Source organism: Streptomyces sp. A18 (assembly GCF_059026065.1).
Window position 1 is genome coordinate 1 of record NZ_JBWLKL010000039.1, and the last position, 57,032, is coordinate 57,032.

Below are 57,032 nucleotides of genomic sequence, written 5' to 3' on the forward strand. Positions count from 1 at the left end.
GATATGGATGTGAACGTCGGGCGAGCGACCGCGCCGATCGGCCAGCAGTTCCACCGCTCGGGCGGCGAGGTTCGTACCGCAGTCAGCTTCGCCGTCGCCACTGGTCCGCTCATCGGCGGCTCTCTGACCACTTCCCTGTCCTGGCGATGGATCTTCTACATCAACGTCCCCCGTTGGCGTCATCGCCATCGTCATCGGCATGTTCCGCGTCCGTGAATCGATGAACCGCCGCGCTCATCCCACCGACTGGTCCGGCCTGATCACCTTCAGTGTCGCCCTCGCAGCTCTGGTCTTCGCCACGATCCGCGCCCCTGAGGAAGGTTGGACCAGTGCCTTCGCTCTCACCCGCTACGCCGCAAGCGTCATTTTCCTCGTGCTGTTTCTGGCCATCGAACGGCGGATGGGCGAGTGCGCCATGCTCGACCTCTCGTTCTTCCGTAACCGAGCCTCATCGGCAAGGTGCCCTTCCGCTTCCTCCTCGGGGGCGCCACCGGCATCATGGCCACAGGCCTGCTCTTCCTCAACAACACGAAAGCCGACTCCGCCTGGACCGCTCCCTCGAGACAGTCGCCCAATCCAGCGGTTCCTCGGGCGACTTGATACCGAGCGCCGGGCAAGAGGCCCACATGTCAGCCTTCCACAACGCCATGAATCTCTGCGCAGCCCTCGGCTTCATCGCTGCCCTCATCGGGTTCCTCATGATTCGCACCAGGGACCTTCACCCCAGCGCGATGTCGGACATCCCCCCCGGACATTGATGACAACGGCGATGCCCCTCCCGAGGAAGGCACCTCCAGCCTCACTATCGCCCCTGCCCCGTGACTCCCTACTGAGTGCCAGGGACGCGTCTCGACGTATCGTGAGGTTGTGCCGAAGCTGTGGAACGAGACGATCGAGGCGCACCGTCACGCGGTGCGCGACGCGATCCTGCGCACGACTTGGGAACTGGTGGCGGAACGTGGACTGACGTCTGTGACCATGTCGCAGATCGCTGAGAAGGTCGGCATCGGACGTGCGACGTTGTACAAGTACTTCCCGGACGTCGAGTCGATTGTCGTGGCCAGGCATGAAGACCACATCGCCACCCACCTGGAGCACCTCTCCGCAGCGGCGCATGCCACCGGCGAGTCGGGGGAGCGGCTCAAGACCGTGCTCGAGGGATACGCCCTCATCTCATACCGCCGTGGCCGACACGGTGCTGAGCTGGCGGCCCTCCTGCACCAGGGGGAACCGGTAGCGCAGGCTCAACAGCGGCTCGTCCAATTGATCCGTGATCTGCTGGCCGAGGTTGCGCAAGAGGGCGGCCTGCGTGAAGACGTGGCTACTGGCGAACTCGCCAACTACTGCCTCTATGCCCTCGCCGCGGCGAGCAATCTCCCGTCGGAGGCTGCGGTCCGCCGTCTCGTCACGGTTACGCTGGCCGGGCTGCGGCCCCCAGGATGACCTGGTAGCCCGCCCCAGTGGTACCTCTTTGTCATGGGGCGGATCGCCCATGCATCGGCGATGTTCAACCGGCCGCGGAACTACGTCTCGTGGGGCACGCGCAGCTCGCCGTGGTTGCCACGCCCCCTTCGACGATCCTCGTGGCGACGGCATGCAGCAGGGCCGCCGCCGTCGCTCGCACGAGGGGATGCGCGGCGACACTGCCTACTCGTTCCCAGCGCCGGCTCAGCGGCGCGATCGGGGCGCTCACGGCTCGCGACGGTTGATCAGGTCGTAGCCGGCCTCGTCCACGGCCGCGGCAACCGCGTCGTAGTCCAGGCGCGCGTCGCTGGTTACTGTCACCTGGCCGGTCTCCAGGTCGACGCCCACGTTCTTGACGCCGTCGAGGTCACCGACTTCGGACGACACCGCTTTGACGCAGTGCTCGCACGTCATGCCCTTGACCTCATAGATGTCCTGCACCATGACTCTGCTCCTCTCGTCTCAACTTCAGGGCAGACAATACCCCAGGGGGGTATGCAGGCCAAGGGGGGATACAGCTGAGCAGAGGTGGTCCCTCGCCGGACGCCGCCGCGTCAATGTCCACCGGTGGAGGTGACGGCCAGACGCTTGATGAAGGTCTTGCCGCTGTCCTTTGACTCGTAGACCCCGTCCTGGGTCGCGATGAGGAGGTGCTTGGCATCTACTGCGGTCAGTGCCTGAGGCTGTCCGCCGGGCACGGTGGCCGTCTTCTTCCAGGTCTTGCCGCTGTCAGTGCTGCGATTGAGTACGCCAGCGGGGTCGATGCCGTACAAGGCGTCCTGCTTCGCCCAGGAGATGAACGCCATCACCGGCTTCGCGGCCGGACTGAAGGTTTTGCCGCCGTCGGTGCTCCTGGTCATCCCCGACTGGGTCGTCGCGAGGACGGTCTCGGCGTCCTCAGGGCTGACCGCAATGTCGATGGCCTGTAGCTTGCCCCGCTTCTCCCACTTCTCGCCGTCCTTGCTGACGCGGATCAGGCCGTTGGTGCTGTCTGAGCCGTAGATGGCGTCGTGCGCGTATTCGAGGGAGTGAAAGTCGGCCTCGCCGCTGAGGGACTTGGCCTTCCACGTCTTGCCGGCATCCGTACTGGCGATGAGGCCGAGATTTCCGGGGGCGTCGCGGCCTGGAGCAGGGTGGCCGCTGGCCAGGAACGTGCCGTCCTTGGTGACGGTGAAGCCCATGAAGTCGTCCTTGCTGTCGCCGACGAGTTGCGGGCTTCCGTTCTTGTCCGGCGTGTAGATGCCGTCATGCGTGGCGACGTGGAGCTTGTCGCCGGGCGGGGCGACGCCGACGCCGTGGATGTGGCTGATGGCGGTATCGGAGGGTTGATCGCTGTCGCTGTCCTCGTTGCCGCCGGCGCAGGCGTTGAGGGTGAGTGCCAGTGCCATGGCGGACATGGCGAAGGCGATGCGGTGCTTCTTCATGGGTTCCTGATCGCGTGAGTGAAGCGGTCGGGCCGGGCGCACGCAGGCGCTCCGAGCCCGTGCTGCAGGGGCGAGGGGTGGCTGACCGGCTGCCGCGACCCCGGTCGAACGGGGCGCGGCAGCCAGTCGAACGGATGACTCGGTCAGACCCGGTCGAGGATCTTGTCGAGCTGCTTGACCTCGGCGGCCTGGTTCTTGACCACGTCGTCGGCGAGCTTCTTCGCCGTCGCGTTCTTGCCGCTCTTCTGCTCTTCCTTGGCCATCTCGATCGCGCCGTTGTGGTGGTCGATCATCATCTGCGCGAACTTATTGTCGAAGTCGGCGCCCTTGGCGGCCTTGAGGTCCTTCATGTCCTTCTCGGACATCATCCCGGACATGCCACCGTGGTCACCGGAGCCGTGGTCCATGCCGGGCATGCTCTCGGCCGACTCGGGCTTGCCCCAGGCCTTCAGCCAGGACTTCATCTTCTGGATCTCGGGGTCCTGTGCCTTCTCGATGTCCGAGGAGAGGGTCTTGATCTCGGCATCAGCGGCCCGGCCGTCGGTGAGCTTGGCCATGTCCACGGCCTGCTCGTGGTGCGGGATCATCATCTGCGCGAAGGTCACATCGGCGTCGTTGAACGCGCCCGGCGCCGGGTTGTCCCCGGCGGTCGCGCTCGCCGAGGCGGAGCTGTCGCTCCCGTGGTCCATGCCTTCCATGTCGTCGCCGTCGCTGCTGCATGCCGAGAGGGCCAGACCTGCGGCGACGGCGGTGCTGATGAGGGCGATACGGCGGACTCGGGGGCGGCGGATGCCGTGCTTGATGGCGTTCATGCTGGAACCTCTTGCTCTGTGCTGTGGTCTGCGAAATGTGGCTGAACCGGGATGCGGGCAGCGCGAAGGGCCCGCGGTCGCGGTTCGGCCTAGGTCCGCAGGACCGACAGTTGAGCGAGGTCTGGTGGTCTGCGAGGCGGAGGGTTGGGGCGCAGCACGGCGATGACGCCGGCGCGCAGGCGCACCAGCCAGTCCGTCCGGCGGCCGAGCGCCGCCCGGAGAAGGCGAGCGAGGACCCACGCGCCGAGCACGGCCATGCACAGGGAGGTCATGTCCATCGCCATGCCGCGAGTATCGGACGACGTCTTGGTGCCGTGGTCCGCACTTGTGTCCGATGCGGCCGAGGCCGTCGTGAGGTCACTGTGTGTCGGCGAGGCGGGCTGAGCCGCAGAGCCGGCCATGCCGCCGTCTTCGTGGATGCTCGCGGTGGACGTGTGTGCGGTGTGCTGCATCGCCGAACCGGAGTCGTCGGAGGGGTGACCGACCGAGTGCATCACGAAGACACCTAGCGCAAGCACGACGACGAGCAGCAGATGCCCCCAGGCACCGACCCCTCGAATCCACCGGCTCACAGACACAAGTACGACCTCCAGGACTGACGATACCGAAGCCCTGCGCATGCTGCTCCCCGCCCCAGTACTACTAAACTGCTTGGCATTGTCGGCAGTGGAGGAGTGGTGGGCGTGAGGGCGTGGCGGCTGAAGCAGTGGGTGACGGCCATCGTCGTGGCTGTGCTCTCGGCGGCAGCGATCGGGGTGCCTACGGGGGTCGTTCCCACGTCCCTGTATGCCCGCATGACACCCGTCATCTGGTGGAACTACCCGGTCTGGGCTGTCAGCTCCGTCCTCATGGGTTTGCTTGCCGCCACGTACGCCGGTGGCGTGCGAACGACGGTGCCGGAGAAGCCGCGCAGTGCGCGGGCGCTGGTCGCCGGTCTCCTCTCGGCCTTCGCCGTCGGCTGTCCCATCTGCAACAAGCTCGTCGTTCTCGCGCTGGGGATGAGCGGAGCCATGTCGTACTGGGCTCCCGCGCAGCCCGTGCTCGCCGTGGCGTCGCTCGCGTTGCTCGGTCACGCATTGGTCCGGCGCCTACGGGCCGCGAACGCTTGTCCGGTACCGAGTGCTGTGACCTCGGGCGCCCCGCTCCTCGTAGGCGCGGACGATTACGATGAACCGTCACTGCGGCCGGAGACATCGACCTCCGGTGCCGAAGGGAGCGGGCGTGCGCCAGTTGGGTGAGCTTGAGGCGGAGATCATGGACCGCCTCTGGTCGTGGGGGCGACCCGCCACCGCCCGTGAGGTGCGCGACGACCTCAACAAGAAGCGCCCGATCGCGTACAGCACGGTGAAGACGGTGGCCGACATCCTCTACAACAAGGGCATGCTCACGCGGCAGAAGGACGGCCGTGCCTGGCTGTACACGCCGACGTGTACGCGTCAGCAATACACCGCCGCGCGCATGCAGGACGCCCTCGACGACAACCCGGACCCGGCCGGTGTGCTGATCAGTTTTGTGGAGCAGATCTCGGCAGACGAGGTGCAGGCGTTGCGTGCCGCCCTGCGGGCCGCCGGACGGCGGAGCGGCGCGTGATCACGGCCTTGGTGCTGGCCGCCTACGCCGTACTCGTGGGCGCGGTGATCCCGTACTTCCTGGCCCGGGCACGTTGGCCGCATCGCGCCCCAGCGGTCGCCGTCCTGGCCTGGCAAGGGCTGTCGCTGACATTTGTCGTGGCTGCGGCGATGGCCGTGTACCACCTAGCCCTGGCCGAGCAACATGTGCACGACGGTGTGGTCGGGCTCCTGAGTGCCTGCGGTCTTGCGGAGGACGCGCCGTCCGGAGGCTCGACGCTGACGCTGATGGACGCGGGCATCCTTATGCCACCCCTGGCCATCATGCTGCTCCCGCTTGGCTGGCTCGCGCGTACGGCCTGGAAGGCACGACAGGACAGGCGTGAGCATGCCCGCACGCTTGCCCTGATCGGCGTCCAGGATCCGGATTACGCTGCCACCGTCGTCGAGCATCCCGTTCCCGCCGTGTACTGCCTCCCGGGCCGTATCCGCCGCATCGTCGTGACTCGGGGCGCGTTGGAGACCCTCACGGACGAACAACTCCGTGCTGTGCTCGAACACGAGAAGGCTCATATTCAAGGTCGGCACCACTTGCTGCAGGTCGCGGCGAAGGCTTTCGCCGGGGCGTTCCCCGGGCTGCCACTCGCCGGTCACGCTCAGGAACAGAACGCGCTGCTGCTCGAAATGATCGCGGACGACCGAGCGCTTCGGTTCCATTCGCGAGATGCCCTGGCCGCTGCCATGTGTGAGGTCGCCGCGGGCCGTGCGCCGCAGGCCGCGCTGGGTGCGGGGGGTTCCGGGGCTCTGATCCGGCTGCACCGCATCCTGACGCCAGAGGCCAGGCCCCACAAGGTGACCTGGTTCGGAGGCGTTGTCGCGTCCGTATCCGCGCCGCTCCTGCCGCTGCTGTTGTCCTGCGGCCCGGTCTGACGGTCCGCTCCCGGTTCGGCGCATGGGATCCGCTCTTGGACGGCCGGGAACGCTCGGTGGTCGAGGGTCGTGTGGCCTGGAGCGATCAGTCGGCGCCAACGTCGGCGCCAACTGATCGCTCCAGGGATCAGACGGCGCCGACGAGGCGCATGGCCAATCCGGCGACCGGTTTGGGACCGAAGGAGGTCGCCTTGCGCGGCAGGAGCACGCCCGACTCGGCACATGCGCGGACCGTCGTCTCCGTGATGCGGGGCAGCAGCACGGCAGTGCCATCGCCCTGCGCGGACACGGCATCGAGCGCCGTTGCCGCATCGTGCACGTACCGCACGGCTCCGGGCAGTTCAGGCACGGCCCACAGAGTCGAGATGAACAGGTGGTCTGCGATCGCGGCGGGCAGGCGCTGCCAACCCTCGGGGGTACGGGAGAGTGCTGCGGCAACCGCTCCGGGGCATGGGGCGGCGATCACCCACGCCTGTCCGCCTCCGCCGATGACGATTTCATCGGCGGAGGGAGGGCGCGGGCCTTCGTGGAGCGGACGTACCTCGGCGACCTGTTCGGCTGCCCGCGCTGCCTTGTCCGGATCGAGTCCCCGGATCACACGGTGAATGGCCGTCAGGCGCAGTGGGTGAGTACGGGAGTCGACAAGGAGCGCGAGACTGCTTGACCAGGGGCTCCGGTCGTTGCCTTTGGCCAGGTCGTGGCAGGCGGCGTGGCGGTGATGGCCATCGGCGATGAGGAGTTCGGCCCCTGACAAGCCGGCGGTCAGTGATTCCTGCTCCGCAGGGTCGGCGCAGGCCCAGAGCGTGTGCGTCACTGAGCCCGCGTTGGCCATGGCAAGTGGCGGTCGTAGAAGTAGCCGGTCGAGAGCCGCCGGGGATGTCGCGTCCGTGGAGCGGTAGGCCACCAGCAGCGGTTCGGGCTGCAGACCGGTGCCAGACATCAGTGTCGCGCGTTTCCGCACGACGTGGGGTTGGACGCCCTCGTGCGGAAGCAGGGTGCGGGCTCCTTCGCCGGAGGTGCTCGTCCGTCCGGTGAGGCGGAGTTCTCCTATCAGTCCCCGTTGCAGGATCTCTTCGCCGACGGCCTGTTGGTAGAGGTACAAGGCCGGCTGGGAATCCTGGGCCAGGACGCCGCGCTCCATCCAGCGGTCGAGTTGTCCACGGGCCGCGAGCGGTTCGCGGGCCAGGAGAAGGCGTGCGATGTGATGGGGCTGGACCCGGAGAGCGCGTGCGTGAGCGGGCCGCATGTCGTCGTACGGCGGGCAGAGCACGGAAGAGAGATCGCCGACGAGGCGGGGGTCATAACGGAGGGCTCGAAAAGGCCGTAGGAGAGGGGATGTTGAGCCGGGAGAAAGGCGCATGGTGGGGCCTCCTGAGGTGCGGGGCATGGCGAGGCCGAGGGATGGACGGGTTCGTCCGTCCCTCGGCCTCGCGACCGTGCGAGTTATGCGGTGACGGACTGGGATTCGGTGGTGACCGGTGCCAGTAGTCCGGTGCGGTGCAGGCCGTTCAGGGCCGCCGCGCAGGCGAGGCCGAGCGCGAGGAGCACGAGCCAGGGCAGCGCCGACAGGCCCGCTTCCCGTGCCGCGTCGAGCGCGGCGCCGGTGAGCAGGTTCCCGAGAGTGATGCCGATGCCGCAGATGGTGTTGTAGAGCCCGTAGTGGGTGGCGACGAGGCGGTCCCCGGAGAGGCGGACGATGGTGTCCATCTCAAACGGGTACGCGATCATCGTGCCCACGGCCAGCAGGAGGGCCGAAAGCGCTGGTGGCACGGCTGCCAGGAGCCATCGCCCCGGCCCGCTGTCCGGCACGGGCAACGGCACCGCCACCAGGAGTGGCACGAATGCCGTCCCCATGGCGACGAGCCCCCACGTGAGCGCACGGCCGGGCTCCATCCGCTCCTTGCACCAGGCTGTCACCCGCGTCTGGAAGAGGATGGTGCTCAGCCCGGAGACGGCGAACAGCAGAGCGGTCGCCGCCGTACCGCCTTCTCCGTCGCCTCCCAACCGCCTTACCTCCAGTGGCAGTGCGAGGTAGACCTGGAAGGACAGGACGTACGAGCCGATCATGGCAACGGAGAAGAGCAGGAACGGCCGGTTGGCCACGATGGTGCGCCACTGTGTCAGCACGCTCTCCTGCTTTGTGCCCTCGCCCGCGCCCTTGTCGGCTGCCCGGCGTGCGGGGAGCGCCCGGATCTGGACGATGCTCAGCAGGGCGAAGATGCCTGCGGACACGAGGCAAGTGGTGCGGAAGTCCACGGAGGTGAGCATCATGCCGACCAGCGGGCCGAGCAGGATTCCGGCCTGGTAGAAGACGTTGAACAAGGCGAAGGCCTCGACCCGGCGGTCACCTGCGTCCGCCGCGAGATAGGCGCGGACCGCCGGATTGAACAGCGCCCCGGCCAGACCGGTCGCCGCGGAGGCGGCAAGGAGCGCGGGCAGCGAGTCGACCAGGCCGAGCGTCGCGAACCCGACAGTGCGCAGCACACACCCGGCGACGATCATCGGCTTGTACCCGAGCCGGTCGGCGAGCGTGCCGCCCACGAGGAACATGCCCTGCTGTGTGAAGTTCCGTACGCCCAGGACGAGTCCGACCACCCACCCGGCGAGGCCGACCCCTCCCGAGAGGTGCGCGGCCAGGTACGGCATCAGCATGTAGAAGCCCAGATTGATGGTGAACTGATTCACCATCAGCAATTGCACACTGCGTTCGTATGTCCTGACCTGCTGCAGCGTGCCCTTCATCGGATGTCCTCGGTCGTGTTGGCCAGGGCGAGCGGGTCGACGACGTCGGTGCATCGCGTCCAGCAGGTGACTTCCTTGTCGTCGGGCCGGGACAGCTCGTCCGGTTCCGCGGCCGGAGGATGGTCCAGGAGGCCGTGCGTGGCGCAGTAGTCGTCGTCGTACACCGTGCCGAGGTAGCGCTGCGGTCCGTCGGGGAAGACGGCCGCGATCCGGGTGTCGGCGGGCCGGGTCCTGGCGATCCACCCGGCCGCCAGGGCGACCGCGCCGACGCTCCAGCCGCCGGTCGCGTAGTGGGACGAGGCGAGCTGGCGGCAGGTCCACACGGCTTCGGCGGGAGCCACCCAGTGCACCTCGTCGATGTTCTCGTACGCCACATTGCGCGGGTAGATGCTGGAGCCGAGGCCGCGCATGAGCCGCGTGCGCGCGGGCTGGCCGAAGATCGTCGATCCGATGGTGTCGACGCCGACGACGCTGAGATCGGGATACAGCTGACGCAGTACTCGCGACACCCCCGCGGAGTGGCCGCCGGTCCCGACGCTGCACACCAGTACGTCGATGTGGCCGAGCTGGGCGGCGAGTTCGAGGGCGAGCGGGGTGTACGCGGTGGTGTTGTCGGGATTGTTGTACTGGTCCGGGCACCAGGAACCGGAATGCTCGGCGAGGAGTTCATTGACGCGATCGCGCCGGGCCTGCTGCCAGCCGCCCTCCGGGTGCGGCTCGGCAACCACGTCCACCTGGGCGCCATAAGCGGTCAGCAGCCGGGTCATGGACGGTTCCAGGCCGGGGTCGGTGACCAGGGTGACGGGATGTCCGTGGACCATCCCGGCGAGCGCCAGGCCGAGGCCGAGAGTGCCGCTGGTGGATTCGATGATCCGGCCGCCGGGCAGCAACTCGCCGCGGGCGCGGGCGCGTTCGACCATGTGAAGGCCGGGGCGATCCTTTATGCCGCCGGGGTTGAAGCCCTCCAGCTTGGCCCAGAAGCCACGGCCCTTCGAGGCCAGCGGCTCGGAGATGTGCAGGACCGGTGTGTTGCCCACCAAGCCGGATAGAGCTGACCGCGTGGGGGTCACATCGGTGGTGATCAGAGAGTGCATGGTTTCGCTCTCGTCGAAGTGTCGGTGTGTCGGGTGCGTGTCTCGTCACGCGCACCCACGTGTGGATGCGCGGCGGCCGTGTGGCCACGGCCGCGGAGGCGACGCCTATATGCGCCACCGACAGATGGCGAGAAGCGTTGTTCTGGACGTGCTGGTGCCGGTCGCTCTGGCCTCTCGGAGCCGGCCGGCCGGAGGCATCGCCGTCGCGGCGTCCGCAGTGTTCGTGAGGGAGTCGCGGGGCGTGGGGCCGGTGGCGCCGCGCGGGGCCGGCCCGCCCTCGGTGTCGCCCGCGGGCGTGCAGGTGGGGGCTCCTCCTGAGGCGTGGCGGGACTCGGATCCATCCGCCGATGCCGCCGCGGCGGCATCGGCGGACTCCAGGCTCGGGCGCCCGTGTCCGTGGCCTGCTTCGGCGAGCTGGTGTGGGCAGGCCAGGGCGCTCGCCAACAGCAGGGCGAAAACGACGGCGATGAAATGGTGGGCCCACGGCGGAGCGTGGTGGAACGGATGACGACGGATGGATGACAGCACAGCGGCTCCGCACGGCTGCCCCGAGTCCGCGCGGACAGGCGGAGGGCAACGATCAGGGGTCGGTGAGGTGGCAGGCGAGGGCCGTCAAGTGGCGACAGGTGCGCTCACGGTCGCGTGGGCGGGAAGAAGGTCGCGCGGAGAGGACGGCCGGAAGGGAGCTGCCGACTCTAGATCCGAAGGATCGCTGCCTGATGGGATGGTGGTGGCGCATGGGCTGCACGCCCAGAACCTTCAAAGAAGGCGGCCCCGAGGTCCGGACTGCCGTGCTGGGAGCCCGAGTCCAGTCCCGAGGCGCAGGGTGCAGCGAGGGACGGACCATCCTGGGGCTGTCCGGAGAGGCACTCGTCCGCAGGGTGGGAGGAGTCCTCGTGATGACCGTGGCCGTGAACGCTGCCACCGCTCGGTTCTTCGGCGGCAGTTTGTTCGCCACCCGGGTAAGGGACTTGATCCACGGCGACCGACGAGGTCACCGACGCCGGGGAGACGTGCGCCGACGCACCTTCCACTCCGATGCCGTGCGCGTAGAGCACGCTGAAGAGGAGGGCGCCCAGCCACCAGAGGCGCGACGTACGTGGCGCCGAGCCCGTACGTCGTACGCCGAAAGGCGACCAGGTCGTAATCATGACGTGATGTTAACCGCTGAGAGGCATGTGGCTGTGCGCGCCCCACGGAACGGGACGCTAACAAGCCATGAAAAGTGCCACGACAGCTCTCTTGTTCCGGCGGCCTTCTGGGCATGGTGACTTTAGGGTGACGAACTGTATTGACATAGACAGAGTGTATCGATAAAACTGAATCTCGTAGCGAAGCCCGTCGACGTCACCATTGACCCGGGCGGTGTCTGGGCCTGGTTCGTCGCTCTCAGCAGGAGCTGAACACCATGCTGTCCTCGGAAGCCCGCATCGAGACCGAACGTTCGAGTCGGTACCTCGTTCAACTCTGCCGACACGCCGAGCAGATGGGGCGATATCTGGGTCACCGGCCGCGCGTTCATGGAGGCGGTGGCACACCTCTCCAGGTGCTGCACGTCGACTGGTCGGACGCTGAGGGGTCCGTCCACTTTGGCTCGGGCCGGCTGACCCTCTCGGCCGCGTCCGGCGCGCTGCTGCTGCGCATCGAATCCCCGGATGGGGAAAGCCTGCAGAGGATGCAGGAACTGGTCGCCGGTCGCCTCGAAAAGATCGGCAGGCGCGATGAGCTGAAGGTGGCCTGGGGGCCAAGCGTGGAGGCCGTGAATCCAGACGGCGATGCCGATGGCAAGTCCGTAATGGCGGCTCGCTCGGCAGAAGGCGGCGCTGGGGGGCGCGGGCGAGGTTGGGTGGTTCCCGTCGGTCTCACCGCCGTGGGTGTGGTCGTTGTGGCCGCGCACCTGGGCCTGGGGGGAGTCCTGTTGGCGGACTGGCGGTGGACGGGCTGGGCGGGAGTCGGGGTGCTGGCCGTTGTCGCCGCGAAGACCGCTGTTGTGGGAGGCGTCCTCTTTCGTCGCCGTCATGCCGCCAACGGGCATTGAACCTGGCTGATTCCGGAGATACGCCGACCATGCTCGTTCCGCGGTGTCGGGCAGAGGCCGTGGGCGCGGCGGAGGTCCGGACCTCCGCAGTGGTTATCCCTCGGTGGTGCTCGTGGCTGATGCCTCAAACGACGCGTCGCCGCTGAGATAGCGCCCGGGGGAGGTTCCCACGGTTCGCCGGAACGCAGCGAGGAAGGCGCTCGGCGTCGCGTATCCCACGGTATGTGCGACTCGGGAAACGGGCTGGCCCTCGGCGAGGAGGGGAAGTGAGGCGCGCAGGCGCATATGGGTGCGCCAGCGGTCGAAGTTCATGCCGGTGTCCTGGACGAACAGGCGGGTCAGGGTGTGTCGGCTCACCCCGACGGCTCGTGCGTGCGCTTCAAGGCTTCGGGGGTCTGCGGGGTGGGTGAGCAGTGCGTCGGCCACGGCTCGTACGCGGCTGTCGGTGGGGGTCGGTACGTCGATGGGTGTGGCCGGCAGGGGGTGCAGGAGGTCCAGCACGACCGCCTCGGCCCGCAGCCGCGCGTCGTCGGGGAGGCCCTCACGGCTGAGGTAGGCGATCAGGTGGGCCAGCAGTCCGTCGACACCGACCGGAGTGGGCTCCGTCCAGTCCTGACGGCAGCTGTCCGGTTCGAAGTAGAGGCTGCACAGCACCGCGTCCCGGGTGGCGCCAGTGCGGTGCACAACGCCTGCGGGCAGCCACAAAGCCCGGGTGGGCGGCAGGATCCAGTAGGCGTCGTCGACAGCGACGCCGAGCACCCCACGCCGCGCCCAGGCCAACTGGTGGTGCCGCGGGTGGCTGTGCGGGACGATCCACTCCCCGGACACCAGGGGGAAGTTCCCGACGACGATTGCGCCCACCCCGGCCGGGACGTCCCCCGCGATGGCATAGGTCATGCCCCAAGCCTATGTCCCCAATGCGATACGACGTGGCCTCGTAGCGCATCGCGGCCAGCGCGGCCGGTGCATAGCGTCGTTCCATGCCGACCAATCATCCGCGCCATGGGCGCTGCCGCTGTTCGAACAGGCCGCCTACGAGAACAGGATGCCCGGCGTGACGGCGGCGTCAACTGCCTCCGCCGTCACGACCATTGGGCGTCGAGGGCCGGCACTCGTGGTGCTGTGCTTCGTACAGTTCATGCTCGTCCTGGACGACAACGTCGTCAGCGTCGCGCTCCCCAGCATGCGCAACGACCTGGGCTTCAGCACCGCCGGCCTGGCTTGGGTCGTCAACGCCTACTTCCTGGCCTTCGGTGGGCTGTTGCTGCTGTTCGGCCGCATGGCCGACCTGCTCGGCCGCAGGCGCGTCTTCCTGAGCGGCGTGACGCTGTTCGGTGTGGCGAGCCTGGTGTGCGGCGTCGCCCAGGAGCCGTGGCAGCTCGTGACCGGGCGGTTCGTGCAGGGCGCGGGCGCGGCCATGGCCAGCCCGGCAGCGCTGGCTTTGATCGCACTCCTGTACCCGGGCGCCGAGGAGCGCACCAAGGCATTTGGCATCTGGGGCGGCATCGCGGCTCTGGGCGGCACGATGGGCCTGGTGATCTCCGGTGCGCTGACCGGCCTCGCGTCCTGGCGCTGGATCTTCCTGATCAACCTGCCGGTGGCCCTCGCAGCCGTCGTACTGCTCCCGCGCCTGGTCCCCGAGAGCCGGGCCCAGAGCGCGGGACGCCTCGACGTACCTGGCGCGGTACTGGGCACCGGCGCCCTGGTGTCCCTGGTCTACGGGCTACTCAAGGCGGGAGAGTCGGGCTGGGGAGACACCACCACTCTCGGGTCTCTGGTTCTGTCGGTGTTCCTGGCCGTCGCCTTCCTCGCGGTCGAGGCGCGGACTGCCGAGCCGCTGGTGCCGTTGTCGTTCTTGTCCTTCCGGTTCCGCGCCGTCGCCAACGGGGCGACCCTGTTGTTCTCCGCCGCCATGTACGCGATGGCGTTCCTGCTGATGGTGCACCTGCAGACCGTGCTCGGCTACCGTCCGCTCACGGCCGGCCTCGCCTACCTGCCGTACGGCGCAGGCATCCTCGCGGGCATGTGGCTCTCCTCCCGAGCGGTGATCAGGCTCGGCGTACGACCGGCCCTCGTCGTCTCGGTCCTGATCAGCGCGGCAGGGCTTCTGCTGCTGTCCGGCGTGGCACCGGACGACGGCTACGCCTCCGGAGTGCTGCCCGGCATGCTCGTCACGAGCCTTGGCTGCGGACTCAGCCTGCCCGCCCTGACGGTCGTCGCGCTCACGGGCACCACCGAGGAGAACGCCGGTCTCGGCTCTGCCGTCCTGAGCTCCGTCCAACAAGTCGGCGGCGCGGTGGGGGTGGCGGTGCTGGTCGCTCTGGCCACGCGCCGCAGCGACGCCCTGGCCGCACAGGGCGACCCCCTGCACGCGGCGACCGAAGGCTTCTCGCTCGCGCTCACCGTTGCTGCTGTTCTTCTCGGGCTCGGTGCCGTCCTCATAGGCGCGCTGCTCGGGAAGAACCACGGCTCAGTAGATACGGCCGACGATGGTGAGGATACGACCATTCATGCGAACCGTACGTAGCGGTCGGCCCCTGCCGGTGTGTGCCTGCCTCACGGGTTGATGGCGGGTGCCAGCAGTGGGCCTAACGCCTTCACAGCGATCCAGGATGCGATCACCGTCTATCTGGACGCCGAACAGCGCCTCGGGCGCCTCGCGGACGGTACGGAACCGCCTCGGTTGCACTCGCCCTCGTCGGAACGTCCACCACCTCCTGATGACCAGCTGGTCCGACGCACCGGATCCCCGCGAGCTGACGGAGCGGCTGGTCGCCCGGCTCGTCGATGCCAGCACCGACGGCACTGCGGCCCCTCGGGAAGTGCCGTAGAAGCGGATCAAGTTCTGCGGTGATCAGTCCATGGGCGGATTGGTCTGACACATGGCCAGCGGCCAGGCTGTGACCTGCCGAAGAGGTGCACTCGCCGCGGCTCAACGGATCACTGGGCGCATCTATGGCAGTCGAGGAGTTGAACTGGACACCGCCGTCCGGCGTGCGTTCGCCGACGGCATGGCAGACGCCGTGCTCGGTGGTTCGCTGAGATCGGGTGGGCGGGCGCGGGCAGAGCGGCTGCTGCCGCGTCAAACGGGGCGTGCACGCCCCGAGTCCGACGGAGCCGCCATGGAAGTTAGTAGTGAGGGAGTCACGCCCGGGGGTCGGCCCTGGAGGTGTCGACTGAGGTATCGCTGGGGCTCTCTCAATTGATTACTCGCCACAAAGGCAGGTGGTTGGCGGGGGCTTGAAACCGTGGAGGCAACTCGGCTGCGTGCCTTCTAGGTGTGAAGGAGGTTAGCGGGCATGATGACCGAGGTGAGCGTCTGGGAGCCGGTGCTGGTACTGCTGGGGGTGACGGCGGCGGGGGTCGCCGTGCTCTACGGGCTGGGCGCGCTTCTGGCTGCCCGGCGCGATCCCTTGCATGCCGATCCATTCGCCGGGGGATTGAAGCCGCGTGAGCACGCTGTCTCCCGGTTCCATGTCCGCTGGTACCCGGTCACCATGCTCTTCCTGGCGTTCGACATGGAAATGCTCTTCATGTACCCCTGGGTCAGAGTGGTGAGCGAGATGGGTGCACCAGCGGTCATCGAGATGTTCCTCTTTCTGGGCATCCTCTTCGCTGCCGTGGCCTACGCCTGGCGTGAAGGCGCGCTGAAGTGGATGTGAGGAGGGCGCTACGCCGGGCCGTCGCTGGACGCCCTCCAGTCCTGCTGGTCACATTGCCGGGCGCGACCCTCGAACGAGTGGCCGTCGAGGCTGAACTGCGGCAACGCCACTGGCTGTTGGCTGCGAGCCCGGCTGCCGCTGCCGCCTTGGTCGTCGCCGGTGAGCCCGACGACGGACATGCCGAGTGGCTGGGCGAGCTGTGGAGCGCAGTGCCGGAACCCAAGGCGTACGCAACTGTGGTGAGCGCCGACGAGATTGGGCGAGCCTTGGACACGGTGGGGCACGTGCTGGCGTCTGGGGAAGAGAGCACTGGGCCTGGCGCGGATCAGGGCACCGGAATTCAGCTGAGCGACCAGTCGGCTCACCGGCACCAGGACGCGCACGCGGGGCATGATGCCGGCGACCAACACAACGACCACGCGTCGCACGGCGATCCCGAAGGCCCGATGGGCCACGAGGATCACGCGGCCCATGACGATCACTCAGGACACGGGGGCAACGACGCCCACGGGGCGCACCACCACGGTGGCGAAGTCGCGGGTCTACCGATGGCCGAACGGGCAGATGACCGTGATGGGTTGAGGCTCGACCAGCTTCACCTCCCGCTCGGGCCCGCACTGCCCGACTGGCCCCCAGGGCTGATCGTCGATGTCGCGATGCAGGGGGACGTGATCCAGCACGCCGAGGTGCGTGAGCCGACCGGTTCCTCCCCAGCCCAGTATCCGCACTCGTTCTGGAACGAGCCATGGCTGCGCGCCTCGCGCGGGGAGCCCATCACCCGTGGCGCGGCCGAACGGCGGCGCTGTGCCGCGCACCTGGACAGCCTCGGCAGATTTCTCGCGGTCACCGGATGGCCGGACACCGCGGCAAGGGCCCGTCGCCTGCGCGATGCGGCGCTGGCCGGAGCCAGTGGGGAGGAGCTGCACGGGGACGTGCGCCGCATGGTCCGACGCGTCGGCGGTTCGAGGACGCTGCGGCTGCTGACCACGCGTATCGGCGTACTTCGTGCCGACCGCGCAACGGAGTTGGGGATCAGTGGGCCCGCGCTCCTCGCGGACGGAGACGTGCATGCCCGCGTGTGCGTGTGGCTGGAGCAGATCGAGCACAGCGTCCCCCGTCTGGAGGAGCGAACAGCCCTCCAGGCCAGCGACGTGAACGGACCGCGTGGCCGCTGCGGCGGCCGGTCGGCGCCGTCTGGACCCCTGCTCGCCGCCCTGCCCGAGCTGCTGCACGGCGCCGAGTTCGCCTGCGCCCGGCTGATCGTCGCCAGCCTCGATCCCGATCTTGACGAGCTGGTCGGGGCGACCCATGGCTGAGGCGGTGGACACCGCCCCGCTCTGGGCGGCCGTGCTCCTGCCCTTCGCGCTCGTTGTCGCTGCCCTCGTGGCCGCCGGGTTCGATGCCGTGCTGTCCGCGAGCGCCGAACGTGGACGGAGCGGTGCGGTCAAGGCGGCCACAGCGCCGGTGCGCGAGGTGCTGCGGCTGGTGGGTCAGCAGCAACGTCGTACACATACGGACGATGTAATGCTCGGCCGTGTCGGGATCGCGCTTGTGCCGGTCGCCGCCGTGCTGGCGGCGGCCGTTGTGCCCTGGGGTTTTCGCGCGGTCACCGATCCGGTCGTCGGCATCGTGTGGTTCAACGCGATGGAGGCGTTGGCCTGGGCCGCGGTTTGGCTCGCGGGGTGGGGGCCGAACTCGGCGCTCTCGCTCATCGGGGGCTACCGCTTCCTGGCGCAGGGACTCGCGTACGAACTGCCGCACATGTTCGCCCTGACCACCGCCGCGCTCGGCGCCGAGTCGTTGCGCGTCGGTGAAGTCGTGCAGGCCCAAGAGGGCTTGTGGTTCGTGGTGTGGATGCCCGCGGCGTTCTTGGTGTACCTGCTCAGCGCGCTGGCCATGTCGTTCCGGGGGCCGTTCGATCACCCGCTTGGGCGCGACGTGGCGGGCGGTGCGGCGGCCGAGTACAGCGGTGTGGACCGGCTTGTGCTCCTCGGCGGCCGGTGGCTGTTGCTCGTGGTGACCGCGGCGTTCAGCGTGCCGCTGTTCCTGGGAGGAGGGCAGGGGCCGTTGCTGGCGCCCTGGGCCTGGACGCTGATCAAGACGGCCGCCGTGCTCGCGGTGCTCGTCGCAGGCAGGCGGCTGCTGCCGACGCTGCGTATGGAGCGGTACATGGAGTTCGCGTGGATGGTGCTCGTCCCGCTCACGCTGATCCAGGCCCTGTTCGTCGCCGTCGTCGTACTCAACCGGTAGAGGGGGCCGCGCAGATGCTGGATGACGTCGTCTTCTGGACGCTCGCCGTGCTCGCGGTGGCCGCCGGAGTCATGGTGTTTCGCTTCGACTCGATGGCCAGGGCGACGTACGCGCTGCTGCTCTCACTGCTCTGCGTGGGCGGCCTGGTGATCCAGCTGGGGCTCGACTACCTGGGCGTGGTCATCGTGCTGATGATGACCATCGAGATGGCCATCATGGCCGTCTTCATGGTGATGTACATGATGAACCCGGCCGGTCTGATGCCGATGTCCATGCTGCACAACAAGAAGGGCGCGGCCGCCCTTTGCACGGTCGTCTTCCTGTTGCTCGCCGCGGGCGTTCTGGCCGCACCGTGGCCGAAGCGGAGTGGCAAGCCGGACGACGACCCGACGATGGCGCTCGGCATGTCCCTGATGGGACCGCACATGCTCACGATGATGACGCTCGGCTTCGCCTTGTTCACCACCATCGTCGCCACCGTCGTGTTGTCCACCCGCCGGGGCCGCTACGACAGATTCGGCGACGACCTCCGGGCTCGTACGCCCGATGACCCGGCGGCAGGAGGGGGCGGGAGATGAACCTGGAACTGTTCCTGCTGCTGGCCGCCGCGCTCTTCAGCATCGGGCTGTTCGGCGCGCTCACCCAGCAGTCCATCGTGATGCTGATGATGGGGCTTGAGCTGATGATCGGCGGGATCATCCTCGCGGCCGCTGCCATCTGGCACTACATCGCACCCGCCGCCACGGACGGGCAGGTGCTGATCGTCCTCGCCGTCACGGTCATGGCGGTGGAGATGGCCATCGGTTTCGCCGTCGTCACCGCGTTGTTCCGGGCACGGGAAGTCGACATGACCGACGAGGCGGCGGAGTTGAAGGAGTGAGCGCGCTGCTCTGGGCGCTGATCGCGGTGCCTCTGATTGCGGGCACGGTGCTGGCACTCGTGGGCAGGCGCGGCGACCGGTACGCGCCGGGCGTTGCAGTCGCGGTCGCCCTCATTGATGCCGGGCTGGCCGTCGACGCTTCCTTCCGCCACCCCTCCGCCTCGGCGCCGCTCCTGGAGCGCCTGCTGTTCGGGATCGCGGTGGACGGGCTTTCGGGGCTGATGGTCGTCACGGTGACGGCAGTGACGGCCTTGGTTCTGGTGTTCAGCATCTCCGACATCGGTCCCGGGGAGGCGCGAGGCCGGTTCTTCGGTCTGATGCTGCTGTTCAGCGGGGCGATGCTGGTGACCGTCACCGCGACCACCCTGCCCGCCCTGCTGATGGGCTGGGAAGTCATGGGCGCCACCTCCTGGGCTCTGATCGGCTACTGGTGGCGCGACCCGGAACGCGTGGACGCCGCAGGCACCGCGTTCCTGACCACCCGCGCCGCCGACCTCGGCCTCTACCTTGCCGCAGGGGCGGCGCTCGCCGGCGGTCACTCCCTGGCGCTCGACGAGCTGGACCGCAACTCGGGCTCCTGGCTGCACCTGGTGACCGCGGGTGTCGTGCTCGCGGCGCTCGGCAAGTCGGCCCAACTACCCTTCAGTTTCTGGTTGTCCAAAGCGATGCAGGGGCCCAGCCCCGTCTCGGCGCTGCTGCACTCGGCCACGATGGTGATCGCCGGGGCGTACCTGCTGATCAGGCTGCAACCCGTGCTCGCAGCATCCGGCTGGGGAGATGACACGGTGGCGTGGACGGGAGCGGTCACTGCGCTCGCGCTCGGCTGCGTCGCCGCCGCGCAGACCGACCTCAAGCAGCTGCTCGCCGCCTCCAGTTGTGCGCAGATCGGCTTCATGGTGCTCGCGGCGGGCGTCGGGTCGACGGACGGCGGCACACTGCAACTCATCGCCCACGCAGCGGCCAAGAGCTTCGCGTTCCTCGTCGCCGGGTTCTGGCTGACCTGGTGGGGCAGCAAGAACCTGCCGGAACTGCGCGGCGCCGCCCGCCGGTATCCGGCTGCCGGGATCGCCTTCACGGTGGCCGCCCTCGGCCTCGCCGGGGTGCCGCCGCTCTCGCTCTGGGCAGCGAAGGACGTACTGCTCGCAGCGGCCCTGGAACACAGCCCTGGGCTGTACGTGTCGGGATTGGCGGCCGCGGTCGTCTCGGCGGTCTACAGCGTCAAGGCCCTCTGGTACGTCTGGCAGCCTCCGGCAGTTCGCGCGAGTGCCGCGTACCGGACCCGCACACGCCTCACCGCCGCAGTCTCCGTTTCCTTCACTGCCCTGGCGTTGACGACCGTGGCGCTCGCAGTGCTCGTCCTGCCTCCCCTGCGTGAACGCGTGACGCGCACGCTCGGCGCCAGCGGTGAACCCACCCCCCACGCCTGGGAGTTCATCCTGAGTGGGGCCCTTGCCCTGCTCACCGCCGGAGCGGTCTGGGCGTGGGGGGCCCGGAGTGCTTCGGCGCCGACATCGGCCACTCGCTGGACCGCAGGATGGCTGGGGCTCGAACGTGCCGTGCACGTCCTGCTCGTACGTCCCGTCCTACGTCTCGCAGGCGCGCTCGCGGCCTTCGACGACCGGGTCCTGGACCGCGGCATCGAGGGACTGGCACGCTGCGCGGTGCGCTTGGCCGACGTCATGAACCGCCGAGCGGAGGCGACCGTCGACGGAGCCGTCGAAGGCGTCGCCGCCACGAGCCGTGAACTGGGGCGACTCGCGCGACGCCCACAGACCGGGCAGCTGCACCAGTACCTCGCCCAGACCGTCGCGGCCTTCACCGTCCTCGCCGTCGTCGTCGTCCTCGTGAGGTGACCGCCGTGCTCACGGCTCTCGTTATGCTCCCCGCCGCCGCGGCCGCCTTGCTGTTGTGCCTGCCGCGCAGCACACCACGCACGGCGCTTCTCGCTGTGTGGGTGGTCGTCTCTGCCGTCGTACTCGCACTGACGGTCGTCGTCTGGGCCGGGTACGACGACGGTGGCGGCATCCAGTACGAGACCAACGCCCGCTGGATCCCCAGCGCGGGCATCGGCTACCACATCGGGGTCGACGGCCTTTCGCTGCCGCTGCTCGCCCTCACCGGGGTGCTGTTCCTGGCCTGCTCGGTGTACGCGCTGCGCGAGACGCGCCGGGTCCGCGAGTTCGCGGCGCTCTTCCTCTTCCTCGAGACCACGTGCCTGGGCCTGTTCGCCGCGCTCGACCTGATTCTCTTCTTCGTCTTCTTCGACCTGTCGATCGTGGCGATGTACTTCATCATCGCGGGCTGGGGCCACGCGAGGGCCGCCCGCGCCGCGCTGAAGTTCTTCCTCTACACGTTCCTCGGATCACTCGCCCTGCTGCTCGGATTCATCGGCCTCTATCTCGCGGCCGATCCGCACACCTTCGACATGGTCGAGCTCACTGAGCAGAACCCGGTTGCCGGGCGGTCCGTGTACGGCGCGTTCGTGCTCCTGGCGATCGGGATCGGGCTCGCCGTGAAGACGCCCACCGTCCCTTTCCACACCTGGCTGCCGCCCGCGCACACCGAGGCTCCGGCCGAAGGCTCGGCGATTCTCGCTGGGGTCCTGCTGAAGATGGGGACGTACGGGTTCCTGCGCATCGCCATGCCGATCCTGCCGGACGCGTGGCGCTCGTACGCACTCGTCTTCGTCGTCGTCGGCCTGGTGTCCGTGTTGTACGGGGCGCTGGTCGCCCTCGCCCAGACCGAGTTCAAACGCATGATCGCCTACACCTCGGTCAACCACATGGGCTACATCCTTCTCGCGCTCGGCGCCGTCGCGGCATCGGGAGCGGACGCCGACGATGCCCGCCGCCTGGCGGTGACGGGCGCGACCTACCAGATGGTCAGCCATGGCCTGCTGACCGGAGCGCTGTTCCTGCTGGCCGGGGTGCTCTACGAGCGAGGCCGCACCTACGACATGGCCGCGTACTCCGGCATCGCGACCACGGCCCCGGTGTTCGCCGCCCTGACAGGAGTCGCGGTGTTCGGCTCGCTCGGGCTGCCGGGACTCTCGGGCTTCATCGCCGAGTTCCAGATCCTCGCAGGCAGTCTCGGCTCCAGACCGGTGGCCACCGGACTCGCCGTCCTCGGCATCCTCCTGACCGCGGCCCTGCTCTTGCGCGCCTTGCAGCGGATGTTCCTCGGGCCGCTGCGGTTGCCCGAAGCGCCGGGTACGCCACGGCCGTTCGCCGACATCCGCGCACGCGAAGGCATCGCGATCGTGCCGCTGCTCGTGCTCGCCGTCGTACTCGGGCTCCTGCCGCGCTTCGTCCTCGACGTCATCGAACCCGCCTCGCGCGGCGTGCTGGAGCTGCTCGCCCGATGAACGAGAACCCGCTCGACCTGCTGCCCGAAGTGCTCCTCGGCGCTTCCGCCGTCCTCGGCCTGCTGCTGGGCGCCTGGCTGCCGCGCCGACGCCAGTGGCTGATCGGCGCGCTGGCGATCGCGGTCTGCGGGGCCGGCATCGTGGCGGCAGCCGTCGCAGCAGCGGGGGCGACCAAGACAGCCTTCGACGGGGCGTTCGCCGTCGACCCGGTGACGTCCACCGCCCGCGTGGTCATCCTCGGCGGGACCCTGATCGTGATCGCCCTGGCCCTGCCGTTCTTCCGTGCGCATGCGCGCGAGACCGAGTTCTACGTCCTCATCCAACTCGCCGCGCTCGGCGCCCTGATGCTCGCCGGAGCTCAAGACCTGCTGCTCCTGGCCGCCGCCTACCTCCTGGCCAGCGTCCCCTCGTACGCACTGGCCGGATTCCGCAAGGACGGGCCCGGCACGGAGGCGGCCCTGAAGTACTACGTCATCGGGGCGCTGCTGGGCGTGGTGATGCTGGCGGGCATCACGATTCTGTTCGCCGCGGGCCGCGGCACGCCTTACCCCGCGCTGAGCGAATCCCTGGCCGACGCGCCCGCCGGTCTTGTGGCGGCGGGCATGGTGGGACTGTTCGCCGGTGTCCTCTTCAAGGCCGGAGGAGTCCCCGGGCACTTCTGGGTGCCGGATGCGGTGCAGGGCAGTACGCCACCGGCCGCCGCCTTCCTCGCCACGCTGCCGAAGGTCGCCGCCCTGGCCGCGCTGTACCGCATCGTCGCCATCCCCCTCGCCGACGCGGACGTGCCGTGGCCAGGCCTCATCGCCGTACTCGCAGCCGCGTCGATGACGCTCGGCAACCTGGGCGCGTTCTTCCAGACCGACGTCAAACGGCTCCTCGCGTACTCGACGATCAGCCAGGTCGGCTACCTCCTCATGCCGATCACGGTGGCAGGCCGCAGCACCGAGGCCCAGACCGCGCTGCTCTACTACCTGGCCGCATACGCACTCACCAACCTCGGCGCCTTCGCCGTGGTGTGCGCCCTCCCGCAGGCACGCACGCTCGACGACTACCGAGGGCTGCTCCGGGCCCGACCCGCCCTGGCCCTCAGCCTCGTCGTCTGCCTTCTCGGCCTGCTCGGGACGCCGCCAACTGCCGTGTTTCTGGGCAAACTTGAGGTCTTCACGGCGGTAGTCGACGGCGGTTACGCCTGGCTGGCGATCGTGGCGGCCGTGAACACCGTCGCTTCCCTCTTCTACTACCTGCGGTGGATCTACCCGGCGGTTTCCGCCCCGTGTGCGGACGTGGAGGTTGTGGTGCCGTCCGCTGCACGGCTTGCATACGCCGCCGCCACGGCCTCAGTGGCACTCGGCATCGTGGGCGGCCCAGTTCTTGACCTTCTCGGTGGCCCACTCGCGGACTGACCGACTCCGGCGGCCGGTTGCTCTGTCGCTACCGGTCGCTTGGCGCGAGAGCTACCTATCGCGAATGTCGAGGACTTGGGAAAGCGGATTGATAAGCCGGAAAGCCTGAGCAATAGAGGGCTGCGTACTCTGACGTTTCGTTCTCAGATGTGAACCGGCTGTTGCTGTCGCTTTTCGTTGTGGCACATGACTTGATCTCGCTTCGGCCGCCCGGCGGCGCCTTCGCGTACGAACCGTACGAGACGGCGATTCGTGCCTTTATGAAGGGGCTACGGCCACAACAAGAACACCGGTCTCAGGATGACGAGGAAGAGAAGTGTCTGCTGAAGGCTGGAGTCGTGGTGTCGTGTCGTTGCGCATAGCTCGCGGGCTGCCCTCGCCTTGCCGCCGCCGCTGCATCGACCGGACACTGAGGCCCAGGTCCTTGGCAATCATCACACTGGCCTCGCCAGACGTACCTGATTGAGTCGTCAGGTAAGTCAGTATCCAATCAGCATCGGACCGGGACAGCCTTCCGTATCTGCTCCTGGTCGACGGCTCCGCGGCAGCGTGACTGGCGCAGAGGCGCAGGTGAGAAGCCTGCTTGTCGTGGCGCACGATGTTCTGGCAGGTCTTCGATTGAAAGGCATGCCGATGTACAGTGAACAGCGCCCCTGACCTGCACAAAGCAGGCAGGGAGCCGTCTTCTAGGAGTCCAAAGTGCTGCGTACTCTCTTCAAGTCCAAGATCCACCGCGCCACGGTGACCCAGGCGGACCTGCACTACGTGGGTTCCGTCACCATCGACGCCGACCTCCTCGACGCCGCCGACCTGCTGCCGGGCGAGCTCGTGCACATCGTCGACATCACCAACGGCGCCCGCCTGGAGACGTACACCATCGAGGGCGAACGCGGCAGCGGCGTCATCGGCATCAACGGCGCGGCCGCGCACCTCGTGCACCCCGGCGATAGGGTGATCATCATCAGCTACGCCCAGGTCGACGACGCCGAGGCACGCACCCTGCGGCCCAAGGTCGTGCACGTCGACGGCGAGGACAACCGCATCGTGGCCCTCGGCGACGACGCCGCCGCGCCGGTGCCCGGCGCCGACGACATGGCGCGCAGCCCGCAGGCGGTGCCAGCCCTTCAGGAGAGCCGATGAGCAGTGGGATCGAGATCCGCGACGATCGGGCGCGCGGCGCCCTGGAGGCGCGCGCGGACGGCGAAGTCGTCGGCCAGATCGTCTACTTCACGCTGGACGCCCCTGAGGCGGCCCTGGTGCCGGTGCACACCGAAGTGGTCCCCGCGCACGAGGGTGAGGGCATCGCGGGCTCGCTGGCCAGGGAGCTGTACGCGATGGCGGCGCGGGAAGGCGTCGCCGTCGCACCCCTGTGTCCGTACGTCGTGAAGTGGGCCGAGCGGCATCCGCAGGAGGCGCCCGTGCCCTCGGCGGAGCTGGTCGGCGCCGCCCTGGACAAGGTGAAGTCGGACCCGGCCGCGTGGTGACCCCCGTGCTCGTCCTGCTGCACACCTCACCCGTGCACGTCCCCGCCTTCGATGGGCTGCGGGACGAGGAGCACCCGGGCGTGGAACTGCGGCACCTCGTCCACGAGGACCTGCTCGCGCGGGCCCGCGTCGAGGGCCCCGACGCGGTGGCCGACGACGTCGAGGAGCTCCTGGTGCGGGCCGTCGCCGAGGGGGCGAGCCTCGTGCTCTGCACCTGCTCGACGATCGGCGCCGTCACCGAGGCCCGCGCCGCCGCTGTCGGGATCCCCCTCGTGCGGGTCGACCGGCCCATGGCGGCCGCCGCCGTGGCCGCGGGGCGGTCCGTGGCCGTCGTCGCCACCCTGCACAGCACGCTGGGTCCCACCCGCGCCCTCGTCCATGAGGAGGCCGCACGCGCCGGGCGGCCCGTCGACGTCACGACGGTCCTGGTGGAAGGCGCCTGGGAGCGGTTCGAGGCGGGTGACCGGGAAGGCCACGTACGTCTGATCGCGGATGCCGTCGACGCCCTGGACGGCGTCGACTCCGTCGTCCTCGCCCAGGCGTCCATGGCGGAGGCGGCGGACCGCGCCACCCTCCCCGTGCCGGTCGTCTCCAGCCCGCGCGTCGGGCTGCGTGAGGCCGTTCGCCGGTGTGGTGCCGACGCCAAGTCGTAGGCTGACCGCGGGAGGTGAGTGAGCGCTCACCTCCCGCGTACCCCCTTCGACTTCACAGGAGCGGACATGGCGCAGCAGGACGAAGAGGTCGTGATCAGTCCCACCGGATGGGTGGCCAAGCAGGCCCGTGAATACGAGGAGTCCGGCGGCGCGCAGGGTGCCGAGGTCATGGGCGTGACCTGTCTGCTGCTCGACTACCGCGGACGGCGCAGCGGGCAGTGGCGCCGCACCGTACTCATCTACAAGGCCGACGGTGACGACTACCTCATCGTGGCGTCCAACGGCGGCGCCGACGAGCACCCCTTGTGGTACCGCAACCTCGTCGACGAGCCCGACGTACGGCTCCGCGTGGGCACCGAGGAGCGGTTCGCCGCCCGTGCCGAGACCCTGTCGGCCGAGGAGAAGGCGAGGGTCTGGCCGGGGCTCGTCGAGCTGTTCGCCCCCTACGCGGACTATCAGGCCAAGACCGATCGGGACATCCCCGTCGTACGGCTCAGGCGCACCCGGGACTGAGCCGGGCGGCGTGAGGACGTGTCGACTCGGCAGGCGTGGGCACGCGAGGCGGGAGAGAGTGGACTCGACCGATCTCCGACCTCGATGGAGGAGACATGACCCACCCGTATCCCGACCCCGTGCCGCCGAGCCCGATCCCCGACCCGAATGGGCCGAGCCCGGTGCCCGACCCCGAACGGCCCACGCCGGGCCCGGGTCCCGGCCCTGTGCCGCGCCCCACCCCGGATCCGCCGCCGACCCCGCTCCCGCCGCCGGGACCGGAACCCGAGACCGAGCCCAAGCCGGTCTGACGGCGGGGGAGGCCGTCGGAGCCTCTCGTTCGGTTCAGGCCTGAACTTCCGTCAGGCCTGAACGTCCGTCAGGCCCGCACTTCCGATCAGGCCTGCACTTCCGAGCGGTCCGCGCCCCACAGGGTGTGGAACGACCCTTCGCGGTCCGTACGCCGATAGGTGTGCGCCCCGAAGAAGTCGCGCTGCCCCTGTGTGAGCGCGGCCGGCAGGCGCTCCGCGCGCAACGCGTCGTAGTACGCGAGTGCCGCGGCGAAGCCCGGCGTGGGGACGCCCTGCTGCGTGGCCGCCACCAGGACCGCGCGCCAGTCGTCCTGCGCCGCGCCGATCTCCTGCGCGAACGTCTTGTCCGAGAGCAGGCTCGGCAGGTCCGCGCGCGTGTCGTACGCGGCGCGGATGCGGTCGAGGAACGCGGCCCGGATGATGCAGCCGCCGCGCCAGATCGAGGCGACCGCGCCCAGGTCGATGTCCCAGCCGTACTCCTCGCTGCCCGCGGCGACCTCGTGGAAGCCCTGCGTGTACGACACGATCTTCGACGCGTACAGCGCCTGCTCGACCTGGTCGGCGAACGCCCCCGCCTCTGCCTCGCCCAGCGGACGCGCCGTGGGACCCGCCAACTCCTTGGAAGCCGCGCGCAGTTCGGTGTGGCCGGAGAGGGAGCGGGCGAACACCGCCTCGGCGATGCCCGACACCGGCACACCCAGGTCGAGGGCGATCTGCACGGTCCAGCGGCCCGTGCCCTTCTGCTCGGCCTGGTCCTGGACCACGTCCACGAACGGCTCGCCCGTCGCGGCGTCCACGTGCTTGAGGACCTCCGCCGTGATCTCGATCAGGTAGGAGTCGAGGCGGCCGGTGTTCCAGGTGCGGAAGATGTCCGCGATCTGCGCGGGGGAGTAGCCCGCCACGTCGCGCAGCAGCTGGTACGCCTCGGCGATGAGCTGCATGTCCGCGTACTCGATGCCGTTGTGCACCATCTTCACGAAGTGACCCGCGCCGTCCGGGCCCACGTGCGTGACGCACGGGGAGCCGTCCTTCGCCTTCGCCGAGATCTTCTCCAGCATCGGCCCGAGCGAGGCGTACGACTCCGGGGAGCCGCCCGGCATGATGCTCGGGCCGAGCAGCGCGCCCTCCTCGCCGCCGGATACGCCCGTGCCGACGAAGTGGATGTCCTGCTCGCGCAGTTCACGCTCGCGGCGCCGGGTGTCCGCGAAGTGCGCGTTGCCGCCGTCGATGATCATGTCGCCCGGCTCCATGAGCGGCGCGAACTCCTTGATCACGGCGTCCGTGGGCTCGCCCGCCTTCACCATGATGACGAGACGGCGCGGGCGCTCCAGGGCCGCGACGAACTCCTTGGCGGTCTCGGTGGCGATGAACTCGCCCTCGTGGCCGAACTCCTCGACCAGGGCGTGGGTCTTGGCCGCCGTGCGGTTGTGCAGGGCGACGGTGTATCCGTTGCGTGCGAAGTTGCGGGCCAGATTGCGCCCCATGACCGCGAGGCCCGTGACACCGATCTGGGCTGACGTGCTGCTCATGCCGTGGCTCCTGGAAGTGGAAGTGCCGCCTGTGTTCGCCAGTATTGCCCCGCGGCGTAGCGTGACATTCCGACACTGTGTCCGACGGAGGAGCCGCCCGTGCCCCATTTCGACATGCCGCTCGACGAACTGCGCCGTTACCGGCCCGAAGCGACCGAGCCCGAGGATTTCGACGCGTTCTGGGAGAAGACCCTTTCGGCCGCACGTGAGCACGACCTGGACGCCCGTTTCGTGCCCGTCGACGCGCACCTGAGCACGGTCGACGTCTTCGACGTGACGTTCGCCGGGTTCGGCGGTCACCCCGTCAAAGGTTGGCTGATAGTGCCCGCCGGGACGACCGAGCCGCTGCCCACCGTCGTCGAGTACATCGGCTACGGCGGCGGACGCGGTCTCCCGCACGAGCATCTGCTGTGGTCGGCGGCCGGGTTCGCGCACTTCGTGATGGACACCCGGGGCCAGGGCAGCGGCGGTTCGCCGGGCGACACCGCCGACCCGGTCGGCAGCGGACCCGCCGTCCCCGGCTACATGACGCGCGGCATCGAGGACCCTCACGAGTACTACTACCGGCGCGTCTTCACCGACGGCGTACGAGCGGTCGAGGCGGCCCGGAGCCATCCGCTGGTGGACTCCTCGCGCGTCGCCGCTGTCGGCGGCAGCCAGGGCGGCGGGATCACGCTGGCCGTCGGCGGACTCGTCCACGACCTGGCGGCGATCGCGTCGGACGTGCCGTTCCTGTGCGACTTCCCGCGCGCCACGACCCTCACCGACCGGCAGCCCTACCGGGAGATCGCGCTCTACATGAAGGCCAGACGCGGCTCCGAGGAGCGCGTCTTCCGTACGCTCTCCTACTTCGACGGCGTGCACTTCGCGGCGCGGGGCACGGCGCCCGCGCTCTTCTCGGCGGCTCTCGAGGATATGACGTGCCCGCCGTCCACCGTGTTCGCGGCCCACAACTCCTATGCCGGGGCGGAGCGTTCGATGGAGGTGTACTCCTTCAACGATCATGAGGGCGGTGGCCCCTACCAGCAGAGTGTCCAACTCCGCTGGATGCCGGAGCACTTGAAGGGCTGACCGGAACGGAGCCCCCTCGGTCACGCACCCTTGTCACGGTTCGGTCGGAGCGGCTAACTTGCCGCCTTGTCGTGTGTCTGACGTGACTGTTCTGACGTGACTGTGAAGTGTGTGACGGAGGGGGCTCTCATGGCCGTACGCGGTCGGCACCGCCGGTATCAGCCGAACCGGATCAACCGGGCTTCGCTGACCGTCACGGCGGGCGGCGCCGGGATGGCGCTGCCACTGATCGGCACCGGCACGGCGGACGCGGCCGACGTCGACACCTGGAACAAGGTCGCGGCCTGCGAGTCCACCAACAACTGGAGCATCAACACCGGCAACGGCTATTACGGCGGCCTCCAGTTCAAGCAGTCCACCTGGGAGGCGTACGGCGGCACCGCCTACGCCCCGCGTGCCGACCGCGCCACCAAGCACCAGCAGATAGCCGTCGCCGAGAAGGTCCTCAAGGCGCAGGGCCCGCAGGCCTGGCCGGTCTGCTCGGAGCGTGCGGGTCTGACGCGCGGCGGTGACGCGCCCGACATCACGCCGATGAGCGGGCCCAAGAAGACGGCGCCCAAGACCCCGCAGCGCGACGTCAAGGACGTCAAGCCGGAAGTGACCCCGCAGTCCACCGCGGGCCGCGGCCAGATGTACACGGTCGTCCGCGGTGACACGCTCTCCGGGATCGCCGAGGAGCGCCGGGTCAACGGCGGCTGGCGGCAGCTCTACGAGGCGAACCGCAAGGCCATCGGCGGTGACCCCGACCTGATCACGCCCGGCCAGCGGCTCGCGCTGCAGGCCTCGCAGAAGAGGGCCGAGAAGCCTCGGGCCGCGCCAAAGCCGCGCACGGAGCCGAAGCAGCGGGCCGAGCCGAAGCCGAAGGCGGAGCCGAGGCAGGCCAAGCCGAAGGCCGAGCCCAAGCAGGCGAAGCCCGCCCAGGCCTCGCAGGGCTTCTCCGCACCCGTCGGCGCGTCGCCCAGCACCCCCTACCGTGCCGCCGGGGGCTCCTGGTCGAAGGGCTACCACACGGGCGTCGACTTCGCCGTCGCCACCGGTACTTCGGTGAAGGCCGTCACCGCGGGCACGGTCGTGTCGGCCGGCTGGGGCGGCTCGTACGGATACGAAGTGGTGATCCGGCACGGCGACGGGAAGTTCTCCCAGTACGGCCACCTGTCGGCGCTCACCGTGAAGGCCGGGCAGAAGGTGGGCGCGGGACAGCGCATCGCGCGCTCGGGCTCCACGGGCAACAGCACGGGCCCGCATCTGCACTTCGAGGTACGGACAGGGCCGGGCTTCGGCTCCGACGTCGATCCGCTCGCGTATCTGCGGGCCGGTGGCGTCCGGATCTGAGGCGGGGCGGACGCAGCGCTTTGAGAACGACCGAAGCCCCTGGGAATCCCCAGGGGCTTCAGTACGTACAGACGGCCTCAGTACAGGCGGCCTCAGGAGCCGATGCGTTCTCGGCCGTGGCCGTGGCGGAACAGCACCCGCCGGTGCGGTCCGGTCGCGGGTTGCGAGGGCACGGCGGGCAGCTCGTGCGCCCGCGCCTTGGCGGCCAGGGCTTTGGCAGCCACGGTGTCGGCGGCCACGGCATCCGACGCCACGGGGTCCGCGGCATCCGCCGCCACAGGGCCGCCCTTGACCACCGGGACCGTCGGCGTCGGAAGACCCTGCGCCGCGCCGATCCGCTCCGTGGTCAGCAGGATCAGACCGCCCGCCGCCACGACACCGAAGCCCAGGGCGACGGCCGTGCCCGCGGAGCCGTAGCGGAACGATTCGCCGAAGAGCGTGAGGCCCACCGCGGCGGCCACGACCGGATTCACGACCGTCACCGTCGACAGCGGCGCCGCGAGGCCGGCGCCGCGGTACGAGGCCTGTGAGATCAGCACGCCGGCCGTTGCCAGGACCGCGATCACGGCGAGGCTCGGCAGCTGCTGTGTCAGGGGCTCGTCGGCCTCCCAGTCCACCGCCACCGTCTTGGTGAACACCGAGGCGATACCGAACGCGACGCCCGCCGCGCCGGCCAGCAGCACGCTGCGCACCACCGGATGACGGTGCACCGCGTGTGCCACGACCATCAGCGTCACCACGGCGCCCGCGGTCACCAGACCCACCATGAACCGTTCGGCGTCGTCCAGGGACTGCGCGTCGGCGGACTGTGTGAGCGAGAGCAGCCCCGCGAGGCCCACCGTCGCCATGATCGCGCCGCGCCAGGCGGTGGCACCCGCCTTGCGGCGCACGAAGAGAGCGGCCATCGGCAGCGCGAAGACTATGGTCAGGGCTCCGAGGGGCTGCACGAGGCTCAGCGGCCCGTACGCGAGCGCCACCACGTGCAGTAGTGCACCGAGGCCGTTCAGCGCGATGGCGACCCACCAGACGCCGCGACGCAGCGGGACATACCGGCTCTCCGGCGTGCTGACAGCGACGCGCTCCTGCAGAATGGCCCCGCCCGCATACGCCACGGCGGAGACGAGGGAGAGCAGCACGGCGAGCGTGAGGGCACTCATGAGGTGCTCCACGGCTTGCGATGCGCCCCCTGGTGGGCCCGGGGCGTCCGGCGAGGCGAACGGTCGGCTTCCATAGTCACTACGATCTCGCGAATTTCGCTCCACGTCGTCGTACCTCAGCAGGCATTGGGTCCTACTGCCGATGGAGTACGACCCGGGGGATGTCCTCCCCCGGGTGGGTTACGCAGCGGTTCGGCGGATCATCCAGAATCCCGAAAATCCTTGCGCTAATCCCCTCCAGAACGCCCCCGTACAGGCCTCCGCGGGCGCCGTGGGCGGCCCTGCGCACGTCTTCCGGAGTGCTGCCCTTCCGCGCCGCTCACGGCCCGTCGAACGGCTGCCTGCGGCCTGCGCTCATGCCATCTGAGCTGGGATTTTAGGGTACTCGCCGGTATTCTTGACCCTCGTGGAAAGGGGTCCGGATGCACCGGAACACACGCAGTGTCGACGACGTCCTGAAGCTCATGGACGGCCTGTTCGCGCCGGAAGCCGACCGCTGGACCGCCGACGCGGCGAGCTGGTGGGACGGCTTCTACACCGATCGCTCACGGCCGGTGCCGTTCTTCGTGGCGAAGCCTGACGAGAACCTCGCCTCGTACGTCGACCGCGGCCTGCTCACGCCGGGGCGAGCCCTCGATCTGGGCTGCGGCCCCGGCCGCAACGCCCTGTATCTCGCCTCCCGGGGCTTCCAGGTGGACGCCGTCGACCTCTCCCCGGCGGCCGTCGCCTGGGCGCGGGAGCGGGCCCGCGAGGCCGGGGCCGACATCCGCTTCCACCGCGGCGACGCCTTCGAGCTCCCGACGGCGGAACTGGGCGGCCCCTACGACCTCATCCACGACTCGGGCTGCTTCCACCACCTGCCGCCCCACCGCCGCGTCAGCTACCTCTCCCTGATCGACCGCGCCCTGGCCCCCGGCGGCCACCTGGCCCTCACCAGCTTCGCCGCGGGAGAGGGCGGCTCCGGCTCCGAGCTGCCCGACGCCGACTTCTACCGCGCGTCCGGACTCCAGGGCGGCCTCGCCTACACACCGGAGTCCCTGCGCTGGATCTTCTCCGACCTCACGGAGGTCGAACTGCGCCGCATGCGCGACGAACCGGCCGACTCCGCGTACTTCGGTGAGCCCTTCCTGTGGACGGCGCTCTTCCGCAAGGACGCTCAGGCACACTCAGGCACGCTCGGGCTCTGCGGGGACGCCTAGGCTCTGCTGTCGTGAAAGCCCCTCTCGACCTGACAGAAGTAGGTTCCGTCGGCGGATTCTTCGCCCTGCGCACGGGCGCCCCGCCGGGCGGTGCCCAAGTGACGTCCCTGGCACGGGTGTACGCGGGGGACGGCGGGCCCCTCGCGTTCCGCGTCGACAAGGTCGCCGCCCGGCTCGGTGCGCCCGACGAGCGCATCGCCGTGTCCGTGGCCCAGCTCGGGCTCGCCGCACGGCTGTGGTCCGTGGCGCTCGGCTCGGCCGCGCTGCACGGTGAGGTGCCGGACCTGGACCCGGCGCTGCTGCACTGGGACGCGGACGGCAGTTCCCCCGACGACCTGTGGCTGACGGACGTGACGGCGCGGCCCGCGGACGCCGCGAGCATCCGGGACGTCGTACAGGACGGCCACCTGGCACCCCTGGCCGACGCCTTGCGCACGCGGTACCGCATCTCCGCGCCGCTGCTGTGGGGCAACGCGGGCTCCGCGCTCGCCGGAGCGGCCCGTGAACTGGACACCTGGGCCCGCCGCACCGGACGTACCGACGTGGGCGAGCGCGCGAGAGCGCTGGCCGGTGACCTCTTCGACCACCCCGACCTGCGCGGCACCGGAACCCTGCGCGGCACCGCGTTCCGCCGCAGCAGCTGCTGCCTCTACTACCGCTGTCCGGGCGGCGGCCTGTGCGGCGACTGCTGCTTCGACCGGCCGCCGCAGAGGTCGGTGCGGCACTCTTCCCCACCGGGCGCTTCTGGGTGACCATGAGGGGGCGGGCGACCGGCGGCTTGGGCGGACGGACGGGGGGTTCTGCGTGCGAGTGGGACTGCTCACCCGGGAATATCCACCGGACGTCTACGGCGGAGCCGGCGTCCATGTCGAGTTCCTCGCCCGGGAGTTAGAGGCGTTCACCGACGTCGACGTGCACTGCTGGGGAAGCCAGGGAGCCGCCGACGGGCCGACACGCCACCAGGCCTGGGACGCTCTGGACGGCGCCAACGACGCCCTGCGCACGTTCTCCGTGGACCTGTCCATGGCGGCGGCCCTCACGGGGTGCGACCTCGTCCACTCCCACACCTGGTACGCCAATCTCGCGGGCCACTTCGGCAAGCTTCTGCACGGCATCCCGCACGTCATGACATCGCACTCCCTGGAGCCCCTGCGCCCGTGGAAGGCCGAGCAGTTGGGCGGCGGGTACGCGCTGTCCGGCTGGGCCGAGCGCACCGCCGCCGAGGCGGCGGACGCCGTGATCGCCGTATCGCGCGGCATGCGGGCCGACATCCTGCGCTGCTATCCCGCCATCGACCCGGCGAAGGTGCACGTGGTCCACAACGGCATCGACACCGGCCTGTACCGTCCCGATCCCGGCACGGACGTCCTGGAGCACCTGGGGATCGACCCCGGGCGGCCCTATGTCCTGTTCGTCGGACGCATCACGCGGCAGAAGGGCGTCCCCCATCTGCTGCGCGCCGCGAAGGAATTGGACCCGGCGGCCCAGCTCGTCCTCTGCGCCGGAGCCCCCGACACCCCGCAGATCGACGCCGAGTTCCGCACTCTCTTCGAGGAGCTGAGCCGCGCCCGCGGGGGAGTCCACTGGATTCCGGAGATGCTGCCGCGCCCCCAGGTCATCCAACTCCTCACCCACGCAAGGGCGTTCGTCTGCCCCTCCGTGTACGAACCGCTCGGAATCGTCAATCTGGAGGCGATGGCCTGCGGCACCCCGGTCGTGGCATCGGACGTCGGCGGCATCCCCGAGGTCGTCGCCGACGGAAGCACGGGGCTCCTCGTCCCGTACGAGGAGAAGGAGCCGGCAGCCTTCGAGGCGCGGCTCGCGCAGGCCCTGAACGAACTGGTCGCCGATCCGAGCGCCGCGACCCGCATGGGCGCCGCCGGACGCGAGCGGGCCGTCGGGGAGTTCGGCTGGGACGCGGTCGCGCGACGCACGGCCGACGTGTACGAGGAGTTACTCGAGTCCAAGTGATCCCAGTTAAGGGGGCGGCGCGATGCGCGGTGGACCTTCGGTGCTCGGAATCGTCCTGGCGGGCGGTGAGGGAAAGCGCCTGCAGCCCCTCACGGCCGACCGGGCCAAACCTGCGGTCACGTTCGGCGGCACGTACCGCCTCGTCGACTTCGTGCTCTCCAATCTCGTCAACGGCGACATCCTCCGGATCTGCGTACTGACCCAGTACAAGTCGCACTCCCTGGACCGGCACGTCACCACCACCTGGCGGATGTCCAGCCTCCTGGGCAATTACGTCACGCCTGTTCCCGCACAGCAACGCCTGGGCCCGCGCTGGTACTTGGGCAGTGCGGACGCGATCCTGCAGTCCCTCAACCTCGTCCATGACGAACAGCCCGACTACATCGCGGTGTTCGGCGCCGACCACGTCTACCGCATGGACCCGCGGCAGATGCTCGGCCAGCACTTCGAGAGCGGTGCCGGGGTGACGGTCGCGGGGATCCGCGTGCCGCGCTCGGAGGCGTCGTCCTTCGGCATCATCACGCCCGCACGGGACGGCGCCCGCGTCGACCGCTTCCTGGAGAAGCCCACCGACCCGCCGGGCCTGCCAGGGTCGCCGAACGAGGTGTTCGCCTCCATGGGCAACTACGTCTTCACCACGAAGACCCTCGTCGACGCGATCCAGCAGGACGCCGAGGACCACAGCTCCAAGCACGACATGGGCGGTTCGATCCTCCCCATGCTCACCGAGCGCGGCCTGGCCCAGTTGTACGACTTCGACGACAACCACGTGCCGGGCGAGACCGCGCGCGACCACGGCTACTGGCGCGACGTCGGCACGCTCGACGCGTACTACGAAGCGCACATGGACCTGATCTCCGACCAGCCCGTCTTCAACCTGGACAACCGGCGCTGGCCCATCTACACCCACTCCGGCGGCCTGCCGCCCGCCAAGTTCTGCGCGGGTGGCATCGCGGGCGAGTCCATCGTCAGCCCCGGCTGCGTCATCCGGGGGCAGGTCACACGCTCCGTGCTCTCACCCGGCGTGACGATCGAGGACGGGGCGGTCGTACAGGGTTCGGTCCTTCACGACAACGTGCGCGTGGGCAGGGGAGCGGTGGTGCGGGGCGCGGTCCTCGACAAGAACGTGGACGTCCCGCCCGGGGCGACGATCGGGGTCAACCCCGAGCGGGACGAAGAGCTCTACACGGTGTCGAAGGGGGGCGTGATCGCGCTGGGCAAGGGGCAGGTCGTGCCCCTGTAGCCCTTGCTCGCCGGCTGCATCGTTGATTCCTACAGCACCCTTTGCCTGCGCCCCAGCCACGTCTGCGCGATCACCACGAGCGCCAGGAAGGCGCCGCTGACCACCTGTTGGTAGGCGGAGTCGAGCGAGCCGATCTGGTTGATGACGTTCTGGATGACCTTCAAGAGCAGTACGCCGACGAGCGATCCGCTGATGAAGCCGAACCCGCCGGTCAGCAGCGTGCCCCCGATGACCACCGCGGAGATCGCCTCCAGTTCCATGCCCGAGCCCAGGATGGTGACCCCCGAGACGAGCCAGGCCGCGTTGAGCGCGCCCGCGAGGCCCGCGCAGAGGCCGGAGAGCGTGTAGACGGTGACCTTGGTGCGGGCCACCGGAGCGCCCATGAGGGCCGCCGCGTCCTCGTTGCCGCCGACCGCGTACACGTACTGGCCGAAGCGGCTGCGGCGCAGCACGACGGCGCCGGCGACGAAGAGGGCGAGGGTGATCCAGACCGGGGCTCCGATGCCGAGGAGCTTTCCCTGGCCGAGGGTCGCGAAGAACGAGTCCTTGTCGACCAGGTAGGTCTTGGAGCCCTCGTCGGTGATGGACAGGAGGATGCCGCGCGCGCCCAGCATCGCGGCCAGCGTCACGATGAAGGGGGCGAGGCGGGAGCGGGCGATGAGCAGGCCGTTGACCAGGCCGATGAGTCCGCAGACCGCCAGGGGGAGGAGGAGCGCCACCGCTGTTCCGTACTGGGAACCCCAGGCCGCGAGGACGCCTCCGAGGGCGAAGAGCGAGCCGACCGAGAGGTCGATGCCGCCCGTGATGATCACGAACGTCATGCCGAGCGCGACGACCGCGAGGAACGCGGAGGAGACCGCCATGTTCTCCAGGTTGTCGCCGGTCAGGAACGTGTCGAAGCTGAGCGACGCCGCGATGACGGCGACCACCAGCGTGACCAGGGCGCCGTGCTGCTGGGCGAGCGCGCTGACGCGGTCGGAGCGGCTCGCGCCCGGCTGCTCGTCCTCTGGTTTCTTCATGGGCTTGGCCTCGGATAGGACGGTGCCGGTCACCGCTTGCCCCTCTCCCGTGCCGCGTAGACGGCGAGAATGATCACTACGGCCTGGGCGATCTGTGTCCAGGAGGGCGGCAGATCGTGCTTGATGAGGGTGGCGGTGAGCAGCTGGATCAGTACGGCGCCCGCAACGGTGCCGCCGATCCGTACGCGTCCGCCGCTGAGCGGTGTGCCGCCGACGACTACGGCCGTGATCGCCGACAGTTCCATGAGGTTGCCGAGCGATGTCGGGTCGCTCGCGGTGAGGCGCGCCGTCGCCAGGATTCCGGCGATGGCGGCGAGGGCGCCGGAGCAGACGTAGACCAGGATCAGGACTCGTCGTACGGGGAGTCCCGCGAGGCGGGCGGCCGGGCGGCTGTCCCCGATGGCGAGGAGCTGGCGGCCGAAGGTGGTGCGTCGTACGACGAAGGCCACGAGGAGTGCGAGGGCGGCGGCTATCAGTACGAGGTAGGGGATGCCGAGGATCGCGCCGGAGCCGAGGCTCGCCATGTTCGGGTCGCGTACGTCCTTGAGCTGGGGAAGGAGTACGAGGGCGAGTCCGCGGCCCGCGACCATCAACGCCAGGGTGGCGACGATGGGTTGGACCCCGATGAACGCGATGAGGGAGCCGTTCGCGATGCCGATGGCTGCGCCGCCTATGACCGCGACTATGAGGGCGATCCAGATCCCGTAGCCGAGGTAGAGGGAGAGGAGGGAGGTGGAGAGCGCCATGACCGAGCCGACGGAGAGGTCCACGCCCTCGCTGCCGATGGCCAGCGCCATGCCCAGCGCGACGATGAGGACCGGGGCTACCTGGACCGCCTGGGTACGGAAGTTCTCGGCGGAGAGGAAGTGGGGGGTCAGGGCGATGTTGAGGAGGAGGAGTACGGCTACGCCCAGGTAGACGCCGTAGTTCTGGAGGAAGCGGAGGGCTCGGTCGCGGTCTGCGGTCCTGCTTCCCAGGGCTAGGTCAGTCATGGGTACTCCGGGTGCGCCTTGGCTTGTCGGTGGGGCGGGGCCCCGCCGGGCGGCTGCGGGTGGATTGGTTGCTAGTCACCGGAGCTCCCCGTCGTGGCTATGGCGCGCATGAGGGCGTCCTCTGTGACCTTGGAGCCGGTGAGTTCCTCGATCACCGTGCCGTCCTTGAGTACGACGACTCGGTCGGAACCCTCGATGAGTTCCTCCATGTCGGAGGAGATGAGGAGGACCGCCAGGCCGTCGTTGGCCAGTTCGTCGATGAGCTTCTGGACCTCGGCCTTCGCGCCGATGTCTATGCCTCGGGTCGGCTCGTCCAGGAGGAGGACCTTCGGGTTCATGGCCAGCCAGCGGGCCAGGAGGACCTTTTGTTGGTTGCCTCCTGACAGCTCGCCCACCTTCTGGTCGGGGCCTGATGCCTTGATGCGCAGGCGCTTCATGAAGGTGTCGACGATTGAGTCGATCGCTGTCTCGTTCACCAGGCCGAAGCGGGAGAGGCGGGGGAGCGCGGCCAGTGCGATGTTCTCGCGGACCGAGAGGCCCGGGACGATTCCCTCGGCCTTGCGGTCCTCGGGGAGGAGGCTGATGCCGGCGCGGATGGCGGCCGGGGGTGAGCCCGTGCGGACCGCGGCTCCGGCTATCAGCACGTTGCCCGAGTCGGGCGGCAGCGCGCCCGCTATGGCCTTTGCTGTTTCGCTGCGGCCCGAGCCGAGCAGGCCCCCCAGCCCTACGACCTCGCCCGGACGGATCTCGACTGATACGCCGTGGAGGTGGTGGCGCATCGTCAGGTCCGTTGCCTGGAGGACCGGTTGGGTTTCTGGGGCGTGTTCTCCGGAGAACTTGGTTACGCCCTCCTCGCGGACCTCTCCGACCTCGCGTCCCAGCATGAGCGATACGAGGCGGAGTCGGTCCAGCTCCGCGATGGGTCCCGTGTGCACCAGCTTTCCGTCGCGCAGGACGGTGACCATGTCACACACCTCGTAGAGCTCTTCGAGGCGGTGGCTGACGTAGATCACCGCGATCCCGCGGTCCCGCAGCATGCGGATGACGCCGAACAGGGTCTGGACCTCGCGGGGTTCGAGCGAGGATGTCGGCTCGTCCATGATGACGACCTGTGCGTCCACCGAGACCGCGCGGGCCAGGGCCACCATCTGCTGGGTGCCGACGCCCAGTTCGCGGAGCGGGCGCCGTACGTCGACGCTGATGCCCAGGCGCTTGAGGGCCTCATCCGCCTCGCGGTGCATGCGGCGGAAGTCGATGAGGCCCAGGCGCCCGCGTGGCTCGCGGCCGAGGAAGAGATTGCGGGCCACGCTCATCAGGGGGACGAGGTTGACCTCCTGGTAGATGGTGGAGATGCCCGCGTGCTGGGCGTCGAGCGGGGTGGTGAAGGTGACCTTCTCGTTGTTGTAGGTGAGGTCGCCCGCATCCGGTGCGTAGACGCCCGTCAGCACCTTGATCAGGGTCGACTTGCCCGCGCCGTTCTCGCCGATCAGAGCGTGCACCTCACCTGCGCGCGCGGTGAAGTCGACCCCGTCGAGGGCTCGTACGCCGGGAAATGTCTTGCTGAGCCGGGTTACTGAGAGGACGTCAGTCATCTCAGTACGCCTTGCCGAGGTCCGTCTTCGCGTTGTTCTTCGTGTACGCGCTGTCCTTGATGACGATGTCCTGCGAGACCTTCGTACCCTTGGTGAAGGTGTCCAGGGTCTGGAAGGCGAGCGGGCCGAAGCGCGGGTTCGACTCGATGACGCCGTCGATCCAGCCGTCGACGATGCCCTGCACGGCGTTGCGCGTGCCGTCGACCGTCACGATCTTCACGTCGCCGGGCTTCTTGCCCGCGCCCTTGAGAGCGTTGACGGCGCCGAGGCCCATCTCGTCGTTCTCGGCGTAGATCCCGGTGATGTCCGGCTTGGACTGGATGAGCTGTTCGGTGACCTGCTGGCCCTTCTCGCGGGCGAACTCGCCCGTCTGCTTGAAGACGACCTTCAGGTCGGGGGCCTTTTCCTTGATGCGGTCCTGGAAGCCCTTGGTGCGTTCGGTGGTGACGTTGTTGCCCGCGGCGCCGAGCAGGATCGCGACCTTGCCCTTGCCGCCCGTCGACTTGATCATCTGGTCGGCCGCGCGCTTGCCCTGCTCGACGAAGTCGGAGCCGATGAAGCTGACATAGTCCTTGCAGGCCTTGGCGTTGATCTTGCGGTCGATGGTGACGATCGGGATGTGCTTGGCGGAGGCCGCGCGAAGGACCGGCTCCCAGCCGTCGGAGTTCAGCGGTGCGATGACAAGCAGGTCGGCGCCCTTGGCGATGAGGTCCTGGACGTCGCTGATCTGCTTGGAGAACTGCGACTGCGCGTTGGCGGTGAGCAGCTTGACGCCGCGCTTCTTCGCCTCGGCCTTGATGGACGCCGTCTCCGCGATGCGGAAGGGGTTGGCCTCCTTCTCGGACTGGGAGAAGCCGACGGTGGCGCTCTTGAGGTCGAGCTTCTTGCCGCCGTAGGCGTCGATCGCGCAGGTCGGGCCGCTGCCTTCGCTCGGCTCCGAGACGACCTGGCCCGAATCGCCCTGGTCCTGCGACGCGGAGCTCTTGTCGCCGTCGTCCTCGGACTTGGCGCATCCGGTGGCGAGCGCGAGGCTCGCGGCGAGGCCGGCGGCGAGGAGGGTCCTGGCTGAGGTGCGGCTAAGGCGTGTGGTCGGCTTCATGGAGTCCCCAAAACGGCACGGCCCCGGCGCTGAGAGCGCTCACGGGAGGATCGGCTTGCGGTCAACTCGGCTGTACGGGGAGCTTTTTACATCGTTGGAAGGAGGCTGTAAACCCTCCGCGCACGTCGGACCTGCGGCAGGTCAGCGTCGACCGAGCGTGCTCTCGCGCTCCACCAGGCGGAATTCCGCGGCGAGTTCACGGCCCTCGGGTTCTCCCGCGCCCTCCAGGCTCCGCAGCAGCGAGGCCACCGCGAGGCGGGCGATGGCCTGCTTGTCCGGCGAGACCGTGGTCAGCGTGACCGCCCCGAACTGGCCCTCGGCGATGTCGTCGAAACCGACCACCGCCACGTCCCACGGCACGCGCAGACCGCGCTCGTGCAGCACGCGCATGGCGCCGATCGCCACCAGGTCGTTGTACGCGAACACGGCGTCGGGCCGCACTCCCGCGTCCAGCATCCGCGCCATCGCCTTCGCCCCGTCCCAGCGGTTCCAGCCGCCGACCGGGCCCACCAGATTGTCCGGCGCGGCTATCCCCGCCTGCGTCAACTCCTCGCGCCAGCCCTGGAGGCGGAGGTTCGCGGGCTGGTTCGCGGAGTCCGTGCGGGCGCCGAGATACGCGATGCGGGTGCGGCCGCGGCTGATGAGGTGGCGCACCGCCGTGCGGGCCGCCGCGACGTTGTCGATCGCGATGTGGTCGTACGGCAGGTCGTACTGGCGCTCGCCGAGCAGCACCAGCGGTACGTCGTCCTCGCGGCCGAGCAGGTCGTCCGACTCGAGCTCGAGTGGGCTCAGGATCAGGCCGTCGATCACCCGGGCCCGGAAGCCCTGGCTGACCAGGACCTCCTGCTCGCGCTCGCCACGGGTGTGATCCAGCAGGACGGTGAAATCGTGCTCGGCCGCCGCGTCGATGACCGCGCCCGCCAGTTCGGCGAAGTACGGGTTGCCGAGCTCGGGAACGGCGAGCGCGATGATCCCCGTACGGCCCTTGCGCAGGTGACGTGCCGTCAAATTCGGGCGGTAGCCCAGCTCGTCGATCGCCTCCTGTACGCGCGCCCGCATCGCCGGGGTGACGTGCTGATACTTGTTCACCACGTTCGAGACGGTCTTGATGGAGACGCCCGCGCGCTCCGCGACGTCTTTGAGGCTTACCCGCACGTGCAGCTCCCTGCGTCTAGGTGCACCCCTGTCCTGGGGTGTTTGTCATGGCCCTGGACAGCGCGCCGGAGAGCGTGCTGTCATGCCAACTGCCGTTCCTTCCAACGTTGTACAGATTCGTTGTACAGACTGCAGCGGCGAGCCGCCACCCCCTTCCTCAGCCTTCGAGCACCGCTTCAAGCAAAGGAGGATCCGTGCGCCCCATCCGACCCAGACGAGTCAGGCAGCGACTGATACTGCTGCTCGCCGTCGCCCTCGCCTTCGCCGGACTCACCGCAGTTCCGGCCGCGACAGCCGCCGACGAACCCCCCGAGGTCCACGGCCTGAAGGGCGAGTACTACACGCAGTCAGCGCCCGGAGCCTTCGACTTCCACGAACTCAAGGCCACCGGCTTCGACCAGAAGATCGACTTCGACAACCTCGACCCGCGTCTGACCTTCGCCACCGGGAAGGCCGACGACGCCACCGTCCGCTGGACCGGCAAGGTCGTCCCGGAGAAGACAGGTGCCCACACCTTCTCCATGATCGGGGACAACGGCTTCCGGCTCTGGGTCGACGGCAAGCTCGCCATCGACCACTGGGTGGACGACTGGGACAAGGAACAGACCGCGCAGCCGGTCGAGTTGACCGCCGGAAAGGCCTACGACATCAAGGTCGAGTACTTCGAGCACTACGGCGGCTCCAACCTCCACCTGCGCTGGACCGAGCCCGGCGGCACCAAGGAAGCCGTCCCGCAGTCGGCCTTCCGCCTCCCCGACGGCTTCGAGTACGACGGAGCCACCTCGGCCACCGTCCTCAAGGACGGCCGGACCCTGAAGCTCGACTTCGCCCAGAAGCTGGCCGCACCCCCGAAGGACCTCGCCGGCCACATCGAGGCGGTCATCGGCGGCGCCAAGTGGCCCATCGGCACGGTCACGGCAGACCCCAAGGATCCGCGCGCCCTCCTCGTGGCCCTCAAGGAACCCGTCGTCGGCAACAAGACGGGCACCGCGAAGGGCACCGCCGACCTCCGCTACGACGGAAAGGGCGGCTTGAGCGGCGAAGACGGCAAGGCGGTCGCCGCGTTCTGGAGCAGCGGCCCCAACCACTCCGAGCACCAGCTGCGCACCAAGTGGGCCGACAAGGTGGGCCCGGACAACGCGCTGCCCGAGTACCCGCGCCCTCAGCTGACCCGTGACGCCTGGCGCAACCTGAACGGCACCTGGCAGTTCGCCTCCGCCAAGGCCGGCGAGACGCCCCCGTTCGGCAAGAAGCTCGGCGAGAAGATCCTCGTCCCCTACCCCGTGGAGTCCCAGCTCTCCGGCCTCGAACGGCACGAGGACCGCATGTGGTACCGCAGGACCTTCACCGTCCCCGAGGGCTGGAAGGTCGGCGACGGCAAGCGCCTCAAGCTCAACTTCGGCGCGGTCGACTGGCAGTCCGAGGTCTTCGTGAACGGCAAGAAGGTCGCCGAACACAAGGGCGGCTACGACAAGTTCAGCGCCGACATCACCGACGCCCTCAAGCCCGGCAAGACCCAGGAGCTGATCGTCGGCGTCTACGACCCGACCGACTCCAAGGACGGCGAGAACCCGCCCGTCGGCAAGCAGCGCCTGGACCCCAGCGGCATCTGGTACACCCCGTCGTCCGGCATCTGGCAGACGGTGTGGATGGAGCCGGTGGCGGCCGACCACGCCGACTCGCTGAAGATCACGCCTGACGTGGCCACCAAGACGGTCACCGTCGAGCCCAAGGGCGTGCGCGATGGAGTGCCGGTCAAGGCAGTCGCGTACGAAGGCAAGAAGAAGGTCGCCGAGGCGAGCGGACGCACGGGCACACCGCTCGAACTGAAGATCGCCGAGCCGCGCCTGTGGTCGCCGGACGATCCCTTCCTCTACGACCTGAAGGTCACGGTCGGCAAGGACGACGTCAAGAGCTACTTCGGGATGCGCACCGTCGCCGTGGAGAAGGTCGACGGCACCCCGCGCACGATGCTCAACGGCAAGCCGCAGTTCCTGATGGCCACGCTCGACCAGGGCTTCTGGCCGGACGGCCTGCACACGGCGCCGACCGATGAGGCCCTTGCGTACGACCTCAAGATGCACAAGGAGATGGGCTTCAACTCGGTCCGCAAGCACATCAAGGTGGAGCCCGACCGCTGGTTCTACTGGGCGGACAAGCTGGGTCTCATGGTCTGGCAGGACATGCCCTCGATGCGGTCCGACCGCAACCCGAGCACGGCGGCCCGCGCCCAGTACGAGCACGAGATGAAGCAGATGATCGACGAGCACGCGAACCACCCGTCGATCGTCATGTGGGTCACCTTCAACGAGGGCTGGGGCCAGTACGACCAGGGCCGCATCGCCACCCAGGCCAAGGCCTGGGACCCGACCCGCCTGGTCAACGGCATGTCGGGTCTCAACCTGGGGGCCGACGGCGGCACCGGCGACATCATGGACGAGCACGGCTATCCGAGCCCGGCCCTGCCGCCCAAGCCCGACGGCGAACGGGCGCTGATCAACGGCGAGTACGGCGGTCTCGGACTCGCGGTACCGGGCCACGCCTGGTCGGTCCAGCAGAGCTACGTCGACGTGGACCCGGCGACGTACACGGACGACTACCTCACCAAGCTCGACGAGGTGCACGCGCTCGCCTGCAAGGGCGGGAACGGCGCCGTCTACACCCAGATCTCGGATGTGGAGGGCGAGTTGAACGGTCTGCTGACCTACGACCGCAGGGTCGTCAAGCCCGACGTGAAGCGGCTCAAGGCGGCACACGAAGCCTTGATCGGCGACGCGTCACGGCCTGATCCCGCGGGGTGCTCGGGTTCCTGACCGAAGCGCTTAACCCGTGGACGCGGCCCCTCCCACTTGGCACGATCAGCTCGTGATCATCGAGAGCGAGTGGGCAGGGGCCGCGGCCCGCAACAACGCCGAATGGTGCGACGCGGTCTGCCGCGCGCACGGACTGCCGGGGGAGTTCAGGGACGGTGCTTGGAGCAGCGCGCGCCGGACGCCGCCGCTGTATCCGGACGCCGTCTCGCTCACCCCCGGCATCTCGGCGACCGACCTGGCGGACCGGATCGACACGGCGACACCGGGCTGCTCCGTCAAGGACAGCTTCGCGTGCCTCGACCTGGAACCGATGGGCTTCGAGGTGCTCTTCGAGGCGCAGTGGATCCACCGGCCCGCGGGCGCGGCTCCCGTGGGGCATCCCGGTGTCAGCTGGGAGCCGCTCAAGAGCGCCGATGCGCTGCCCGCGTGGGAGAGCGCCTGGAACGACGGCGAGGGGGGCCTGGGCTTGTTCCGGCCCGAGCTGCTGGCCGGCGACACGACGTTCCTGGCCGGGACCTCCATGGACGGCCTGATCGTCGCGGGTGCCGTAGCGAGCCGCAGCGATTTTGTGGTCGGCGTCTCCAACCTGTTCGCGATGGGCGACGCGATGGGCGGGGAGGCCGCGGCCTGGGCCGGGTGTCTGACGGAGGTCGATCGGCTCTGGCCCGGCCTGCCCGTCGTCGGATACGAGAGCGGCGCGAGCCTGGACATCGCCGTCGGCCAGGGATTCACCCCGGTCGGGCCGCTGCGGATCTGGGTGCACACCGACTGAGGTCCACAACCCGCCTTCTCCTTCCTCTCCCACCCCTTGACGCACACCACACGGCCCCCGAAGAATGATCGCGTTCCGCGCTTTGACAACGTTGTCCAAGGAGGCGTTCCCACCCATGAGATGGACCCAACGGCTACGCGGTACGGGAGTGGCGGTGGCCGCGGCCGCGCTCCTGGGGGGCGCCCTCGCCATACCGGCGGCGCAGGCGGCCCCAGCAGGGGACGAGCAACTCACCGACCTGGTCAACCCGTTCATCGGCACCGAGAACGAGGGCAACACCTACCCCGGCGCGGCCGTGCCCTTCGGCATGGTCCAGTTCTCGCCCGACACCGGGCACAACACCGGATACGACCACTCCGACACCCACATCCGCGGCTTCTCGACCGTCCATCTCTCGGGCGTGGGCTGCGGGTTGGGCGGCGATCTGCCGGTGCTTCCCACCACGGGCGACGTCAAGGAGACCGACTACGCCAAGTACGCGGCGGAGTTCAGCCACGACGACGAGAAGGCGAGCCCCGGCGCCTACCAGGTGGGCCTCAAGTCCGGCATCGACGCCGAGCTGACCGCCACCGAGCGCACCGGCGTGCAGCGCTACACCTTCCCCGCGACGGACAAGGCCAACGTCCTGCTCAACGCGGGCCAGTCGCTGCACAAAACGGGCAAGACCGAGGTCGAGATCCTCGACAGCCGTACGGTCCGCACGGCGATCACCGGCAGTGGCTTCTGCCAGGACACCAAGCCGTACACGGTCTACACGATCACCCGTTTCGACCGCCCCTTCACGACGTCGGGCACCTGGAAGGGCGACACCGTCACCGCGGGCTCCAAGAAGTCCTCGGCGGGCGATGAGCGCAACGGCGCGTACGTCCGGTTCGACACTTCCAAGGACCGCACCGTCGAGGCGACCACCGCTCTCTCGTACGTCGATGCCAAGGGCGCCGCACTCAACCTCCGTGCGGAAGGCGGGCGTTCGTACGACCGTGTCGCGAAGGCGGCCGAAGCCGCGTGGGAGGACCGGCTCGACGACGTGAAGGCGCAGGGCGGCAGCGAGACCGTGCGACGCACCTTCTACTCGTCCCTCTACCGTTCGTTCCTCGCGCCGAACATCGGCAGCGACGTCGACGGCCGGTACACGGGCTGGGACCAGAAGATCCACAAGGCCAAGGGCTTTACCTACTACCAGAACTGGTCCCTGTGGGACACCTACCGCACCCAGGCGCAGCTCCTGTCCCTGCTCGCACCGCACGAGTCCCGCGACATGGCCCTCTCCGTCCTGAAGATCGACGAGGAGAGCGGCTGGCTGCCCAAGTGGGGCTACGGCACGGTCGAGACGAACATCATGACCGGTGACCCGGTCACGCCGTTCCTCACCAACGCCTACCAGCAGGGTCTGCTGAAGGGGCACGAGGAAGAGGCGTACCGCGCGCTGAAGAAGAACGCGGACGGCGTGCCGCCCGCCGAGTCGGCGCCCGTGGGCCGTGAGGCCAACAAGGAGTACCTGAGCGAAGGGTTCGCGCCGTACATCAAGGGCCGCCCGCACGCCAAGCCCGGCGACTCCGACTATGACCACGGTGCTTCCGCCACGCTCGAGTACGCCCTCTCGGACGCGATGCTCGGCGAGATGGCCGGCGACCTGGGGCACGAGGCCGATGCCGCGCGGTACGCGGACCGTGCGCAGAACTACCGGAAGATCTTCGACAGTTCGACCGGATTCTTCCGCGCCCGGGACGCGGAGGGCGCCTTCACCGGACCCGCCGACCCGGCCAAGAGCGAGGGCTTCCACGAGGGCACGTCCTGGCAGTACCAGTGGCTCGTCCCGCAGGACCTGCCCGGCATGGTCGACCTCATCGGCGGCAAGCAGGCCACCAACGACCGTCTCGACTCCTTCTTCGCCTACGAGCAGCTCCTGAAGGACCCGGCGAAGACCGCGCGCGAGGTGTGGGTCAACGGCCCTTACGACTACTACAACGCGGACAAGTACAACCCGCAGAACGAGCCCGACCTCATCGCCCCGTACACCTACCTGTCGACGGGCCAGCCGTGGAAGACCACCGACGTGGTGCACGCCGCGCTCACCCTCTTCACGGACACCCCGACCGGCATGACCGGAAACGACGACCTCGGCACCATGTCCGCCTGGAACGTCCTTTCCTCGATCGGCGTCTTCCCGGTCCAGCCCGGCACGGACACCTGGGGCCTGTCGACGCCGATCTTCGAGCGCGTCGACATCGAGCTCGACCGCCGCTACTACCCGAAGGGGCGCCTCACGGTGAAGGCGCCGGGCACGTCGGACACCCACCGGTACATCCAGTCGGCGAGCACGGACGGCGCCGGCTACGGCAAGACGTACCTGACGACCGACGACATCCGTGACACCCGCGAACTCTCCTTCACGGTGGGCGACAAGCCCTCGGAGTGGGGTACGTCGGAGCAGGCGGCACCTCCGGCACTGAAGTGACGTACGCCCGATGCTGGTGAAGTGACGTAAGACATACGCCACGTGAGCACCACGAGGCCCGCCCCTCTCAGAGGGGCGGGCCTTAATCTGTTGTTAACTGTGCGTAGCTTGATCGTACTTGACCGTAGTCACAGGGCGGCGATTGACTGCTCGTTCACGCCCCCCGCACCGCCCCCGACGCGAGAGCAGACCGTGACACCTACGCGCTCAGACCAGCTCGCACCTCTCGACCTCGCCTTCTGGAACATCGAGTCCGCCGAACACCCCATGCACCTGGGGGCCCTTGGCGTCTTCGACGCCGAATCGCCGGGCGCGGCCGAGCGCGCCGCCCGGCTCCTGGCCGAACGCGCGGCCGACGTGCCGGGACTGCGGCTGCGGATACGTTCGGTCTGGCTGCCGGTCGGCGGGGCCGTCCGCGCGCCCGCGCCCGCCTTCGATGCGCTGGACCACGTCCGCCTCGCCGAGCCCGTGCGGGACTTCCACGCGGCGGCGGGCGCGCTCATGCAGTGCCCGCTGGAGCGGGAGAGGCCGCCGTGGGAGGCGCATGTCCTTCCGGGGGACGACGGCACCTCGTTCGCCGTGCTGTTCAAGTTCCACCACGCCCTCGCGGACGGGCTGCGCGCCCTGATGCTCGCCGCGGCGGTCATGGACCCCGTGGACCTGCCCGTCACGCGTCCGGCGCCCGTGGAGCCCGAAGCTTCCCGGTGGTCCTGGCTCCCCGACCCGCGCAAGCTGACCGGCCTGGTCCGCGACACCGTCGGCGACGTGGGGCAGGCCCTGGACATCGGCTCCTCCGTCGCCCGCGCGACCGTGGGCGTACGGTCGTCGGCCGCCCTCACGTCGGACGCCACCGGCACGCGGCGCACCGCGGGGGTGCTGCTCGACCTGGACGACGTGCACCGCGTGCGCAAGACCGTGGGCGGCACCGTGAACGACGTACTCATCGCCGTGGTCGCCGGCGCCCTGCGCCGCTGGCTCGACGAGCGGGGCGACGGCAGCGAGGGGGTGGAGCCGCGCGCCCTGGTCCCTGTCTCCCGGCGCAGGCCGCGCGGCGCGCAGCCGCCGGGCAACCGGCTCTCCGGCTATCTGGTCCGGCTGCCGGTCGGCGACCCGGACCCGATCGCGCGGCTGCGGACGGTGCGGGCCGCCATGGACCGCAACAAGGACGCGGGGCCGAACCGCGGCGCGGGCGCGGTCGCCCTGCTCGCCGATCATGTGCCGCCGCTCGGCCACCGCATCGGCGGCCCCGTCGTCGCGCAGGCCGCCCGGCTGCTCTTCGACATCCTCGTCACCAGCGTCCCGCTGCCCAGCCTCGGCCTGAGACTCGGCGGCTGCCCGCTCGCCGCCGTCTACCCCTTCGCGCCGCTCGCCCAGGGGCAGGCGCTTGCCGTGGCGGTGTCGACGTACCGGGACCGGGTGCACTTCGGTCTGGTCGCGGACGCGGCCGCCGTGCCCGACCTGGATGTCCTCGCCCGGAGCATGCGGGAGGAGCTCGCGGGGCTCGTCGAAGCGTGCGTGAACCGTCCGCGTTTGGTAGAGGGGCCTGTCGCTACGTAAAGTTCTCTTCTTTGGAGCTTCCGCGGTCACCCAGACGAGCCGCGGCATGAGTGACGCGAGGACAGCGGCGATGACGGTGACAGAGGACGGCCTGGGGGCTGCCGGTTCGGCCGAAGAGGCCGTCGATTTCGGCCCCGGCATCGACCCCGACCGTCTCGCCACCTGCCTCAGCGTGCTCGACGAGCTGGACAAGCTGGACGTCGACCACCCCGACGCGATCGCGGTGCGCCGCGCCACGGCCGGGATCTACCGGACCGTGAAGCAGCGCCGCCGTCAGGAGCGCCGCGCCGCCAAGACCGCGCACGACAAGGCTGTGACGGAAGCCACGGCGACCGGCTCCGCCGAGCGGATCGACGACGAGACCGAGGGTCTGCTGCCCTCCTCGCAGACCGAGGAGGGCCGGATCGCGGGGATACTCCAGCGCCCGCGCTCCTGCTACACCTGCAAGAGCCGGTACGTGGAAGTCGACTACTTCTACCACCAGCTCTGTCCGGACTGCGCCCACCTGAACCGGTCCAAGCGCGACGCCCGCACCGACCTCACCGGCAAGCGCGCGCTGCTCACCGGCGGCCGCGCCAAGATCGGCATGTACATCGCGCTGCGCCTCCTGCGGGACGGCGCCCACACCACCATCACGACGCGCTTCCCCAAGGACGCCATCCGCCGGTTCAAGGCGATGGACGACTCCGCCGAGTGGCTGCACCGCCTGGAGGTCGTCGGCATCGACCTGCGCGACCCGGCCCAGTCCGTCGCGCTCGCCGAGCGGACCGCCGCCGCGGGACCGCTCGACATCCTGATCAACAACGCCACGCAGACCGTGCGCCGCCTGCCCTCCGCGTACGCCGCCCTGGTCGACGGCGAGGGCGCGCCGCTGCCCGCCGGGGAGCTGCCCGCGCACTCCGTCATCGGCGCCTTCAATTCCGGAGCGGTGGACGGCCTGGCCGCGCTGCCCGTCGGCACCAGCGGCCTGGACGCGCAGCAGGTCGCCGACCTGGCCCTCGTCGCGGGCAACGCCAGCGTCGCCCGGCACCTGGACGGCACCGCGATCGACGCGGGAGGCCTGGTCCCGGACGTCGTCGACAGCAACACCTGGGTGCAGACCATCGAGCAGATCTCCCCGGTGGAGCTCCTCGAGACCCAGCTGTGCAACTACACCTCGCCGTTCATCCTGATCAGCGCGCTGCGTCCGGCGATGGCCGACGCCGCGAGGAAGGCGTCGAGCGGCCGCTCCTACGTCGTGAACGTCTCGGCGATGGAGGGCGTCTTCGGCCGCGGTTACAAGGGTGCGGGGCACCCGAACACGAACGCAGCGAAGGCCGCGATGAACATGGTGACGCGGACCAGCGCCCAGGAGATGTTCCAGACCGACGGCATCCTCATGACCTCGATCGACACCGGCTGGATCACCGACGAGCGCCCGCACTACGACAAGCTGCGCCTGGCCGACGAGGGCTTCCACGCCCCGCTCGACCTGATCGACGGCGCGGCACGGGTGTACGACCCGGTCGTGCGGGGCGAGGCGGGCGAGGACCTGTTCGGCGTCTTCCTGAAGGACTACGCGCCCGGTAAGTGGTAGCCGCACGCGGGCGGCGTCACGCCTGGTCCGCGGCCCCGCCCGCCGTCGCGGCCCGCAGCCGCTCGTGCACGGCGTACGGGGAGGTTCCGCCGGCGGCTGCCCGCACTCTCGTACCGCCGTCCACCAGGAGGTCGGCGCCCGTCACCCATTCGGCGGCATCCGAGACCAGCCATGCCACGGCACGCGCGACGTCCTCCGGCTCACCGATGCGACCGAGCGGCAGGTTCGCGGCGAGCTGCTCCTCGGCGCCGTCCCACACGAAGCGGGCCATCTCGGTGCGGACGAGGCCGGGGGACACGGAGTTGACGCGCACCAAGGGCGCCAGTTCGCCCGCGAGTTGGGCGGTCAGGTGCAGGAGCGCCGCCTTGCTGGTTCCGTACGCGCCCACGTTCGGCCCCACATGGGGCGCGCCCTCGGTGCAGATGTTCACCACCGCGCCGCCGTGCTCGCCCATCCAGGCCCGCCAGGCGAGCTGCGTCAGGCGCAGCGCCGCCTCGACGTTCACGGTGAAGGCGGCGCGCCACCGGGTGAGGTCGACGTCCATCAGCGCGCCGTAAGGGGCGTTCGTCGCGGCGTTGTTCACCAGCACGTCGAGCCGCCCGAACTCGCGGACCGCTAGAGCCACGCTCGCCTCCGCCCGGCCGGAATCGGCCACGCCGCCCGTGCAGCCGACGGCCTCCGCGCCGTCCGCGCGCAGGCCGGCCACCGCCGCGTCCAGGGCGTCCGGGTCGCGAGCGGTGAGGACGAGGCGGTGGCCGGACTCGGCGAGGGCCCGCGCGGTGGCGAGCCCGATCCCTCGCGAGGCTCCGGTCACCAGAGCCACCGCGCCCTCCCGTGCCTGCGCAGAAGTCATCCCCGTACGGTCCCATGGAGGTCGGGAAAGGCCCATGGGGTCGACCCGTTGGGGAATTCCCGGCCCCTCGGCCACCCGCACACCGTAACGAACTGGCCGAAATCCACTCCTTCGGCGGACCCCATAGAGCGCGAGCGCGCTCATTTGGTTAATGTGATGCGAACGGACGGCTCTCAGGGGATCCACAAGCGCCCCTCTGCCGCCCTGGGACAGGCTCGTAACCCTGGCCGCGATCCCGCCCGAACGACGGCGCCACCGCGACCGAACAGCTCTTGTCCTTCCGTTACGCGACACAAAGGAGTGCGCGGTGACACCAGATCTGACGAAGCAGGAAAAACGACCGGCGGAACGTGGCGGGGAGCGGGCCGGCAGGCCACGCAAGCTCACCAACCTGGACTCGTGGGCCAAAGCGGCCCCGATCCGCCTCGCCGGCTACGAGGACGACCTCGCGGAGCCGCACATCCTCCCCGGTATCGACTGATCCGTCCCCTTCGCCGCGCGCCCCCGCCGATCCCGGCCGGGGGCGCGCGGCGTGTGCGTTCCGGACGGGTGGGGCCGGTCGCGCATGGCTCGGCGGTTGCGGGTTACTCCGGGGAGCATGAAAGGGACACCGAACGCAGAGCGCAGCGTGGACCGCGCGCCGGATGAACTGACGCAGCTGTCGAAGCGGTCCTGGCGGGCGGTGCTCACCGGCGTGGTCCGTGAGTTCAAGGACGACGAGCTGGCGGACCGGGCCGCGGCGCTGACCTACTACGGGGTGCTCTCGCTCTTCCCGACGCTCCTCGTGCTGGTCTCCCTCCTCGGCCTCGTCGGGAAGTCGGCCATCGACTGGCTCCTGAAGAACCTCGAGCAGCTCGCGCCAGGTCCGGCGCGGGACATCATCAGCGACGCCGTGCGGCAGCTGGAGGGGCAGGGCGGCGTCGGCTCGCTCATGGCGGTGGTCGGCATCGTCCTCGCGGTGTGGGCGTCGTCCGGGTACGTGGGGGCCTTCATCCGCACCGCCAACGCCGTCTACGACATGCCCGAGGGGCGGCCGGTGTGGAAGGTGCTGCCGGTCCGGGTGGGAGTGACGGTGGTCCTGCTGATTCTGGCGGTCGCCAGCGCGCTCATCGTGGTGTTCACGGGAGGCCTCGCCCACACCGTGGGCTCCGCTCTGGGCGTCGGCGACGCGGCGCTGACGGCGTGGTCCATCGCGAAGTGGCCGGTCCTCGTCGTCCTGGTGACCTTCATGATCGCGCTGCTGTACTGGGCGACGCCGAACGTGAAGGCGAAGGGCTTCAGGTGGATCACCGGCGGCAGTGTGCTCGCCCTGGTGATCTGGTTGACCGCATCGGCCGGATTCGCCTTCTACGTGAGCAACTTCGGCTCCTACAACAAGACTTACGGCGCCCTGGCCGGAGTGATCATTTTCCTGGTGTGGTTGTGGATCAGCAACATCGCGATCCTGCTCGGCCTGCAGTTCGACGCGGAGCTGTCGCGGCAGCGTGCCATCGCCGGCGGACTTCCCGCCGAGGAAGAGCCCTATGTGCCGCCCCGTGACACCAGCGCGTGGGACGAGCAGGACCGGCGGCGCATGGAGGAGTGACGCCGCCCGAAGCGATCCCGGCCCTCGATCATGTGCCGATCCCGGAGTTCGGGGTACTCGGCCGCGGAACAGACAGGAGGTTGATGACGATGGCCCAGACAGGTCCGCACACCACCGGCCGTGCCGACAGCGGACGGACCGCTGCCGTCAATGAGCCGGTGGGCGATCTCGTGCAGCGCGCGTCGCAGCAACTGACCGAGCTGGTGCGCGGCGAGATGCGTCTGGCGCAGGCGGAGATGAAGGAGAAGACCAGGCGCTACGGCAAGGGCAGCGGGTTGTTCGGCGGAGCCGGTCTCGTCGGCTTCCTCACCCTGCAGGCCCTCGTCGCCACCGCGATCGCGGCGCTCGCCGTGCCGCTTCCGGTGTGGGCGGCGGGGCTCATCGTCACCGCCGTTCTCGGTCTGATCGCCGCAGTGCTCGCGCTGACCGGCAAGAAGGAAGTCGGCCGGGCCGCCCCGCCGATCCCCGAGCAGGCCATCGGCGGAGTGAAGGCCGATGTCGCAGAGATCAAGGAGAGTGCACAGCGATGAACCAGCCCCACGACAAGCACACCGCGGGATCCCGGGAACTGCGTGCCAAGGTCGAGCGGACCCGCCACGACCTGGGAGAGACGGTCGAGGCGCTGGCGGCCAAGGCGGACGTCAAGGCCCGCGCCCAGGACAAGGCGGTCGCGATCAAGGGCCAGACGGCCACGAAGGCGGCGGAGCTGGGCGAGCAGGCGAAGGTGAAGGCCACCGAGGCGGCCCATGTGCTGCAGGACAAGGTGCCCGACCAGGTCAAGGACAAGGCGGCCACCGCCACGGGGCAGGTGAAGGCCGTGGCCGGACAGGCCACGGAGGTGTGGCAGGACAAGGCGCCGGAGCAGGTCCGCAAGAACCGCACCGCGTTCCTCGCGGCCAGTGGCGCCACGCTGTTGGTCACGTACGCCTTGGTGCGGCGCAGGCGGAGGCAGGGGGGCGCGGTGTGAAGGCGTCGAAGATCGCGTACAAGCCGGTCGGCATGGCGCTCGGCGCGCTCGCCGGTGTGGCCGCGGGCGGCCTGTTCAAACAGGCGTGGAAGGTGGTCTCCCGCGACGATGACGCGCCCGACGCCACCGATGAGGACCGCGGCTGGGGCGAGATCCTGCTGGCGGCCACGTTGCAGGGCGCGATCTTCGCCGTGGTGAAGGCGGCCGTCGACCGGGGCGGCGCCGTCGCCGCACGTCGGCTGACGGGTACGTGGCCCGGCTGACGGGTGCGTGGCCCCGGCTGACGGGTGCGTCATGGCCTCAGCTGGCGGATGGTCCGCATTCATCCGATGGGTCGCGGTAGGGCGGCGTAAATGTCCAAGTGCCAGCCGCGAGCAATACATTGACACTCCCACGGGGCGCTTGAATCATCGGATGTCATGACTGACATGCGCATGATTCTCGCGCCCCGTGCGCGGCTACGCCGGCTCAGAGGCGTGGCAGTGGCCCTGCTGCTGCTCGCGGCGCCCGTCCCGGCCGCCCAGGCCGCCGGGACGTCGCAGCCCGCCGCGGAGGCGCCCCGCACCGTCCCCGCCCTCGCCGACTGGACGCCGGGGAAGGGGAATTACACCTACGGGCCCGGCGCCCGGATCGTCGCGCACGGGCAGGCGGCGCGCGAAGTCGCCCGCACGCTCGCCGACGATCTGCGCGCCGCGGGCGAGGGGCGGGTGCCGGTCACCGGCGGCCCCGCGCGCGACGGTGACATCGTGATCGACGTCGCCCCCGCGCGTGAACCGCTCGGCGCCGAAGGGTACGAACTCCGGGCGGGCGAACGTCTGGAGATCACCGGCGCGACCGACACCGGAGCCTTCTACGGCACCCGCACCCTTCTGCAACTCCTCGCCCAGAGCGACCGCGTACCGGCGGGCCGCACCGTCGACGTGCCCCAGTACAAGGAGCGCGGGGTGGGCGTCTGCGCCTGCTACATCCATGTCTCGACGCCCTGGCTGGAGAACCTCGTACGCGACATGGCGTACAACAAGCAGAACCAGCTGCTCCTCGAACTCAAGGTGAAGAGCGAGAAGCACCCCGAGGCCAACAGCTGGGGCTACTACACCAAGAGCGAGATACGGCGCCTCGTCGCCCTCGGCGAGAAGTACCACGTCACGATCGTTCCGGAGATCAACTCACCGGGCCACATGGACCCTTGGCTGGAGAAGCGCACCGACCTCCAGCTCACCGACTCCGACGGCAAGCCGCAGCCGTCGCGCCTGGACATCACCAAGGACGAGGCCTTCTCGTACTACACGAGTCTCATCGACGAGTACGCCGAGGTGTTCCCCGCGAAGTCCTGGCACATGGGGGCCGACGAGTACATGCTCGGCTCCGACTTCGCCAAGTACCCCCACATCCTCGAATACGCGAAGAAGAAGTACGGCGAGAAGGCGACCCCGCAGGACGCCTTCATCGACTTCGTGAACCGGGTGCACGCGTACGTGGAGGGCAAGGGCAAGCAACTCCGCATCTGGAACGACGGCCTGACCGGCGCGAACACGGTGCCCGTCGCGGCGGGGACGAGCGTGGAGCACTGGCTCGACGTGAAGACGAAGCCGAGCGAACTCATCGCCCGGGGCTACCCGTTGCAGAACGCCGCCTACGCCCTCTACCTCGTACGCGGCGGCTTCCACACCGACACCAAGGCGCTGTACGACAAGGCCTGGGACCCGCGCAGCTTCGAGGGCGAGAAGCTCGCGTCGCGCGACGGCATCACCGGGGCGAAGATCAGCCTGTGGCCGGACAACGGCCGGGGCGAGACCGAGAACGAGGTCGCGGCCTCCATGGCGATGCCGCTCAGCCATATCGCCCAGGTGACGTGGGGCTCCGCGCACCCGGACCCGACGTACGCCGACTTCACGGCACGCGCCAGGTCCGTCGGACACGCGCCCGGCCGGCGTGACCTGACGAAGACGCCGGTCGCGGACGGAACGTACACGCTGCGGGACACCAAGGGGCGCGCGGAGCCCGCCGCCTACGCGATCAAGCGCACCGCCGACGGCTACCTCACCCTGAAGTCCGCGGCCGACGGCACCTGCCTGGAGACCCGCAGCGGGAAGATCACGCTCAACGTGCCGCTGGAGCCGGGCAGTTCGGTCACGCACGAGACGTGCGACGCGGCCAACACCTTGCAGCGGTGGCAGCTGGCGAAGGCGGCCGACGGCAAGGGGAAGGGGTACCGGCTGACGAACGCGATCACGCAGATGTCCGTGTACGTCACCGAGGACGGGCGGCTCCAGCAGTACCCGGCGGACCAAAAGGCACCGGCTGTCTGGACCTTGACCACAGGCTGACCCTCATCGCCCGAGGTTCGACTTCTTCTTCGACTTGGCCCGAGATTCGACAGGGAGACCCGCACGCCCATGACTCTCAGCAGACGTCTCTTCGTGACCGCCGCAGTCACCACCGCGGTAGCCGCTTCGAGCAGTTCCCTTGCCCTCGCGGCACCCGGCACCGCGGGCAGGTCCGCCGCCGCCCCGGAACCGCC

At 69.4% G+C, this 57,032-nt stretch carries 55 protein-coding genes (1 of these 55 running past the window's edge); 38 read left to right on the forward strand and 17 right to left on the reverse strand.

Going from position 1 to position 57,032, the window contains the following annotated elements; genetic code table 11:
* Together AC5P1C_RS35955 and AC5P1C_RS35960 are read left to right on the forward strand one after the other, a co-directional pair.
* Positions 1-216, forward strand: a 216-nt coding sequence (locus tag AC5P1C_RS35955; protein ID WP_493870196.1) for a hypothetical protein, incomplete at its 5' end; no start/stop codon positions are given.
* Positions 217-867: 651 nt separating this feature from the next.
* Entirely contained in the window at positions 868-1,443 is a 576-nt protein-coding gene (locus AC5P1C_RS35960) for a TetR/AcrR family transcriptional regulator (protein WP_493870197.1), read from the forward strand.
* 246 nt (positions 1,444-1,689) lie between these two features.
* On the opposite strand, the gene AC5P1C_RS35965 is transcribed toward AC5P1C_RS35960, so the two are convergent.
* The 4 genes from AC5P1C_RS35965 to AC5P1C_RS35980 form a co-directional block, all read right to left on the reverse strand.
* Positions 1,690-1,908 (reverse strand): copper ion binding protein, encoded by a 219-nt coding sequence (locus AC5P1C_RS35965; RefSeq protein ID WP_493870198.1) that lies wholly within the window; start codon positions 1,906-1,908, stop codon positions 1,690-1,692.
* 110 nt (positions 1,909-2,018) lie between these two features.
* Entirely contained in the window at positions 2,019-2,888 is an 870-nt protein-coding gene (locus tag AC5P1C_RS35970) for a F510_1955 family glycosylhydrolase (protein WP_493870199.1), read from the reverse strand.
* A gap of 143 nt (positions 2,889-3,031) precedes the next feature.
* Positions 3,032-3,700, reverse strand: a complete 669-nt coding sequence (locus AC5P1C_RS35975) for a DUF305 domain-containing protein (protein ID WP_493870200.1) — start codon at positions 3,698-3,700, stop codon at positions 3,032-3,034.
* 89 nt (positions 3,701-3,789) lie between these two features.
* Positions 3,790-4,272, reverse strand: a complete 483-nt coding sequence (locus tag AC5P1C_RS35980; protein ID WP_493870201.1) for a DUF6153 family protein — start codon at positions 4,270-4,272, stop codon at positions 3,790-3,792.
* A gap of 111 nt (positions 4,273-4,383) precedes the next feature.
* On the opposite strand from AC5P1C_RS35980, the gene AC5P1C_RS35985 reads away from it, so the two are divergent.
* From AC5P1C_RS35985 to AC5P1C_RS35995, 3 genes are read left to right on the forward strand one after another with little or no spacing between them, the layout of a single operon-like run.
* On the forward strand, positions 4,384-4,938 hold the full coding sequence (locus tag AC5P1C_RS35985) for a hypothetical protein (protein WP_493870202.1): 555 nt from the start codon (positions 4,384-4,386) through the stop codon (positions 4,936-4,938).
* Positions 4,922-5,290: a BlaI/MecI/CopY family transcriptional regulator gene (locus AC5P1C_RS35990; RefSeq protein WP_493870203.1), complete on the forward strand. Its 369-nt coding sequence runs from the start codon at positions 4,922-4,924 to the stop codon at positions 5,288-5,290. The genes AC5P1C_RS35985 and AC5P1C_RS35990 overlap by 17 nt, the downstream gene beginning before the upstream one ends.
* A gap of 35 nt (positions 5,291-5,325) precedes the next feature.
* The gene (locus AC5P1C_RS35995) at positions 5,326-6,198 is read left to right on the forward strand and encodes a M56 family metallopeptidase (protein ID WP_493870204.1); all 873 of its coding nucleotides are present in this window, start codon (positions 5,326-5,328) and stop codon (positions 6,196-6,198) included.
* Positions 6,199-6,325: 127 nt separating this feature from the next.
* Here the strand turns inward: AC5P1C_RS35995 and AC5P1C_RS36000 are convergent, their stop codons facing one another.
* Genes AC5P1C_RS36000 through AC5P1C_RS36010 form a run of 3 tightly spaced genes read right to left on the reverse strand, consistent with a single transcriptional unit; the run spans position 6,326 to position 10,034 of the window.
* Positions 6,326-7,585, reverse strand: coding sequence for a DUF1015 domain-containing protein (locus tag AC5P1C_RS36000; RefSeq protein ID WP_493870205.1), 1,260 nt, complete (start codon positions 7,583-7,585; stop codon positions 6,326-6,328).
* Between the two features lie 56 nt (positions 7,586-7,641).
* Positions 7,642-8,940, reverse strand: coding sequence for an MFS transporter (locus tag AC5P1C_RS36005; protein ID WP_493870206.1), 1,299 nt, complete (start codon positions 8,938-8,940; stop codon positions 7,642-7,644).
* Positions 8,937-10,034, reverse strand: coding sequence for a PLP-dependent cysteine synthase family protein (locus tag AC5P1C_RS36010; RefSeq protein ID WP_493870207.1), 1,098 nt, complete (start codon positions 10,032-10,034; stop codon positions 8,937-8,939). Before AC5P1C_RS36010 ends, AC5P1C_RS36005 begins: the two co-directional genes overlap by 4 nt.
* A gap of 1,408 nt (positions 10,035-11,442) precedes the next feature.
* On the opposite strand from AC5P1C_RS36010, the gene AC5P1C_RS36015 reads away from it, so the two are divergent.
* Positions 11,443-12,072, forward strand: a complete 630-nt coding sequence (locus AC5P1C_RS36015) for a DUF2218 domain-containing protein (protein ID WP_493870208.1) — start codon at positions 11,443-11,445, stop codon at positions 12,070-12,072.
* 93 nt (positions 12,073-12,165) lie between these two features.
* On the opposite strand, the gene AC5P1C_RS36020 is transcribed toward AC5P1C_RS36015, so the two are convergent.
* The gene (locus tag AC5P1C_RS36020) at positions 12,166-12,969 is read right to left on the reverse strand and encodes an AraC family transcriptional regulator (RefSeq protein ID WP_493870209.1); all 804 of its coding nucleotides are present in this window, start codon (positions 12,967-12,969) and stop codon (positions 12,166-12,168) included.
* A gap of 148 nt (positions 12,970-13,117) precedes the next feature.
* Between AC5P1C_RS36020 and AC5P1C_RS36025 the strand changes: the two genes are divergently transcribed.
* Together AC5P1C_RS36025 and AC5P1C_RS36030 are read left to right on the forward strand one after the other, a co-directional pair.
* Entirely contained in the window at positions 13,118-14,599 is a 1,482-nt protein-coding gene (locus tag AC5P1C_RS36025) for a DHA2 family efflux MFS transporter permease subunit (RefSeq protein WP_493870210.1), read from the forward strand.
* A 772-nt stretch (positions 14,600-15,371) separates the two neighbouring features.
* Entirely contained in the window at positions 15,372-15,734 is a 363-nt protein-coding gene (locus AC5P1C_RS36030; protein WP_493870211.1) for an NADH-quinone oxidoreductase subunit A, read from the forward strand.
* 8 nt (positions 15,735-15,742) lie between these two features.
* Here AC5P1C_RS36030 and AC5P1C_RS36035 read toward each other — a convergent pair whose 3' ends face one another.
* Positions 15,743-16,207 (reverse strand): hypothetical protein, encoded by a 465-nt coding sequence (locus AC5P1C_RS36035; protein WP_493870212.1) that lies wholly within the window; start codon positions 16,205-16,207, stop codon positions 15,743-15,745.
* A 105-nt stretch (positions 16,208-16,312) separates the two neighbouring features.
* On the opposite strand from AC5P1C_RS36035, the gene AC5P1C_RS36040 reads away from it, so the two are divergent.
* The 12 genes from AC5P1C_RS36040 (at position 16,313) to AC5P1C_RS36095 (ending at position 26,571) form a co-directional block, all read left to right on the forward strand.
* Positions 16,313-17,050, forward strand: coding sequence for a hypothetical protein (locus tag AC5P1C_RS36040; RefSeq protein WP_493870213.1), 738 nt, complete (start codon positions 16,313-16,315; stop codon positions 17,048-17,050).
* On the forward strand, positions 17,043-17,984 hold the full coding sequence (locus tag AC5P1C_RS36045; RefSeq protein ID WP_493870214.1) for a complex I subunit 1 family protein: 942 nt from the start codon (positions 17,043-17,045) through the stop codon (positions 17,982-17,984). Before AC5P1C_RS36040 ends, AC5P1C_RS36045 begins: the two co-directional genes overlap by 8 nt.
* Before the next feature lie 14 nt (positions 17,985-17,998).
* Positions 17,999-18,562, forward strand: a complete 564-nt coding sequence (locus AC5P1C_RS36050) for an NADH-quinone oxidoreductase subunit J (protein WP_493870215.1) — start codon at positions 17,999-18,001, stop codon at positions 18,560-18,562.
* A complete protein-coding gene (nuoK, locus tag AC5P1C_RS36055) occupies positions 18,559-18,864 on the forward strand; it encodes an NADH-quinone oxidoreductase subunit NuoK (RefSeq protein WP_493870216.1) in 306 nt (101 codons plus the stop codon). The genes AC5P1C_RS36050 and nuoK overlap by 4 nt, the downstream gene beginning before the upstream one ends.
* Positions 18,861-20,717, forward strand: a complete 1,857-nt coding sequence (locus AC5P1C_RS36060) for an NADH-quinone oxidoreductase subunit 5 family protein (RefSeq protein WP_493870217.1) — start codon at positions 18,861-18,863, stop codon at positions 20,715-20,717. Before nuoK ends, AC5P1C_RS36060 begins: the two co-directional genes overlap by 4 nt.
* 5 nt (positions 20,718-20,722) lie before the next feature.
* Positions 20,723-22,228, forward strand: coding sequence for a complex I subunit 4 family protein (locus tag AC5P1C_RS36065; RefSeq protein ID WP_493870218.1), 1,506 nt, complete (start codon positions 20,723-20,725; stop codon positions 22,226-22,228).
* Complete coding sequence (locus AC5P1C_RS36070; RefSeq protein ID WP_493870219.1) at positions 22,225-23,631, forward strand: NADH-quinone oxidoreductase subunit N; 1,407 nt, start codon at positions 22,225-22,227, stop codon at positions 23,629-23,631. Before AC5P1C_RS36065 ends, AC5P1C_RS36070 begins: the two co-directional genes overlap by 4 nt.
* A gap of 699 nt (positions 23,632-24,330) precedes the next feature.
* On the forward strand, positions 24,331-24,771 hold the full coding sequence (gene panD, locus AC5P1C_RS36075) for an aspartate 1-decarboxylase (RefSeq protein WP_493870220.1): 441 nt from the start codon (positions 24,331-24,333) through the stop codon (positions 24,769-24,771).
* Positions 24,768-25,115, forward strand: a complete 348-nt coding sequence (locus AC5P1C_RS36080) for a GNAT family N-acetyltransferase (RefSeq protein WP_493870221.1) — start codon at positions 24,768-24,770, stop codon at positions 25,113-25,115. Before panD ends, AC5P1C_RS36080 begins: the two co-directional genes overlap by 4 nt.
* Entirely contained in the window at positions 25,109-25,768 is a 660-nt protein-coding gene (locus AC5P1C_RS36085) for an aspartate/glutamate racemase family protein (protein ID WP_493870222.1), read from the forward strand. Before AC5P1C_RS36080 ends, AC5P1C_RS36085 begins: the two co-directional genes overlap by 7 nt.
* A 66-nt stretch (positions 25,769-25,834) precedes the next feature.
* Entirely contained in the window at positions 25,835-26,281 is a 447-nt protein-coding gene (locus AC5P1C_RS36090) for a nitroreductase family deazaflavin-dependent oxidoreductase (RefSeq protein WP_493870223.1), read from the forward strand.
* 95 nt (positions 26,282-26,376) lie between these two features.
* A complete protein-coding gene (locus tag AC5P1C_RS36095) occupies positions 26,377-26,571 on the forward strand; it encodes a hypothetical protein (protein ID WP_493870224.1) in 195 nt (64 codons plus the stop codon).
* An 86-nt stretch (positions 26,572-26,657) separates the two neighbouring features.
* Here the strand turns inward: AC5P1C_RS36095 and gnd are convergent, their stop codons facing one another.
* Positions 26,658-28,100, reverse strand: coding sequence for an NADP-dependent phosphogluconate dehydrogenase (gene gnd, locus AC5P1C_RS36100; RefSeq protein ID WP_493870225.1), 1,443 nt, complete (start codon positions 28,098-28,100; stop codon positions 26,658-26,660).
* Between the two features lie 99 nt (positions 28,101-28,199).
* On the opposite strand from gnd, the gene AC5P1C_RS36105 reads away from it, so the two are divergent.
* Together AC5P1C_RS36105 and AC5P1C_RS36110 are read left to right on the forward strand one after the other, a co-directional pair.
* Positions 28,200-29,171: an acetylxylan esterase gene (locus AC5P1C_RS36105; protein WP_493870226.1), complete on the forward strand. Its 972-nt coding sequence runs from the start codon at positions 28,200-28,202 to the stop codon at positions 29,169-29,171.
* A 129-nt stretch (positions 29,172-29,300) separates the two neighbouring features.
* Positions 29,301-30,503 carry a transglycosylase family protein gene (locus tag AC5P1C_RS36110; protein WP_493870227.1) on the forward strand — a complete coding sequence of 401 codons (1,203 nt, stop codon included), beginning with the start codon at positions 29,301-29,303 and terminating at the stop codon, positions 30,501-30,503.
* 92 nt (positions 30,504-30,595) lie between these two features.
* On the opposite strand, the gene AC5P1C_RS36115 is transcribed toward AC5P1C_RS36110, so the two are convergent.
* Positions 30,596-31,660 carry a DMT family transporter gene (locus AC5P1C_RS36115; RefSeq protein ID WP_493870228.1) on the reverse strand — a complete coding sequence of 355 codons (1,065 nt, stop codon included), beginning with the start codon at positions 31,658-31,660 and terminating at the stop codon, positions 30,596-30,598.
* 422 nt (positions 31,661-32,082) lie between these two features.
* On the opposite strand from AC5P1C_RS36115, the gene AC5P1C_RS36120 reads away from it, so the two are divergent.
* From AC5P1C_RS36120 to glgC, 4 genes are read left to right on the forward strand one after another with little or no spacing between them, the layout of a single operon-like run.
* The gene (locus AC5P1C_RS36120) at positions 32,083-32,859 is read left to right on the forward strand and encodes a class I SAM-dependent methyltransferase (protein ID WP_493870229.1); all 777 of its coding nucleotides are present in this window, start codon (positions 32,083-32,085) and stop codon (positions 32,857-32,859) included.
* Between the two features lie 11 nt (positions 32,860-32,870).
* Positions 32,871-33,611, forward strand: coding sequence for an IucA/IucC family C-terminal-domain containing protein (locus AC5P1C_RS36125; RefSeq protein WP_493870230.1), 741 nt, complete (start codon positions 32,871-32,873; stop codon positions 33,609-33,611).
* A 52-nt stretch (positions 33,612-33,663) separates the two neighbouring features.
* Positions 33,664-34,830, forward strand: a complete 1,167-nt coding sequence (gene glgA, locus AC5P1C_RS36130; protein WP_493870231.1) for a glycogen synthase — start codon at positions 33,664-33,666, stop codon at positions 34,828-34,830.
* Between the two features lie 22 nt (positions 34,831-34,852).
* Positions 34,853-36,073, forward strand: coding sequence for a glucose-1-phosphate adenylyltransferase (gene glgC / locus AC5P1C_RS36135; protein ID WP_493870232.1), 1,221 nt, complete (start codon positions 34,853-34,855; stop codon positions 36,071-36,073).
* 29 nt (positions 36,074-36,102) lie between these two features.
* On the opposite strand, the gene AC5P1C_RS36140 is transcribed toward glgC, so the two are convergent.
* From AC5P1C_RS36140 to AC5P1C_RS36160, 5 genes are all read right to left on the reverse strand, one after another.
* Positions 36,103-37,092 (reverse strand): ABC transporter permease, encoded by a 990-nt coding sequence (locus AC5P1C_RS36140; protein ID WP_493870254.1) that lies wholly within the window; start codon positions 37,090-37,092, stop codon positions 36,103-36,105.
* 29 nt (positions 37,093-37,121) lie between these two features.
* Positions 37,122-38,084, reverse strand: coding sequence for an ABC transporter permease (locus tag AC5P1C_RS36145; protein WP_493870233.1), 963 nt, complete (start codon positions 38,082-38,084; stop codon positions 37,122-37,124).
* Positions 38,085-38,155: 71 nt separating this feature from the next.
* Positions 38,156-39,676, reverse strand: coding sequence for a sugar ABC transporter ATP-binding protein (locus AC5P1C_RS36150; protein ID WP_493870234.1), 1,521 nt, complete (start codon positions 39,674-39,676; stop codon positions 38,156-38,158).
* A gap of 1 nt (position 39,677) precedes the next feature.
* Entirely contained in the window at positions 39,678-40,775 is a 1,098-nt protein-coding gene (locus AC5P1C_RS36155) for an ABC transporter substrate-binding protein (protein WP_493870235.1), read from the reverse strand.
* A 141-nt stretch (positions 40,776-40,916) separates the two neighbouring features.
* Entirely contained in the window at positions 40,917-41,930 is a 1,014-nt protein-coding gene (locus tag AC5P1C_RS36160) for a LacI family DNA-binding transcriptional regulator (protein ID WP_493870236.1), read from the reverse strand.
* Positions 41,931-42,133: 203 nt separating this feature from the next.
* Between AC5P1C_RS36160 and AC5P1C_RS36165 the strand changes: the two genes are divergently transcribed.
* From AC5P1C_RS36165 to AC5P1C_RS36185, 5 genes are all read left to right on the forward strand, one after another.
* A complete protein-coding gene (locus AC5P1C_RS36165; RefSeq protein WP_493870255.1) occupies positions 42,134-44,743 on the forward strand; it encodes a PA14 domain-containing protein in 2,610 nt (869 codons plus the stop codon).
* 55 nt (positions 44,744-44,798) lie between these two features.
* Positions 44,799-45,515, forward strand: coding sequence for a hypothetical protein (locus AC5P1C_RS36170; protein ID WP_493870256.1), 717 nt, complete (start codon positions 44,799-44,801; stop codon positions 45,513-45,515).
* A gap of 115 nt (positions 45,516-45,630) precedes the next feature.
* Complete coding sequence (locus tag AC5P1C_RS36175; protein ID WP_493870237.1) at positions 45,631-47,973, forward strand: GH92 family glycosyl hydrolase; 2,343 nt, start codon at positions 45,631-45,633, stop codon at positions 47,971-47,973.
* Between the two features lie 192 nt (positions 47,974-48,165).
* Positions 48,166-49,530 (forward strand): wax ester/triacylglycerol synthase family O-acyltransferase, encoded by a 1,365-nt coding sequence (locus AC5P1C_RS36180; RefSeq protein WP_493870238.1) that lies wholly within the window; start codon positions 48,166-48,168, stop codon positions 49,528-49,530.
* A gap of 70 nt (positions 49,531-49,600) precedes the next feature.
* The gene (locus tag AC5P1C_RS36185) at positions 49,601-51,106 is read left to right on the forward strand and encodes an SDR family NAD(P)-dependent oxidoreductase (RefSeq protein ID WP_493870239.1); all 1,506 of its coding nucleotides are present in this window, start codon (positions 49,601-49,603) and stop codon (positions 51,104-51,106) included.
* A 16-nt stretch (positions 51,107-51,122) separates the two neighbouring features.
* Here the strand turns inward: AC5P1C_RS36185 and AC5P1C_RS36190 are convergent, their stop codons facing one another.
* The gene (locus AC5P1C_RS36190; protein ID WP_493870240.1) at positions 51,123-51,959 is read right to left on the reverse strand and encodes an SDR family oxidoreductase; all 837 of its coding nucleotides are present in this window, start codon (positions 51,957-51,959) and stop codon (positions 51,123-51,125) included.
* A gap of 307 nt (positions 51,960-52,266) precedes the next feature.
* On the opposite strand from AC5P1C_RS36190, the gene AC5P1C_RS36195 reads away from it, so the two are divergent.
* The 7 genes from AC5P1C_RS36195 to AC5P1C_RS36225 form a co-directional block, all read left to right on the forward strand.
* Positions 52,267-52,440 (forward strand): hypothetical protein, encoded by a 174-nt coding sequence (locus AC5P1C_RS36195; RefSeq protein WP_493870241.1) that lies wholly within the window; start codon positions 52,267-52,269, stop codon positions 52,438-52,440.
* 117 nt (positions 52,441-52,557) lie between these two features.
* The gene (locus AC5P1C_RS36200) at positions 52,558-53,544 is read left to right on the forward strand and encodes a YihY/virulence factor BrkB family protein (protein ID WP_493870242.1); all 987 of its coding nucleotides are present in this window, start codon (positions 52,558-52,560) and stop codon (positions 53,542-53,544) included.
* Positions 53,545-53,633: 89 nt separating this feature from the next.
* Positions 53,634-54,074 carry a phage holin family protein gene (locus tag AC5P1C_RS36205; protein ID WP_493870243.1) on the forward strand — a complete coding sequence of 147 codons (441 nt, stop codon included), beginning with the start codon at positions 53,634-53,636 and terminating at the stop codon, positions 54,072-54,074.
* A complete protein-coding gene (locus AC5P1C_RS36210) occupies positions 54,071-54,511 on the forward strand; it encodes a DUF3618 domain-containing protein (protein WP_493870244.1) in 441 nt (146 codons plus the stop codon). The genes AC5P1C_RS36205 and AC5P1C_RS36210 overlap by 4 nt, the downstream gene beginning before the upstream one ends.
* The gene (locus AC5P1C_RS36215) at positions 54,508-54,774 is read left to right on the forward strand and encodes a DUF4235 domain-containing protein (RefSeq protein ID WP_493870245.1); all 267 of its coding nucleotides are present in this window, start codon (positions 54,508-54,510) and stop codon (positions 54,772-54,774) included. Before AC5P1C_RS36210 ends, AC5P1C_RS36215 begins: the two co-directional genes overlap by 4 nt.
* Before the next feature lie 156 nt (positions 54,775-54,930).
* On the forward strand, positions 54,931-56,838 hold the full coding sequence (locus AC5P1C_RS36220; protein ID WP_493870246.1) for a glycoside hydrolase family 20 protein: 1,908 nt from the start codon (positions 54,931-54,933) through the stop codon (positions 56,836-56,838).
* A gap of 69 nt (positions 56,839-56,907) precedes the next feature.
* On the forward strand, positions 56,908-57,032 hold the 5' portion of the coding sequence (locus AC5P1C_RS36225) for an alpha-L-fucosidase (protein WP_493870247.1). It continues 1,519 nt past the right edge of the window; only the first 125 of its 1,644 coding nucleotides appear in the window; the start codon lies at positions 56,908-56,910; the stop codon falls past the right edge of the window.

Coding starts and splice junctions, on each gene's coding strand:
- AC5P1C_RS35965 (WP_493870198.1), bottom strand. CDS start 1,908: ATGGTGCAGGACATCTATGAGGTCAAGGGCATGACGTGCGAGCACTGC.
- AC5P1C_RS35970 (WP_493870199.1), bottom strand. CDS start 2,888: ATGAAGAAGCACCGCATCGCCTTCGCCATGTCCGCCATGGCACTGGCA.
- AC5P1C_RS35975 (WP_493870200.1), bottom strand. CDS start 3,700: ATGAACGCCATCAAGCACGGCATCCGCCGCCCCCGAGTCCGCCGTATC.
- AC5P1C_RS36000 (WP_493870205.1), bottom strand. CDS start 7,585: ATGCCCCGCACCTCAGGAGGCCCCACCATGCGCCTTTCTCCCGGCTCA.
- AC5P1C_RS36005 (WP_493870206.1), bottom strand. CDS start 8,940: ATGAAGGGCACGCTGCAGCAGGTCAGGACATACGAACGCAGTGTGCAA.
- AC5P1C_RS36010 (WP_493870207.1), bottom strand. CDS start 10,034: ATGCACTCTCTGATCACCACCGATGTGACCCCCACGCGGTCAGCTCTA.
- AC5P1C_RS36015 (WP_493870208.1), top strand. CDS start 11,443: ATGCTGTCCTCGGAAGCCCGCATCGAGACCGAACGTTCGAGTCGGTAC.
- AC5P1C_RS36020 (WP_493870209.1), bottom strand. CDS start 12,969: ATGACCTATGCCATCGCGGGGGACGTCCCGGCCGGGGTGGGCGCAATC.
- AC5P1C_RS36025 (WP_493870210.1), top strand. CDS start 13,118: ATGCCCGGCGTGACGGCGGCGTCAACTGCCTCCGCCGTCACGACCATT.
- AC5P1C_RS36030 (WP_493870211.1), top strand. CDS start 15,372: ATGATGACCGAGGTGAGCGTCTGGGAGCCGGTGCTGGTACTGCTGGGG.
- AC5P1C_RS36035 (WP_493870212.1), bottom strand. CDS start 16,207: ATGGGCCGCGTGATCCTCGTGGCCCATCGGGCCTTCGGGATCGCCGTG.
- AC5P1C_RS36045 (WP_493870214.1), top strand. CDS start 17,043: ATGGCTGAGGCGGTGGACACCGCCCCGCTCTGGGCGGCCGTGCTCCTG.
- AC5P1C_RS36050 (WP_493870215.1), top strand. CDS start 17,999: ATGCTGGATGACGTCGTCTTCTGGACGCTCGCCGTGCTCGCGGTGGCC.
- nuoK (WP_493870216.1), top strand. CDS start 18,559: ATGAACCTGGAACTGTTCCTGCTGCTGGCCGCCGCGCTCTTCAGCATC.
- AC5P1C_RS36070 (WP_493870219.1), top strand. CDS start 22,225: ATGAACGAGAACCCGCTCGACCTGCTGCCCGAAGTGCTCCTCGGCGCT.
- AC5P1C_RS36080 (WP_493870221.1), top strand. CDS start 24,768: ATGAGCAGTGGGATCGAGATCCGCGACGATCGGGCGCGCGGCGCCCTG.
- AC5P1C_RS36090 (WP_493870223.1), top strand. CDS start 25,835: ATGGCGCAGCAGGACGAAGAGGTCGTGATCAGTCCCACCGGATGGGTG.
- AC5P1C_RS36095 (WP_493870224.1), top strand. CDS start 26,377: ATGACCCACCCGTATCCCGACCCCGTGCCGCCGAGCCCGATCCCCGAC.
- gnd (WP_493870225.1), bottom strand. CDS start 28,100: ATGAGCAGCACGTCAGCCCAGATCGGTGTCACGGGCCTCGCGGTCATG.
- AC5P1C_RS36110 (WP_493870227.1), top strand. CDS start 29,301: ATGGCCGTACGCGGTCGGCACCGCCGGTATCAGCCGAACCGGATCAAC.
- AC5P1C_RS36115 (WP_493870228.1), bottom strand. CDS start 31,660: ATGAGTGCCCTCACGCTCGCCGTGCTGCTCTCCCTCGTCTCCGCCGTG.
- AC5P1C_RS36120 (WP_493870229.1), top strand. CDS start 32,083: ATGCACCGGAACACACGCAGTGTCGACGACGTCCTGAAGCTCATGGAC.
- glgC (WP_493870232.1), top strand. CDS start 34,853: ATGCGCGGTGGACCTTCGGTGCTCGGAATCGTCCTGGCGGGCGGTGAG.
- AC5P1C_RS36140 (WP_493870254.1), bottom strand. CDS start 37,092: ATGAAGAAACCAGAGGACGAGCAGCCGGGCGCGAGCCGCTCCGACCGC.
- AC5P1C_RS36145 (WP_493870233.1), bottom strand. CDS start 38,084: ATGACTGACCTAGCCCTGGGAAGCAGGACCGCAGACCGCGACCGAGCC.
- AC5P1C_RS36150 (WP_493870234.1), bottom strand. CDS start 39,676: ATGACTGACGTCCTCTCAGTAACCCGGCTCAGCAAGACATTTCCCGGC.
- AC5P1C_RS36155 (WP_493870235.1), bottom strand. CDS start 40,775: ATGAAGCCGACCACACGCCTTAGCCGCACCTCAGCCAGGACCCTCCTC.
- AC5P1C_RS36175 (WP_493870237.1), top strand. CDS start 45,631: ATGAGATGGACCCAACGGCTACGCGGTACGGGAGTGGCGGTGGCCGCG.
- AC5P1C_RS36185 (WP_493870239.1), top strand. CDS start 49,601: ATGACGGTGACAGAGGACGGCCTGGGGGCTGCCGGTTCGGCCGAAGAG.
- AC5P1C_RS36190 (WP_493870240.1), bottom strand. CDS start 51,959: ATGACTTCTGCGCAGGCACGGGAGGGCGCGGTGGCTCTGGTGACCGGA.
- AC5P1C_RS36200 (WP_493870242.1), top strand. CDS start 52,558: ATGAAAGGGACACCGAACGCAGAGCGCAGCGTGGACCGCGCGCCGGAT.
- AC5P1C_RS36205 (WP_493870243.1), top strand. CDS start 53,634: ATGGCCCAGACAGGTCCGCACACCACCGGCCGTGCCGACAGCGGACGG.
- AC5P1C_RS36210 (WP_493870244.1), top strand. CDS start 54,071: ATGAACCAGCCCCACGACAAGCACACCGCGGGATCCCGGGAACTGCGT.
- AC5P1C_RS36220 (WP_493870246.1), top strand. CDS start 54,931: ATGACTGACATGCGCATGATTCTCGCGCCCCGTGCGCGGCTACGCCGG.